This is a genomic window from Marinomonas sp. NPDC078689 (genome assembly GCF_044542435.1).
Lineage (GTDB): Bacteria > Pseudomonadota > Gammaproteobacteria > Pseudomonadales > Marinomonadaceae > Marinomonas > Marinomonas arenicola.
Genome location: NZ_JBITUJ010000008.1, coordinates 112,583 through 169,540, shown reverse-complemented (window position 1 = coordinate 169,540; position 56,958 = coordinate 112,583). Strand labels below are relative to the sequence as shown.

Annotated in this window: 54 protein-coding genes and 1 other RNA gene (2 of these 55 only partly in view); 35 read left to right on the top strand and 20 right to left on the bottom strand. The window is 45.4% G+C overall.

The window, feature by feature from the left end; all coding sequences use genetic code 11:
- Positions 1–1,049, bottom strand: the 5' portion of a protein-coding gene (gene argE, locus ACIGBN_RS13975; protein ID WP_133004233.1) for an acetylornithine deacetylase. Its footprint begins 145 nt before the window's first position; 1,049 of the gene's 1,194 nt are visible here — the first part of the coding sequence; its start codon is at positions 1,047–1,049; its stop codon lies off the left edge, out of view.
- Positions 1,050–1,181: 132 nt separating this feature from the next.
- Between argE and ACIGBN_RS13970 the strand changes: the two genes are divergently transcribed.
- The 3 genes from ACIGBN_RS13970 to ACIGBN_RS13960 all read left to right on the top strand — a co-directional run bounded on the left by ACIGBN_RS13970 (position 1,182) and on the right by ACIGBN_RS13960 (position 5,579).
- Positions 1,182–2,141 carry a CYTH domain-containing protein gene (locus ACIGBN_RS13970; protein ID WP_396666110.1) on the top strand — a complete coding sequence of 320 codons (960 nt, stop codon included), beginning with the start codon at positions 1,182–1,184 and terminating at the stop codon, positions 2,139–2,141.
- A gap of 67 nt (positions 2,142–2,208) precedes the next feature.
- The gene (gene glnE, locus ACIGBN_RS13965; protein ID WP_133004231.1) at positions 2,209–5,124 is read left to right on the top strand and encodes a bifunctional [glutamate--ammonia ligase]-adenylyl-L-tyrosine phosphorylase/[glutamate--ammonia-ligase] adenylyltransferase; all 2,916 of its coding nucleotides are present in this window, start codon (positions 2,209–2,211) and stop codon (positions 5,122–5,124) included.
- A gap of 242 nt (positions 5,125–5,366) precedes the next feature.
- A complete protein-coding gene (locus ACIGBN_RS13960; protein ID WP_133004230.1) occupies positions 5,367–5,579 on the top strand; it encodes a hypothetical protein in 213 nt (70 codons plus the stop codon).
- 145 nt (positions 5,580–5,724) lie between these two features.
- On the opposite strand, the gene sbmA is transcribed toward ACIGBN_RS13960, so the two are convergent.
- From sbmA to ACIGBN_RS13945, 3 genes are all read right to left on the bottom strand, one after another.
- Entirely contained in the window at positions 5,725–7,008 is a 1,284-nt protein-coding gene (gene sbmA, locus ACIGBN_RS13955; protein WP_396666107.1) for a peptide antibiotic transporter SbmA, read from the bottom strand.
- Between the two features lie 324 nt (positions 7,009–7,332).
- Positions 7,333–8,556 carry an aspartate aminotransferase family protein gene (locus ACIGBN_RS13950; protein WP_396666105.1) on the bottom strand — a complete coding sequence of 408 codons (1,224 nt, stop codon included), beginning with the start codon at positions 8,554–8,556 and terminating at the stop codon, positions 7,333–7,335.
- 51 nt (positions 8,557–8,607) lie between these two features.
- A complete protein-coding gene (locus tag ACIGBN_RS13945; RefSeq protein ID WP_396666103.1) occupies positions 8,608–13,431 on the bottom strand; it encodes an NAD-glutamate dehydrogenase in 4,824 nt (1,607 codons plus the stop codon).
- A gap of 293 nt (positions 13,432–13,724) precedes the next feature.
- On the opposite strand from ACIGBN_RS13945, the gene ACIGBN_RS13940 reads away from it, so the two are divergent.
- The 5 genes from ACIGBN_RS13940 (at position 13,725) to ACIGBN_RS13920 (ending at position 17,952) form a co-directional block, all read left to right on the top strand.
- Positions 13,725–14,744, top strand: a complete 1,020-nt coding sequence (locus tag ACIGBN_RS13940) for a GlxA family transcriptional regulator (protein WP_133004278.1) — start codon at positions 13,725–13,727, stop codon at positions 14,742–14,744.
- 135 nt (positions 14,745–14,879) lie between these two features.
- Positions 14,880–15,647: an ABC transporter ATP-binding protein gene (locus ACIGBN_RS13935; RefSeq protein ID WP_133004226.1), complete on the top strand. Its 768-nt coding sequence runs from the start codon at positions 14,880–14,882 to the stop codon at positions 15,645–15,647.
- A gap of 66 nt (positions 15,648–15,713) precedes the next feature.
- Positions 15,714–16,469, top strand: coding sequence for a transporter substrate-binding domain-containing protein (locus ACIGBN_RS13930; protein WP_133004225.1), 756 nt, complete (start codon positions 15,714–15,716; stop codon positions 16,467–16,469).
- 79 nt (positions 16,470–16,548) lie between these two features.
- On the top strand, positions 16,549–17,238 hold the full coding sequence (locus ACIGBN_RS13925) for an ABC transporter permease (protein ID WP_133004224.1): 690 nt from the start codon (positions 16,549–16,551) through the stop codon (positions 17,236–17,238).
- A 3-nt stretch (positions 17,239–17,241) separates the two neighbouring features.
- Positions 17,242–17,952, top strand: coding sequence for an ABC transporter permease (locus ACIGBN_RS13920; RefSeq protein ID WP_133004223.1), 711 nt, complete (start codon positions 17,242–17,244; stop codon positions 17,950–17,952).
- 127 nt (positions 17,953–18,079) lie between these two features.
- Here ACIGBN_RS13920 and ACIGBN_RS13915 read toward each other — a convergent pair whose 3' ends face one another.
- The gene (locus tag ACIGBN_RS13915; RefSeq protein WP_133004222.1) at positions 18,080–18,418 is read right to left on the bottom strand and encodes a P-II family nitrogen regulator; all 339 of its coding nucleotides are present in this window, start codon (positions 18,416–18,418) and stop codon (positions 18,080–18,082) included.
- Between the two features lie 128 nt (positions 18,419–18,546).
- Here ACIGBN_RS13915 and ACIGBN_RS13910 point away from each other — a divergent pair, with 128 nt between their 5' ends.
- Entirely contained in the window at positions 18,547–18,918 is a 372-nt protein-coding gene (locus ACIGBN_RS13910) for a hypothetical protein (protein WP_396666099.1), read from the top strand.
- Positions 18,919–19,002: 84 nt separating this feature from the next.
- On the opposite strand, the gene hemE is transcribed toward ACIGBN_RS13910, so the two are convergent.
- The 3 genes from hemE to ACIGBN_RS13895 all read right to left on the bottom strand — a co-directional run bounded on the left by hemE (position 19,003) and on the right by ACIGBN_RS13895 (position 21,590).
- Positions 19,003–20,106: a uroporphyrinogen decarboxylase gene (gene hemE / locus ACIGBN_RS13905; RefSeq protein ID WP_133004220.1), complete on the bottom strand. Its 1,104-nt coding sequence runs from the start codon at positions 20,104–20,106 to the stop codon at positions 19,003–19,005.
- Between the two features lie 184 nt (positions 20,107–20,290).
- On the bottom strand, positions 20,291–21,100 hold the full coding sequence (locus tag ACIGBN_RS13900; protein WP_396666097.1) for a DUF2927 domain-containing protein: 810 nt from the start codon (positions 21,098–21,100) through the stop codon (positions 20,291–20,293).
- Entirely contained in the window at positions 21,057–21,590 is a 534-nt protein-coding gene (locus ACIGBN_RS13895) for an NUDIX hydrolase (RefSeq protein ID WP_133004218.1), read from the bottom strand. The genes ACIGBN_RS13900 and ACIGBN_RS13895 overlap by 44 nt, the downstream gene beginning before the upstream one ends.
- 268 nt (positions 21,591–21,858) lie before the next feature.
- Here ACIGBN_RS13895 and astE point away from each other — a divergent pair, with 268 nt between their 5' ends.
- The 7 genes from astE to traF all read left to right on the top strand — a co-directional run bounded on the left by astE (position 21,859) and on the right by traF (position 28,967).
- Positions 21,859–22,881, top strand: coding sequence for a succinylglutamate desuccinylase (astE, locus tag ACIGBN_RS13890; RefSeq protein ID WP_396666095.1), 1,023 nt, complete (start codon positions 21,859–21,861; stop codon positions 22,879–22,881).
- A gap of 110 nt (positions 22,882–22,991) precedes the next feature.
- On the top strand, positions 22,992–23,993 hold the full coding sequence (gene znuA / locus ACIGBN_RS13885; protein ID WP_396666093.1) for a zinc ABC transporter substrate-binding protein ZnuA: 1,002 nt from the start codon (positions 22,992–22,994) through the stop codon (positions 23,991–23,993).
- A gap of 116 nt (positions 23,994–24,109) precedes the next feature.
- Positions 24,110–25,120 carry an SIS domain-containing protein gene (locus ACIGBN_RS13880; protein ID WP_396666091.1) on the top strand — a complete coding sequence of 337 codons (1,011 nt, stop codon included), beginning with the start codon at positions 24,110–24,112 and terminating at the stop codon, positions 25,118–25,120.
- Between the two features lie 71 nt (positions 25,121–25,191).
- Entirely contained in the window at positions 25,192–26,049 is an 858-nt protein-coding gene (kdsA, locus tag ACIGBN_RS13875; RefSeq protein WP_133004214.1) for a 3-deoxy-8-phosphooctulonate synthase, read from the top strand.
- Between the two features lie 3 nt (positions 26,050–26,052).
- On the top strand, positions 26,053–26,637 hold the full coding sequence (locus tag ACIGBN_RS13870) for an HAD family hydrolase (protein ID WP_133004213.1): 585 nt from the start codon (positions 26,053–26,055) through the stop codon (positions 26,635–26,637).
- Positions 26,634–27,410: a 3-deoxy-manno-octulosonate cytidylyltransferase gene (gene kdsB, locus ACIGBN_RS13865; RefSeq protein ID WP_133004212.1), complete on the top strand. Its 777-nt coding sequence runs from the start codon at positions 26,634–26,636 to the stop codon at positions 27,408–27,410. The genes ACIGBN_RS13870 and kdsB overlap by 4 nt, the downstream gene beginning before the upstream one ends.
- Before the next feature lie 252 nt (positions 27,411–27,662).
- Positions 27,663–28,967 carry a conjugal transfer protein TraF gene (gene traF / locus ACIGBN_RS13860; RefSeq protein ID WP_396666088.1) on the top strand — a complete coding sequence of 435 codons (1,305 nt, stop codon included), beginning with the start codon at positions 27,663–27,665 and terminating at the stop codon, positions 28,965–28,967.
- A 131-nt stretch (positions 28,968–29,098) separates the two neighbouring features.
- On the opposite strand, the gene ACIGBN_RS13855 is transcribed toward traF, so the two are convergent.
- The 3 genes from ACIGBN_RS13855 to ACIGBN_RS13845 all read right to left on the bottom strand — a co-directional run bounded on the left by ACIGBN_RS13855 (position 29,099) and on the right by ACIGBN_RS13845 (position 30,298).
- Complete coding sequence (locus ACIGBN_RS13855; protein ID WP_396666086.1) at positions 29,099–29,686, bottom strand: 5-formyltetrahydrofolate cyclo-ligase; 588 nt, start codon at positions 29,684–29,686, stop codon at positions 29,099–29,101.
- 5 nt (positions 29,687–29,691) lie between these two features.
- Positions 29,692–29,869: non-coding RNA, 6S RNA (ssrS, locus tag ACIGBN_RS13850), on the bottom strand.
- Positions 29,870–30,004: 135 nt separating this feature from the next.
- On the bottom strand, positions 30,005–30,298 hold the full coding sequence (locus tag ACIGBN_RS13845) for a cell division protein ZapA (protein ID WP_133004209.1): 294 nt from the start codon (positions 30,296–30,298) through the stop codon (positions 30,005–30,007).
- Positions 30,299–30,443: 145 nt separating this feature from the next.
- Between ACIGBN_RS13845 and prfB the strand changes: the two genes are divergently transcribed.
- From prfB to ACIGBN_RS13815, 6 genes are all read left to right on the top strand, one after another.
- Positions 30,444–31,539, top strand: a protein-coding gene (gene prfB, locus ACIGBN_RS13840) for a peptide chain release factor 2 (protein ID WP_133004208.1) whose coding sequence is annotated in 2 segments (ribosomal slippage) — positions 30,444–30,515 and positions 30,517–31,539 — 1,095 coding nt in all. Because the reading frame shifts where the segments join, the coding sequence is not laid out codon by codon here.
- A 37-nt stretch (positions 31,540–31,576) separates the two neighbouring features.
- A complete protein-coding gene (gene lysS / locus ACIGBN_RS13835) occupies positions 31,577–33,082 on the top strand; it encodes a lysine--tRNA ligase (RefSeq protein ID WP_396666084.1) in 1,506 nt (501 codons plus the stop codon).
- A 140-nt stretch (positions 33,083–33,222) separates the two neighbouring features.
- On the top strand, positions 33,223–34,290 hold the full coding sequence (gene hisC / locus ACIGBN_RS13830; RefSeq protein WP_396666082.1) for a histidinol-phosphate transaminase: 1,068 nt from the start codon (positions 33,223–33,225) through the stop codon (positions 34,288–34,290).
- A 562-nt stretch (positions 34,291–34,852) separates the two neighbouring features.
- Complete coding sequence (locus tag ACIGBN_RS13825; protein WP_396666080.1) at positions 34,853–35,659, top strand: hypothetical protein; 807 nt, start codon at positions 34,853–34,855, stop codon at positions 35,657–35,659.
- Between the two features lie 89 nt (positions 35,660–35,748).
- Positions 35,749–36,300 carry a hypothetical protein gene (locus ACIGBN_RS13820; protein ID WP_396666079.1) on the top strand — a complete coding sequence of 184 codons (552 nt, stop codon included), beginning with the start codon at positions 35,749–35,751 and terminating at the stop codon, positions 36,298–36,300.
- Positions 36,301–36,463: 163 nt separating this feature from the next.
- Positions 36,464–37,429, top strand: a complete 966-nt coding sequence (locus ACIGBN_RS13815; protein WP_396666077.1) for a transposase — start codon at positions 36,464–36,466, stop codon at positions 37,427–37,429.
- 277 nt (positions 37,430–37,706) lie between these two features.
- On the opposite strand, the gene ACIGBN_RS13810 is transcribed toward ACIGBN_RS13815, so the two are convergent.
- Together ACIGBN_RS13810 and ACIGBN_RS13805 are read right to left on the bottom strand one after the other, a co-directional pair.
- Positions 37,707–38,594, bottom strand: coding sequence for a spermidine synthase (locus ACIGBN_RS13810; protein WP_396666075.1), 888 nt, complete (start codon positions 38,592–38,594; stop codon positions 37,707–37,709).
- Complete coding sequence (locus ACIGBN_RS13805) at positions 38,587–39,150, bottom strand: fused MFS/spermidine synthase (protein WP_396666073.1); 564 nt, start codon at positions 39,148–39,150, stop codon at positions 38,587–38,589. Before ACIGBN_RS13805 ends, ACIGBN_RS13810 begins: the two co-directional genes overlap by 8 nt.
- A 307-nt stretch (positions 39,151–39,457) precedes the next feature.
- On the opposite strand from ACIGBN_RS13805, the gene ACIGBN_RS13800 reads away from it, so the two are divergent.
- Both ACIGBN_RS13800 and ACIGBN_RS13795 read left to right on the top strand, forming a co-directional pair.
- Entirely contained in the window at positions 39,458–39,706 is a 249-nt protein-coding gene (locus tag ACIGBN_RS13800) for a Rho-binding antiterminator (RefSeq protein WP_133004204.1), read from the top strand.
- A 66-nt stretch (positions 39,707–39,772) separates the two neighbouring features.
- The gene (locus ACIGBN_RS13795; RefSeq protein WP_396666071.1) at positions 39,773–40,090 is read left to right on the top strand and encodes an antibiotic biosynthesis monooxygenase family protein; all 318 of its coding nucleotides are present in this window, start codon (positions 39,773–39,775) and stop codon (positions 40,088–40,090) included.
- A 31-nt stretch (positions 40,091–40,121) separates the two neighbouring features.
- On the opposite strand, the gene ACIGBN_RS13790 is transcribed toward ACIGBN_RS13795, so the two are convergent.
- Positions 40,122–41,324 (bottom strand): putative manganese transporter, encoded by a 1,203-nt coding sequence (locus tag ACIGBN_RS13790; RefSeq protein ID WP_396666069.1) that lies wholly within the window; start codon positions 41,322–41,324, stop codon positions 40,122–40,124.
- A 225-nt stretch (positions 41,325–41,549) separates the two neighbouring features.
- Between ACIGBN_RS13790 and ACIGBN_RS13785 the strand changes: the two genes are divergently transcribed.
- The 4 genes from ACIGBN_RS13785 to ACIGBN_RS13770 all read left to right on the top strand — a co-directional run bounded on the left by ACIGBN_RS13785 (position 41,550) and on the right by ACIGBN_RS13770 (position 44,681).
- Positions 41,550–43,070, top strand: a complete 1,521-nt coding sequence (locus ACIGBN_RS13785; protein WP_396666067.1) for a diguanylate cyclase domain-containing protein — start codon at positions 41,550–41,552, stop codon at positions 43,068–43,070.
- A 219-nt stretch (positions 43,071–43,289) separates the two neighbouring features.
- Positions 43,290–43,580: a hypothetical protein gene (locus tag ACIGBN_RS13780; protein WP_341565073.1), complete on the top strand. Its 291-nt coding sequence runs from the start codon at positions 43,290–43,292 to the stop codon at positions 43,578–43,580.
- 170 nt (positions 43,581–43,750) lie between these two features.
- Positions 43,751–44,197: an isoprenylcysteine carboxylmethyltransferase family protein gene (locus tag ACIGBN_RS13775; protein ID WP_165943018.1), complete on the top strand. Its 447-nt coding sequence runs from the start codon at positions 43,751–43,753 to the stop codon at positions 44,195–44,197.
- Positions 44,198–44,396: 199 nt separating this feature from the next.
- Positions 44,397–44,681 carry a DUF3861 domain-containing protein gene (locus tag ACIGBN_RS13770; RefSeq protein WP_396666065.1) on the top strand — a complete coding sequence of 95 codons (285 nt, stop codon included), beginning with the start codon at positions 44,397–44,399 and terminating at the stop codon, positions 44,679–44,681.
- A gap of 101 nt (positions 44,682–44,782) precedes the next feature.
- Here ACIGBN_RS13770 and ACIGBN_RS13765 read toward each other — a convergent pair whose 3' ends face one another.
- Positions 44,783–45,217: a MarR family winged helix-turn-helix transcriptional regulator gene (locus ACIGBN_RS13765; protein ID WP_396666063.1), complete on the bottom strand. Its 435-nt coding sequence runs from the start codon at positions 45,215–45,217 to the stop codon at positions 44,783–44,785.
- 200 nt (positions 45,218–45,417) lie between these two features.
- Here ACIGBN_RS13765 and ACIGBN_RS13760 point away from each other — a divergent pair, with 200 nt between their 5' ends.
- The 3 genes from ACIGBN_RS13760 (at position 45,418) to ACIGBN_RS13750 (ending at position 46,843) form a co-directional block, all read left to right on the top strand.
- On the top strand, positions 45,418–45,888 hold the full coding sequence (locus ACIGBN_RS13760) for a DUF4405 domain-containing protein (RefSeq protein ID WP_396666061.1): 471 nt from the start codon (positions 45,418–45,420) through the stop codon (positions 45,886–45,888).
- Positions 45,885–46,181, top strand: coding sequence for a hypothetical protein (locus tag ACIGBN_RS13755; protein WP_396666059.1), 297 nt, complete (start codon positions 45,885–45,887; stop codon positions 46,179–46,181). Before ACIGBN_RS13760 ends, ACIGBN_RS13755 begins: the two co-directional genes overlap by 4 nt.
- Before the next feature lie 200 nt (positions 46,182–46,381).
- Positions 46,382–46,843, top strand: coding sequence for a DUF302 domain-containing protein (locus ACIGBN_RS13750; protein ID WP_243712051.1), 462 nt, complete (start codon positions 46,382–46,384; stop codon positions 46,841–46,843).
- 7 nt (positions 46,844–46,850) lie between these two features.
- Here ACIGBN_RS13750 and ACIGBN_RS13745 read toward each other — a convergent pair whose 3' ends face one another.
- Positions 46,851–48,680, bottom strand: coding sequence for an ABC transporter transmembrane domain-containing protein (locus ACIGBN_RS13745; protein WP_396666144.1), 1,830 nt, complete (start codon positions 48,678–48,680; stop codon positions 46,851–46,853).
- Between the two features lie 361 nt (positions 48,681–49,041).
- Here ACIGBN_RS13745 and ACIGBN_RS13740 point away from each other — a divergent pair, with 361 nt between their 5' ends.
- Together ACIGBN_RS13740 and ACIGBN_RS13735 are read left to right on the top strand one after the other, a co-directional pair.
- Positions 49,042–49,377, top strand: a complete 336-nt coding sequence (locus ACIGBN_RS13740) for a YnfA family protein (protein ID WP_133004195.1) — start codon at positions 49,042–49,044, stop codon at positions 49,375–49,377.
- Between the two features lie 189 nt (positions 49,378–49,566).
- Positions 49,567–49,956, top strand: coding sequence for a VOC family protein (locus tag ACIGBN_RS13735; protein ID WP_133004194.1), 390 nt, complete (start codon positions 49,567–49,569; stop codon positions 49,954–49,956).
- A gap of 67 nt (positions 49,957–50,023) precedes the next feature.
- On the opposite strand, the gene ACIGBN_RS13730 is transcribed toward ACIGBN_RS13735, so the two are convergent.
- Complete coding sequence (locus tag ACIGBN_RS13730; RefSeq protein ID WP_133004193.1) at positions 50,024–50,287, bottom strand: hypothetical protein; 264 nt, start codon at positions 50,285–50,287, stop codon at positions 50,024–50,026.
- Positions 50,288–51,076: 789 nt separating this feature from the next.
- Here ACIGBN_RS13730 and ACIGBN_RS13725 point away from each other — a divergent pair.
- Positions 51,077–52,420 carry an MFS transporter gene (locus tag ACIGBN_RS13725; RefSeq protein ID WP_133004192.1) on the top strand — a complete coding sequence of 448 codons (1,344 nt, stop codon included), beginning with the start codon at positions 51,077–51,079 and terminating at the stop codon, positions 52,418–52,420.
- Positions 52,421–52,646: 226 nt separating this feature from the next.
- Entirely contained in the window at positions 52,647–53,807 is a 1,161-nt protein-coding gene (locus tag ACIGBN_RS13720) for an N-acetylmuramoyl-L-alanine amidase (RefSeq protein WP_133004191.1), read from the top strand.
- Between the two features lie 99 nt (positions 53,808–53,906).
- Here ACIGBN_RS13720 and dxs read toward each other — a convergent pair whose 3' ends face one another.
- The 3 genes in view from dxs to xseB are tightly spaced (at most 53 nt apart) and all read right to left on the bottom strand, a layout consistent with a single transcriptional unit that may run on beyond the window.
- Entirely contained in the window at positions 53,907–55,793 is a 1,887-nt protein-coding gene (dxs, locus tag ACIGBN_RS13715; RefSeq protein WP_133004190.1) for a 1-deoxy-D-xylulose-5-phosphate synthase, read from the bottom strand.
- A 53-nt stretch (positions 55,794–55,846) separates the two neighbouring features.
- Positions 55,847–56,728, bottom strand: coding sequence for a (2E,6E)-farnesyl diphosphate synthase (gene ispA / locus ACIGBN_RS13710; RefSeq protein WP_133004189.1), 882 nt, complete (start codon positions 56,726–56,728; stop codon positions 55,847–55,849).
- Positions 56,725–56,958: the 3' portion of an exodeoxyribonuclease VII small subunit gene (xseB, locus tag ACIGBN_RS13705; RefSeq protein ID WP_133004188.1), read on the bottom strand. The gene runs 9 nt beyond the window's last position; only the last 234 of its 243 coding nucleotides appear in the window; its start codon lies off the right edge, out of view; it ends in the stop codon at positions 56,725–56,727. The genes ispA and xseB overlap by 4 nt, the downstream gene beginning before the upstream one ends.

Here is a 56,958-nt window from a genome sequence, read left to right as displayed (position 1 = left end):
GACCCAGGACCTAATATTAACGTTTCTATGCCTAATTGGTTGAAAAAAGGGCCTTCGGTTGCAAAAGAGACACTGCTGGCCGCATTGTTCGTGAGTTTCTCACAAGTCTTAATTATGTCCGATTCGGTGGGCGTGAAGAAAGAAGGAATGTCCGGAAATAAACTGTTTATTTCTATTTGAGTGCCAGTTTGTTGTTCGACATTAGGCAATATCTTGGCAATTTCCTCGATCAGAGATTGATTACTCATGCCAGGAAGAGCACGCAAGTCAAAATCAATATCACAGCTTCCACAGATGCGATTGGCGCTGTCGCCGCCATGAATACAGCCAAAGTTCATGGTTGGGTAATCCACCACAAAAGACGCGTCACGGTAGCGCTCTTTTAAGCGATTACGGAACCGCATCAGCTCCGACATGACCGCGTGCATGGCCTCCATTGCGTTGTTGCCAAGCGCTGGATTGGAAGAGTGACCAGATTGCCCCGTTACTCGAATACGCTCCATCAAAATGCCCTTGTGGGCGTGTATGGGTGTGAGCGAGGTCGGCTCACCTATTAAGGCGTAGCGGGCCTTGATTTTATGGTTTGAGACCAAAGCCCGAGCACCCGCCATAGAGGTTTCTTCATCGGCTGTGGCAAGGACGATCAAAGGCTGTTTGAGGTTTGTTAGTGCCATTTGCTGAACCGTATCAATCACAATGGCAAAAAAGCCTTTCATGTCGCAGCTACCAAGGCCATATAATTTGTTGTCTCGTTCTTCCAGTTTGAAGGGATCAGAGTGCCAACGTCCGGGGTCATAAGGGACTGTGTCTGTATGACCAGACAGTACCAAGCCGCCATCACCGGAGCCCAGTGTAGCAATCAAATTAACGTTATTGGGACGACCGGGAATGGGCATGATTTCACATTGAAAGCCTTGAGAAGAAAGCCAGCTCTCTAGCAATTCAATGACGCCTTTATTTGACTGATCCCAGTTTGATTGACTAGAACTGATAGATGGCGATGCAATAAGCTGCGACATCATACTGATAAGCGACGGTAATGCAGCCATGGTGGCTCCTCAGGCAGAGTAGTGATGATCTAATATTACTATTGTCGGCTAGGCATCTGATACAATTATAATCAAGATTATGTGGTCTCTGGCGTTAGGTCGACACCAGAAGTAAAAGAGGTTCGTATATTTATGGCTACCGAGCTAGAACTTAAGTTAATGGTTCAGTCCGAGTATCTCAAGTCTGCCAGTGAATTTTTGGATGAATTTTGTCTGCTTTCGAAATCTGAGACAGCAACTCGTCAAGCAACGCTGTCTTTGATGAATGGGTATTTTGATACAGAAGACGCGACGTTAATGCAGGCTGGAATAGCACTGCGTATTCGTGCGGTGAACCAGAAGTTTATTCAAACAGTGAAAACCCGAGGCAGCAACCGTGTAGGCATGCATGCTCGTGGTGAGTGGGAATGGATGATTCCGAATGATCAGCTAGATCTGTCTTTGTTGAGCGAAGTGCCTCTGCCTGAGTCATTGACGGACATGGCTTGGAGTCGTCAGCTGCTGGAAGTGTTTCGTACGGATTTTGAGCGCCAAGTCTGGCTCATAGAAGAAAATGGCACCCAGATGGAAGTGGTGTGCGACGCCGGTAAAGTCACCTCACCTTATGGTGAAGATGCGATCAGTGAATTAGAGCTGGAACTCAAAGCAGGCGATGAAACAGGGCTGTATTGTTTTGCCCTCAAGCTGGCTAAGCAGTTTCCTCTGCAAGTCAGCACTGTGTCTAAAGCGCAAAAAGGCGTGCGTCTAAAACAAGGGGCTATTGAGTTTCCTGAGAAGCCCAATGCGGCGGCATCGACATTGGCGTTGTCTGCTTATTGGTATGAAGTATGGCTGGTCTATTGGGAAGCGATGTTTTTTATGAAGGACGAGATTCTGATACAACCGATTCGTCACTCAATGGCACAATTAGCCCGTTGTTTGCCGACCACATTCGCACAAAGTCTTGATCGTCTTGATGAAATTTATCAGCAAACTCTACAAGCTGAAGACCAGGATCTTCTTTCCGCTTTAGCCGCGCGTAAAGACACTGGCATCATCATGCTGGAAATCGGCCAGTGGTTAAATCAAGCTTCTTATGGTGATGCGCACTAACCATTAAATCTTTGCCATTCGCCCATCAGACACAACGAATAAGAATAATACACAGAAGGATAATGTCTTGACCCCACCTGCTTTAAACCCAGTTTATGATGCTTTTTGTGCGCAACTTGATAATCGTTGCTTGCTTGTTGAAGCCATTCAAGAAGCCCGCCAGCAACGTGGATTAACCCTGTTAACGGAGCAACAAGTGGCGGTATTAGAGCCGCTTTGGTTGCTCAGTGATTACCTTCATCAGCAATGTGTCCGCTTTCCAGCCTGGTTAGATGATTTGCTTGTTTTAGAGGCCTTGCCCACTTTGCCTTCAATGGAAGATTTGATCTCAGGTCAATCTGTGGTGGCAACCAATGGTCTTACGATCAGTGAGCTTGATGAAAGTGCAATGATGGCGCGTTTACGTCTTTATCGTCAGTGGTGGATGGTGCGGCTGATTGCCTTGGATATTCAGCAAAAAATCAGCTTAACCGATTTGACGCTGAGGTTGAGCGCGTTAGCAGATGCCTGTGTGAATGCCAGCATACAGTGGTCCACTCAGCATTATAGGGCGCTTTATGGGCAGGCATTAGACGCTTCGGGTGAGCTTCAATCCTTAATTGTGATTGGGATGGGAAAGCTCGGTGGTAATGAGCTAAATTTATCGTCAGACATCGATTTGATTTTTGCTTTTCGCGAGCACGGTGAGACGTCTGGAGGCAAGAAGAGTCTGTCACATCAGGAATACTTTACTAAGCTTGGTCAAAAGCTCATCCAGCATTTAGATCAGATTACCGCAGACGGCTTTGTGTTCCGTGTTGATATGCGCTTGCGACCATTTGGTCAGTCTGGTGCGCTCGTCTTAAATATGGATTCATTGGAAAATTACTACCAGGATCAAGGTCGAGACTGGGAGCGTTATGCGATGATAAAAGCTCGTGTGATGGCGGGGAATAGTACCGATGTTGCAGAGTTTGAAATGCTCAGAAAGCCGTTCGTTTATCGCAAGTATTTAGATTTCGGCGCGATTGGGGCATTGCGAGACCTGAAAAAAATGATCGCAAAAGAAGTGCGCCGTAAAGACATAGAGCACAATATTAAGTTGGGCGAAGGCGGAATTCGAGAAGTTGAGTTTATTGCTCAAGCGCTGCAAATCCTTCATGGTGGGCGCGACAGTGGATTGCAACGTCCGGCCTTATTAAAAGTGTTGCCTTACCTTGCAGAGCAGGATTATTTGTCTGCCACTGACGTGGAGCAACTCGCGAATGCCTATCAGTTATTAAGACGCACAGAGCACGCTTTGCAGGCGGTAAAAGATGAACAAACTCAGTTACTACCAAATGATGAAACTGAGCGAACACGCATTGCGCTTATGGTAGGCTATGCTTCATGGGAAAGCTTAGACAGTGCGCTGTGGGACGTGAGACGTAATGTGCATCGCTTGTTTCTAGAGCTAATAGACGACGGCGAAGAGACCAGCGAAGAGATTAAAATCCAAGACACATGGCGGCTATTGCTAAAGCATGCTGATGATAAAGACGCCATTAGTGATGCCTTAGATGGCATTGTTTGGCAGGATAAAGACGCCACTGTACAGCGTATATCCGTGTTTCTATCGTCGAAAAACATTGTCTTTATGCAACCTATAGGGCAGGAACGTCTGGCCATCTTTTTGGCGATGTTTGTCTCTCAATTGGAGCATGAAAGTACGCCTGATTTGGTCATGGATAGGGTGTTGCCTATTTTAGAAGCCGTGCTTCGCCGGACCGCCTACCTTGTGTTGTTATGTGAAAACCCTACCGCGATTACGCACCTTATCCGTTTATGCCGAGAAAGTGCTTGGTTTAGTGAGGCGATTTCTGCGACACCTTCTTTGTTGGATGAGTTGTTGGATGCCACCACGTTATTTTGCCCACCGACTAAACAAATGCTCGAAGACGAGCTACAGCAAATTTTATTACGTCTACCTGAGGACGATGAAGAAGCTCAAATGGACGCCATGCGCCGCTTCAGATTGTCGATCATTTTGCGCATTGCCGCCTGCGATATCACCAACATACTGCCAATCATGAAAGTGAGTGATCACTTAACTTGGTTAGCGGAAGTGCTGTTAGAACAAGTGTTACAGCAGTCTTGGCGATATTTAACCACCAAGCATGGTTTTCCTGTGAGTGATGGTGAAGAAGCCACTAGACCGCAACTGGCCATTATTGGCTATGGAAAATCAGGTGGTTGGGAGCTGGGTTACGATTCAGATCTCGACTTGGTGTTTATTCATGATGCGCAAGCCAACGGCTACACCAATGGCAACCGAAGCATAGACAATCTCACCTTCTATACTCGTTTAGGGCAGCGTTTAATTCACATTATTACCAGCTTTACCGCAGCTGGGCGCCTCTATGAAGTGGATATGCGGTTACGACCTTCAGGAAATTCTGGGCTGCTTGTTACGCGTTTAGAAGCGTTTCAGGATTATCAGCAAAAAGAAGCGTGGACGTGGGAGCATCAAGCATTGACCCGGGCTCGAGCGCTGGCCGGTAATGCGGCGTTAAAAGCGAAATTTGAAGATTGCCGCCGGAGCATCATTGGCTCTCAACGTAATCGAGAAGAGCTAAAAGCAGAAGTGGTTAAAATGCGTGAAAAAATGCGCGCACACTTGGACACGGGCGGTAAAGAAAAGGGCTTTGATTTGAAGCAAGGTGCTGGTGGCATCATAGATATTGAGTTCATGGTGCAATACCTGGTGCTGGCTTGGTCTCATCGTTACCCAGAGTTAATGGCGTATTCTGACAATGTGCGCCAGATAGAAGCGGCTTCTAAGGTGGGTCTGATCTCCTCTGAAAAAGCCGAGAAGATGATAGACACCTACACACTTTATCGCTCGCACAGTCACAGATTAACGCTGCAAAAACAGGGGCGAGTGGTTCAAGGGGATGCATTGATGGCGAACCAAGCGTTGGTGAGCGGGTATTGGGATGAGTTTGTTAATTCACCAGATCTTTAAACCGCTAGGAAAAAAGGCAGCGAAGAGGTCGCCGAACCTGTTGGTTGATAATTGTACTGCAGTGATCACTTTTGGTGGTTAATTGATCATTTTTGCTTGTTTGTGAGTGTTTATTGATCTAATTTCCTTATTTTTTGATCGTAAATTGATCAGATTCTCGCTATAGTTCATAAATAGCTTTATTTTTGAACAGTAACCTTGTTGGTGTAAAAGCCTAAAAGGTTAGATAGGGAGGGGAAGTTATGTCTGAGATTAGTGGCGTCGGCGCCGCTTCAATGTCTTACGCAAAAGAAGCATACAGCGCAAATTTGAATAAAGACGTTATTGCCCACAGAGGGCAACAAGCGTTAGATTTATTAGAAAGTGCCAGCTCGGTGAATCCTACCCCTGCTGCTAGTAGCGGTAATCATGCAACAACCGATAATTTGGGTCAGAGTGTGAATATTCGAGTCTAAACTCAATTCGACTTCCCTTTTGCTATGCCGCTTTCAGAACCATAAAAAATGCCTTCAATGGTTTCTATTGAAGGCATTTTTGCTTTTGCCGTACTGGCTATCTAAGCGACAAAGACTGACTGAGCAACAAAGATACGCAGCGCGTTTAGTCGTCTTGTTTGGCCAGAAACTCTTGATCGACCGCAGGCAGAGGCTGGTCATTAATGGCGGCTTCAAACGCTTTCAGACGTTTATGAATAGACAAGAGTTCTACTATGGTGGTCCAAGAATTAACCAAAAATTGGAAAGAACTTTCGACCTGACCAAACGCGTTTGAAATTCGCTGCATGATACCAAGCGTGAATGCCCCCGCCACAATAGAAGGCCCTAATGCAATCAAAGGCACTAAAACCCCAGCTTGTAGGTAGCCATAACGCACCACGTTGAAATACAGGTAGTTAAAGTACAGTCGGAAATAGTTTTTGCGAACATTTGCGAACAGCTCTACTAATTTCGCTGGCTCAGCACGATCTTCAAAGTCTTCCCCATACACCAACTCTTTTCGATAAGCCGCTTCAACACGTTGGTTTTTAAACTCTAGCCCTGGTAAGCGAATCCCTGCGACCGCCAATAGCGTTGTGCCTATGATCGCCCATAAAATGGCCACAAACACGAGTGCTTGAGGTACCTCGCCAATAAAGGGCAAGGTGGTGACGTATGAAGACAATCCCCATAGAACGGGCAAGAAGGCCAGCAAGGTCATAATGGAATCTAGAAAACGAACCCCAAGGCTTTCCACGATATTGGCAAAGCGCATGGTGTCTTCTTGAATACGCTGTGACGCCCCTTCAATTTGGCGAACCTGCTGCCATTTTGAGGTGTAGTAATCGTTCATCGCTGTGCGCCAGCGGAACACATAATGACTGACAAAAAAGTTATTCAATACAGACACAGTAATGGCCACTAGGGCGATGATCGCGAAGGTTGATAATTGTGAATAAAATTGCGTTAAAGTAATGCTGTTTGGTGCGCTGAGTGCTTTTTGGATAAGGTCATAAAAGCTGCCATACCATTCGTTAATCATCACACTGACTTGTACTTGGAACCAAGTGATAAAGACGATTAAACCAGAACCGATAACAGACCATTTAGCCCATTTCTGTCCGCCATAAGCCACCCAAGCGCCAATGAAAATGGCATAACAAACCAACATATATTGGTATAGCCAGACATCGACTGCAAATTCTTGAGCACTGGCAAAGGCCGCTTTGGCTGCTGCATCGGCATCTGGAGTTAAGGCTTCAGGAAAATGCAGGCCAAACAAAGAGGCCAAGCTGAGTGTGCTGCCTAAATCTTGTATCGCAAGATACCAGCCTAAAACACAAACAAGCGCCCATAAGGCAAAGCTCAAAAAGAATAACTTAGGTTTTGGGAAGAAGGATAAAAACACGTTTTGTTCTCTCTTTGACTAAATGGGATTAACCTAGTTTGAATAGGGTAAGTGATTGATCTACTAAAAAGTTGTCTAATTAGACCTGTTTGAAGCTTAAACTAGTACTGAGTGAAGAACAATCAAACTCCTATTCAAGAAGCTGTAAACAAAGAATAAAACTGCGTGACTTCCTAAACGCAAAGAATTGGCCGATTAAAAAGCGCATTGAGGATGTAGAGTGAGAGGAAATTTTTTGATCAATAAAAAAAATCGGGCGCGACACTAAAGTGAAGGCCCGATTCTGATGCGAGTACGTTATCTCATTCGATGACCGAAAATGGATTACGCGGCTTTGTTGTCTGCTACCACTTTTGCGACAGCGCGTTCTAAACGAACAAAACCTTCAGCAATGTCGGCTTCTGGAATGATCAGTGATGGAGCAAAACGCAGTACGTCAGCACCAGCAACCAATACGAACAAGCCTTCTTTAGCGGCTTCAACTAGGAACGCTTTCGCGTTGCCTTTTAGGCTGTCGACCACTTCAGCACCGATCAATAAGCCCATGCCGCGAATGTCTTTAAAGACATGGTATTTTTCGTTGATGGCCGTTAAACCTGCAACAAAAAGCGCATGACGTTTATCAACATCACCTAGTACTTCTGGCGTATCGATAATATCGACGACGGCTTCAGCAATAGCGCACGCCATTGGGTTGCCACCATAAGTGCTACCGTGTGTACCAATGGCTAGGCTAGCTGCAATGTCTTTGGTAGTAAGCATAGCGCCAACAGGGAAACCGTTACCTAACGCTTTTGCGCTTGTTAGCACATCAGGTTTTACACCCAATTGCTCGTAGGCAAAGAAAGTCCCAGTACGGCCCACGCCAGACTGCACTTCGTCAAATACAAGCAGTGCATTGTGTTGATCACACAACTCACGCACCTGCTTAGCAAACTCGACATTCGCAGGAATAATACCGCCTTCCCCTTGAATTGGCTCCATCACAACGGCGCAAGTTTTATCAGAGATCAACGCTTTTAATTGATCAATGTTGTTGTAGTCGCAATGATTAATGCCAGCCGGAGTCGGCTCGAAACCTTCTTTGTACTTAGGTTGTCCACCAACAGAAACGGTAAACAAAGTACGTCCGTGGAACGATTTATTGAAGGCAATAATTTCGTTCTTTTCAGGACCGTAGTGATCGAATGCGTAACGACGAGCGAGTTTGAAAGCGGCTTCATTGGCTTCACCACCGCTGTTACAAAAAAAGACGCGATCAGCAAATGTCTTATCGGTCAGTTTCTGCGCTAAGCGTAGGGCAGGTTCGTTGGTCATGACATTGGATAGATGCCAAAGTTGACCCGCTTGCTCGCGCATTACATTGACTAGAGTTGGGTGAGAATGACCTAGCGCAGTCACGGCAATACCGCCTGCAAAATCAATGTATTCCTTACCTTCTTTGTCCCATACGCGAGAGCCTTCGCCACGCACTGGAATAACCGCAGATGGTGCGTAGTTAGGAACCATTACTTCGTCAAATGTTGCTCTCGTTACTTGTTCAGTCACTTTTATATACCTCTTAAAGATGGGCGACTGTAGAACCAGCCGCCCTTTGGTTTATATCAGGTTTCTCAACTCACGAATAGCCACAGTTACCATAGCAAGAGTCAATTCACTTTCAGATTTAATTTCACCGAAGGTGGTTCTGTAATGCTTGATATTGTCGCTATTTTGCTCGCGCCAGAAAGTCAGTCTTTCTTCAAGCTCTTTGATATCAGAGCTGGATTGAATGACCTCCTGAGTGAGGGTTCTTAAGCTGTTATCTACTTCGTCACCAAGGCCGGCTTTCGCTCGGCGTTGCCACATATCGTCAGCCGATAATTCGAACACGCTGTGACGTAGCCAATGAAGCTCTAAATCCATTTCAAGGGCAAAGTAAGTCTGTGCGACATCCAATACTTCTTTCTCGGTATTGCTGGCCACACGAATGATGTCCAGTCCGTAGAATAAGTAATGCAGTGCAGACAATTTCTCTGCCACTTCTGCTGGAATGCCTTGTTCAGCCAACTCTGCATTGATTTCGGCTAAGTGTGCTTGGCTTGGCTCTGTTAGGATCGCTTGCATGTTAGCGCGAATGATCTCAACACCTGGTTTGTAAGTGTCTTTCAAACGTTGAATCGACAAGCTCTCACGAGTGTTACGTAACAACCAAAGCGTCGCGCGTTCTAGCAAGGCTTGAATGCGAATCAATAGGTTGTTCGATACTTGGTTAGAAACTTGGAAATCCAGAGCGTTGATCGAATCCCAAAGAGAAGGAATGTCGAAAATGTCTTCTGCTGCCATGTAAGCACGAACTAGGTTCAGAGCCGATGCGCTGGTTTCTTCTTGTACATAGGTACTGAAGGTTGGACCCATGCGGTTACCAAGGTTGTTGGTAACGTGGCCAGCAATGATTTCTTGAGCCAATGGGTGTGACGCCATTTGATCGCCAAAACGTTTGGTCAGCTCTTTCGGGAAGTACTGATGAATTTGAGTAATTAAATCAGGGTCTTCACCAATGCCGTCTTCAACCAATTGCTCAGAAAGCTTGATTTTAGAGTAGGCCAGCAACACAGAAATCTCAGGACGAGTCAGTCCTTGATTTTTGTTCAAGCGTTTTTTGATTTGCGCATCGCTTGGTAAAAATTCGATTTCACGGTTTAGACGACCTTCACGTACCAAGGACAAGATCAAGCGCCAGTGGTCAGTCAAACGTTCGGATGATTGTGCGTTCGCCAAGGACAGTACATGACTTTGTCCTAAGTTATGGCGCAATACAAGACGACCTACTTCGTCGGTCATTTGAGCCAACAAAGTGTTACGTTGCTTCTCAGTCATGTCGCCATTTTCAACAACACGGTTAAGCAGGATCTTAATGTTTACTTCGTGGTCAGAGCTGTCAACGCCTGCCGAGTTGTCGATTGCGTCTGTGCTGATTAAACCGCCGTTTTGAGCGAACTCAATACGACCACGCTGTGTTAGTCCAAGGTTACCGCCTTCGCCAACAATCTTACAACGTAGTTCTTTACCATTAACGCGTAAGGCGTTGTTGCCGCTGTCACCAACGTCTGCGTGTGTTTCGCTTTCGGCTTTAACATAGGTACCGATACCGCCGTTCCAAAGCAAATCAACTGGTGCTTTCAAGATAGCATTGATTAAGTCCGTTGGTGCCATGGACTTCATGTTGCCTTCGATGCCGAGGGCTTTACGAATGTCAGCATTGATTGGAATGGATTTTGCGGAACGATTAAAGATGCCGCCGCCTTTAGAAATCAATTCTTTGTTGTAATCTTCCCATGATGAGCGAGGGAGATTAAACATACGCTGACGCTCTGCAAATGAGCTTGCCACATCTGGTGTTGGGTCAATGAAGATGTGCATATGGTTAAAGGCTGCGATCAGGCGAGTGTGCTCAGACAGCAGCATACCGTTACCAAATACGTCGCCGGCCATGTCGCCAACACCGACTGTGGTGAAGTCGGTTGTTTGGCAATCAATGCCAATTTCTTGGAACTGACGTTTCACAGATTCCCAGGCGCCGCGAGCTGTGATGCCCATTTTCTTGTGGTCGTAACCATTAGAACCACCAGAAGCGAAGGCGTCGCCTAACCAGAAACCGTATTTTTCAGAAATGCTGTTCGCAAGGTCTGAGAAGGTCGCTGTGCCTTTGTCGGCGGCGACTACCAAGTATGGGTCGTCTTCGTCGTAACGCTCAACGGAAAGAGGTGCAACCACTTCGTTTTGAACCAGGTTGTCAGTGATGTCTAACAAGCCACTGATAAAGGTGGTGTAGCAACGAACAACTTCTGCTTGAACGTCTTCACGAGACGCATTTTTCTTAAGCTGCTTGGCAACAAAGCCGCCTTTTGCACCGGATGGCACAATGACCGCATTTTTTACCATTTGGGCTTTTACTAGACCAAGTACTTCGGTACGGAAATCTTCCATACGATCTGACCAGCGTAAGCCACCGCGAGCCACTTTGCCGCCTCGCATGTGAACACCTTCAACCCAAGGTGCGTAAACGAAGATCTCAAATTTAGGGCGAGGTAGTGGTACTGCAGGAATCAAAGATGGGTCTAGTTTGAAAGAAACGTAATCTTTGATTTCGCCGTTAACATCAGGTTGGTAGAAGTTAGTACGAATCATCGCCTGAATAACAGACAAGTAATGTTTGAGGATTCGATCTTCATCCAAATTCGCCACTTGATCCAATTCTAGATCAATTTTCTCAAGCAGTTTTTGAACCTTGTCATCGCGTTTAGCGGTTAAGCTTGGGTCAAAGCGTTGCTCAAATAATTGCACCAACAAGCGTGCGATATTGGCGTTCTTCTCCAATGTCTGTTGCATGTATTGAACAGAGAAAGGCACTTGTAACTGCATCAAGTATTTGGTCAATGCACGTAGCATAGTGACTTGGCGCCACGTCAAAGACGCGTCTAATACAAGGGCGTTAAAGCGGTCATTTTCAATACGGCGGCTAAAGACTTGGTTAAATGCGTCTTGGAAGGCCACACGTTGTGCGTTCTTCTCAAGGTTAACGTCAGCGTCCACGCAAATCGCAAATTCCACGATCCAGGTGTTTTTAATGTCTTCTTCGTGATTGTCTAACTCATAAGGGCGCGCTTCAAGAACACGTAACCCCATGCACTCAAGAATCGGTAATACATCTGACAACACCAAGGACGTGCCGGAGCCGTACACTTTGAAGAAGTAGTTGTTTTTGGTTTGACCAACCTGACGATACAAATGAGTACTGATGTCGCCTTCGCCAGCCAATGAGTTAAGACGTTCGATGTCCAATACCGCAGAATTTGGAGAGAAGTCTTCACGGTACGCGGCTGGTAGGTAGTGAGCGTATTGTGCGAACAGCGTATTGCCAGTTTCTTCGCCATTGCTCTTATGCAAAGCAGACAGCAGTTTGTCTTCCCACGAACTCATGGCTTCTTGCATCTTACGTTGAATGTCTTCTTCGTCGATGGAAGGGCTGTTTTGTGGGTCAGCGATTTGGATCGTAAAGTTAACGCGAGCCAACACAAGTTGAGAGAACTGTACGTTGAACTCAGAGCTTGTGCCGTTACAAGCATTCATCAGAATGTCTTGCATATGAATACGCAATTCTGTGTTGTAACGATCGCGAGGCACGTACACCAAGGCGTTTAAGAAGCGGCCATAAATGTCTTTGCGCAAGAATACACGTAATTGACGACGTTCTTGAATCGCGAGGATGCTCTCGATTGTATCGTAAAGCTCAGCCACAGGCGCTTGCAGCATTTCATCGCGCGGGTAGCTGTTAAGAATGTGCTTAAGGTTTTTGCCTTTGTGGCTGTTTGGGTCCACATTTGCTTGTTCAACAATGTGGTTTAGCTTTTTACGCAACAAAGGAATGTCTTGTAAACGGGCCACGTAAGTCGCCGAAGAATACAAACCAAAGAAACGCCATTCGCCGATCACATTGCCTTTTTTGTCGAAGCGTTTTACGCCTAGATAATCTAAGTGAACAGGGCGATGTACGGTCGAAATAGCGGTGGACTTCGTTAAGATAAGCGCATTGCTGTTATCAACCGCCAGCTCTGCCAAACGATTGTTAAGCACTATGTCGCGTTTTACTTTCTTATCATTGATGTCTCGGAAAGTACCAAGACCAGAGCCGTCTACCAATTTAAGGTGCGCTTCGTCTTTCTCTGCGACCAAATCATAGGCGCGAAAGCCGATGAAGGTGAAGTGGTCGTTTGCGATCCAGCGAAGAAAATCAAGATTCTCTTGGTGCTCGGCATTGTCTTTTAAATGAGCGATTTTTTCGGACTCGCCGATAATTTCGCTCAGTTTGCTTTTCATCGTTGGCCAATCTTTCACGGCCTTTTTAACATCGACTAAACTAGACAAAAGCTCTTCTTTGATTTCGTCTAACAGGTTGATGTCGGATAGACGATCAATTTCAAAACGCATCAATGCTTCGTGCGTTTCAAGAGGGCCATCAGGGTTAATAGACTGCAGCTCACCTTTTTTATTGCGTACTGCAGGGACGACCGGGTGAGCGGTCAAGTGAATAGTGTGACCTAAGCGCACAAGTGCCATGTTAAAAGAGGACACAAGGAATGGCATGTCTTCTGTTAGAATCTCGATCACAGTGTGTGTCGAGTGCCAGCTATGCTCTTCGTAATTAGGGTTGTAAACGCGAACTTTCGGCTGTGAACCTGAGCGTTGTTGTAAGAAATCCCATAGGCATACGATAGTGCCATATAGGTTTTCAATGGACTCATTCACCATGTCTTCCGTTAGCGAGTCCTGGAAGTATAGGTGGGTAAGGTGAACAAGATTTTGTGCTTCGCTACTACTGAAGTTGTCTCGTATCTCAGCTTCAATACGGTCGATCAATTCGCATTTTTTATTATCAGTCATTAGAACTCATCCTCATGAGTGGTGTTCTTTATAAAACTAGTTGCCATTGTTAGATCACGAAAGTACTACTTCAAGACTGCCAAACGATTATTATGAAAACTCGTCTCCTTTGAAAGGCTTGAAATTACGCAATTGCGACATTTAGTTCTCTTATTTGAAGGTTTTTCCTAAAAAGAGCTTGATTCAAACAGGAAAACCCTTTGTTATCCATTTTAAACGAAATAAACTTCTTTTTTACTCATTGATCGCAGGATAATAATTTGTACAAGAGTGAATTTGCATCGAGAGAAATCATGCAGGCGAGCAAAAAACCTCAAAAATACGGTTTTTTGCTTCTACCTCACTATTCAATGTTGGGTTTTTCATCTGCAATAGAAACCTTGCACATGGCGAATTGGGTGACAGGAAAAGAGCTATATCGTTTTTGTACCATTGGTCATGGGGAGAGTGAAATCTCTTCAAATACAGGGGTAACAACGCATACTGACTACTCCACCATGGATGCACCTAAGGATCTTGATGCCATTTTTGTGTGTGGTGCCTCGCCAGTGACACAAAACGAAAGTCAAACTTTAGAAAATTGGTTGAAGAAGCAGGCGCAAAAGCAGATCCATCTCGGCGGTCTTTGCACTGGGAGCTATTTATTGGCCAAAGCAGGGCTGTTAAATGGCTATCGTGCGACCATACATTGGTGGAATATTGCCAATTTACGGGATGAGTTTCCCGATACGATTGTGTCGAGTCACTTATTTGAAGTGGATCGTGATCGTTTTACGTGCAGTGGTGGCACCGCGGCAATGGATATGATGTTGTTTCTAATTGGTAAACAGCATGGCATGACGCTTGCTAGCACCATCTCAGAACAGTTTGTTTGTGAACGTATTCGTACCCACGACGACCCGCAGCGGATTCCACTGCAGGCGCGGATAGGGACTGGCCAGCCGAAATTGGTTGAAGCGGTTCAATTAATGGAAGCGAACATCCGCGAACCTTTGTCGTCTGATGATATTGCTTATCATGTTGGTGTTTCTCGCCGTCATTTAGAGCGTTTGTTTAAGCAGAACTTGAGTTCTGTGCCCTCTCGCTACTATCTGGAACTGCGTCTTCAGCATGCTAAACAGATGTTATTGCAAACGGATAAGTCGATTACAGAGGTTGGGTTGGAGTGTGGATTCACGACGGCGCCACATTTTAGTACCACTTATAAGGGGTTTTTTGGGCTCTCACCCAGAGCAGAACGGAAAAATCTGCAAATTAAGGTGGCTCAACCTGATCAAACAGACAGGAAAAAAAGACAATTATGGAAAAAATAATTTAAAATACGCTTTACGAGCTATTTTGATCTATGAGTGCGCTGCTTTTTCCTGCTCTAATAGCGGCAGGGCGTGCTTTCTCAGGTTCTATTTTCGTACACGAAAATAAAAATGATATATAAAAAGGTAATCAACATGTCGAAAGTCCCGGCTCTAGAGCTAATAGACATTCATAAAACGTTTGGGAATGTAGAGGTGCTTAAGGGTATCTCCTTAAAAGCCTATGACGGGGATGTTATTTCTATTCTTGGATCAAGTGGCTCAGGAAAAAGCACATTTTTACGTTGTATTAATATGCTAGAAAATCCAACCAAAGGGGAAATCATCTTTAATGGTGAATCTTTGAATTTGGTTCCTGATGGTAGCGATTTGGTTTCCGGTAATATGAAGCAGCTGACCAAGATGCGTCAGCAGATTGGCTTTGTTTTTCAAAGCTTTAATCTATGGCCACACATGACTATTTTGCAAAATGTTATGGAAGGGCCAGCTCATGTTCTTAAACGTCCAAAGCATGAAGTTAAAGCGTACGCTGAACATCTTCTTGATAAAGTAGGGATAGCGGACAAAAAAGACATGTACCCAAACCAACTTTCTGGTGGCCAACAACAACGTGTCGCCATTGCGAGAACGTTAGCGATGGACCCTCAGGTCATCTTGTTTGATGAGCCTACCTCAGCGCTTGACCCTGAGTTAGTAGGTGAAGTATTAGGTGTAATGCGTAAACTGGCTGACGAAGGTAGAACGATGCTGATTGTTACTCATGAGATGAACTTTGCTCGTGAAGTATCCAGCGATGTTGTGTTTCTTCATCAGGGAGTCGTTGAAGAACAAGGCGCTCCAAGTAAAGTGTTTGGATCTCCAGAGTCTGAGCGTTGTAAGGCATTCTTATCTAGTGTGTTTTAGGCAATCGTTAAGACTGTGCTTGGTTTAAATAAAGTAAAAAAATAACTGTTCACTAAGGAATCTTTCATGAAATTAAAAACTATTATAATGGGTTCGGCTCTTTTTGTTGGCGCAGCACTGACTGGCGCTTCTGCACAAGCAGCTGACAAAATTCGTTTCGCGACAGAAGGTGCTTGGGCGCCTTTCAATTACATCGACTCTTCAGGTAAACCACAGGGTTTTGATGTGGATATTGCGCACGCTTTGTGTGCGCAAATGAAAGCAGATTGTGAAGTGGTTACGCAGGATTGGGATGGTCTTATTCCTGGTCTGAAAGTACGTAAATTCGACGCCATTATTGCGTCTATGTCTATTACTCCAGAGCGTGAGAAAGTGGTAGATTTCACTAACAAATACTACTCAGGCGGTTTGCGCTTCCTAGGCCGTACTGGTGAGAAAGTAGATCTTAAGCATCTAGATGGCAAAACCATTGGTGCACAGCGTGCAACCTTGGGTGCTCAGTACCTAGAAGACAATTATGCAGGCAAGGCCAAACTGAAATTCTACGATAACCAAGACAACGTGTATTTGGATCTAGTTTCTGGTCGTCTTGATGTTGTGTTGTCGGATGAGTTGCCGACTTATAACTGGCTTAAAACGTCCGGTAATGGCGATAAGTTTGAGTTTAAAGGCGCTGCTTTCATGAAAAACGACAATATCGGTATTGCTGTACGCAAAGGCGATAAGTTGAAAGATAAGTTAAACGAAGCCCTAAAAGAAATTTTAGCAAATGGTACTTATCAAAAAATCAACGCTAAATACTTCCCATTTTCTATCTATTAATCGGTAGAAAGTCGACATACCCTTTGGCTCATTTACTGAGCTAAAGGGGTTGTTTCCTGTTTAATTCTGAGAAAAAAATATGATTGATCTTCATGGATTCGGTCATCAGCTGTTACAAGGCGCATTGGTTACCGTAGAGCTTGCTCTTGCCTCTTTAGTTGTTGGTCTTGTGCTCGGTTTATTGGGCGCCGCCGCTAAATTATCGTCAATAAAACCTCTGCAATGGATTGCGAATATCTATACCACCTTGATTCGGGGACTTCCTGAATTATTGACAGTGCTGATTATCTATTTTGGGGCGACCACCGTCTTAATGTCGATTGCGAGTCTGTTTGGGTATGATGAATATATTGAAATTGGTGCTTTTGCTGCGGGTGTGACGGCGTTGGGGCTAACTTTTGGTGCGTACGCAACAGAAGTATTTCGAGGTGCTTTGCAATCTATTCCTAAGGGGCAGCATGAATCGGCTGTGGCGTTAGGAATGGGCACATTTCACAAGTTCTATCGAATTATTTTGCCACAGGTTTGGCGCATCGCCTTGCCCGGTTTAGGCAACTTGTTTTTGGTACTGCTGAAAGATACCGCATTAGTCTCTGTGGTAGGTTTAGAAGATATTATGCGTAAAGCAAACATTGCTGTAAGTAGCACAAAAGAAGCTTTCTTGTTTTACCTTGTGGCAGCGATTATGTATTTGGCACTAACCGTTGTCTCCATGGGTGTGGTGTCGTATTTAGAAAAGCGCGCTCGCCGTGGCTTAACAAGAGGGTAAACGATGGATTTCTCAGTAGTTGTAGAATACTTCCCTCGTTTATTAGAAGGGACTTGGGTTAGCCTGCAGTTGGTTGTTTTATCAATTGTATTGGGGGGCATCATTGCTTTGCCTATCGCTCTGGCGCGTATTTCGCCCGTGCTTTGGATTCGATCGTTTCCCTTTGCTTACATCTTCTTCTTTCGCGGTACGCCTTTGCTAGTGCAAATATTTTTGGTGTACTACGGTGCGTCACAATTTGAGGTCGTTCGTGAGAGTTTTCTCTGGCCGATTCTGCGTGAGCCATTTTGGTGTGCCATCATTGCGTTTACCTTGAATACATCTGCTTATACAGCTGAAATATTCCGAGGCGCGATTCAGGCGATTCCGCCAGGTGAAGTGGAAGCCTGTAAAGTCGTGGGCATGTCTAAAGCGCAAATGTACCGCCGTGTTTTATTGCCTCGTGCATTCGGCATCGTGTTGCCAGCTTACGGAAATGAAATCATTTTGATGCTCAAAGGCAGTGCCTTAGCCAGTACCATTACGATTTTGGATCTTACTGGTATGGCGCGAACCATCATTGCGAGAACGTACACGCCAATCGAAATCTTTTTGGCGGCAGGGGCGATTTACTTGGTGATTAGTATGGTGATTATTGCCATCTTCCGTCAGGTTGAAAAACGTCAAAACCGTTATTTGGGGTCCGTTTCAATTAAGGTGCCAGATAAAGGCTAATGCCAGGGTTGCGCTTTATTATTTAGCTGGTAAAGGGCTGATAGTAGGGTAAAAAAAAGAGGCTTCGGCCTCTTTTTTTGTGTCTTTTAAGCGTGTTTTTATGGGCTATGCTAAACGCTAAGAAGCTTTAGATGGCATCCGCGCCAGTTTCGCCAGTACGAATACGGATGATTTGCTCTAGTTCGGTAACAAAGATTTTACCATCACCAATTTTACCTGAATTGGCGCTGTGTTGAATGGCTTCAATTGCGCGTTCCATTTGATCAAGATCAACAGCCAGTTCGAGTTTCACTTTTGGAAGGAAGTCGACAACATACTCCGCACCTCGGTATAGCTCGGTATGACCACGCTGACGGCCAAATCCTTTTACTTCCGTGACGGTAATACCACTAATACCTATTTCAGACAGCGCTTCGCGAACTTCATCTAGCTTAAAAGGTTTAATAATGGCGGTGATTAACTTCATTCTCTTTCTCCATACAAATAAATATGCATTGTTTCCGTAAAAATAACACTCTCTTGTGAAACTCGCTACTGAGGAATAGGTTATGGTCTATATTTGTTATTCTGAAGATGGATTTTTCGAGGTGTGGTATGCAAGACAATGAGTATTTTCTCGTCTTTGAAGCCAAAATAGACCGTTTTATGAAGGGATTAAAGCAGAGTCTTTGGCAAGCGGCGGGGTTACATTTTAGAAAAATATCAACGCCGCAAAATGTGATTAGCTTCTCAGCCTGGGATCGCGACATTGCGCTCCAGCTAAGGTTTGTGGTGGTGGGACTGGGTAGTAATAGGGCTTTAGGGCGTTTGTCTTGGCTCGATCAACAAGGTCATGATCATGTCTGTTGCTACGTGAACGGCGACTTTCAGTGCGTCTCTCGTAAGAAAAATGGCCTTTGGCGAGAGCAGAAAAAGCCCGTAGGGGAGGCTTGTCTTAGGCGTTTAGAAGAAATAAAAAACGCTTAATAAATACAAGGTTACGCAATAAAAAAGGCACCCGAGTGGTTAATCAACGCGGGTGCCTTTTTAGAAGACGATCAAGGTAGTGGTTTAGTCGAGATCGTTGAGTGAGTCTAGGTCTGAAAAGCTCTGTTCATGGTATTTAGCACCAAGCTCATGGACCGCATCGATCAGGTACTTAGGTTGCTCAGGGTCCACAAATTGATGAATACCGTGACCTAGGTTGAAGACATGACCTGTGCCATGGCCAAAGCCTTCGAGTACATTTTCTACTTCGCGTTCAATCACCGCTTTGTCTGCGTACAAAACGCATGGGTCAACGTTGCCTTGCAGTGCGACTTTATCACCAACGCGAGCGCGCGCTTCTGCCATGTCTGTTGTCCAATCTAGACCGAGAGCGTCAGGACCCGTGGCCGCCATGTTTTCCAACCATTGACCACCATTTTTAGTGAACATGATCACCGGCACTTTTCGCCCTTCGTGGGTGCGGATCAAACCATCCATGATCTGCTTCATGTACATCAATGAAAACTGCTGGTACATAGGGCCACTTAACACGCCACCCCAAGTATCAAAGATCTGTACGGCTTGGGCACCGGCTTTGATTTGACCATTAAGGTAGTCAATAACCGATTTGGCAAGCTTGTCTAGTAAGGCATGAAGCACGTCTGGTGTTTTGTACATCATGCCCTTGATATGACGGAAATCTTTACTAGAACCGCCTTCAACCATATAAGTCGCCAGTGTCCATGGGCTACCGGAGAAGCCAATCAGAGGCACTCGACCGTTTAGCGCATGGCGAATCGTAGTCACGGCTTTCATTACGTAATCGAGATCGTTGGCTGTGGCGATTGGCAGGGCATCGACATCAGCTTTGGAGCGAACCGTATGTTTGAACTTCGGCCCTTCGCCCGTTTCAAAGTACAGGCCCAATCCCATTGCGTCAGGGATGGTCAAAATATCTGAAAAGAGAATGGCGGCATCAAGATCGTAGCGTTCAAGAGGCTGCAGGGTAACTTCACAGGCGAAGGCGTCGTTTTTGCAGAGACTCAAAAAGTCGCCAGCAGTGGCACGGCTTGCGCGGTACTCAGGTAAGTAGCGACCCGCTTGACGCATCATCCATACAGGTGTTGTATCAACAGGTTGCTTGAGTAGAGCACGCAAGAAGCGATCATTTTTGAGCTCAGGAAACATTCAGACTCTCCGATTAGTTCTTTGTTGGAAAACATTTTACCTAACTTGATCGGTAAAAGCAGATCCAATAAATACAATTTATGACAACTTACCTAAAAAACGGCAAGGACATTGATTTATCTCATTCTTTTTGATGGCATTCGATAATGTTACGGATGGCGAACAAGCGCCGTCAGCAACCTAACTAGTCGCCTACATAACGTCGTAAACTTTTTATTTGAACTCGTTGGACGGCGTTTTCAATGTCGCCAGAAGCGTGCAGATCTTTGAGGACTTTGGGAAAGGCCGCTTTGGTCTGAGGCACTGTCATTCCTGGAGTAAGGTGCTTTGAATACAGTGCTTTGAGCAAAATATAATCCAATGGACTTAAGTAAGTATCGACGCTGACATCATTGAACACAGAAGGGAAAACATCGTTAGAGTCATTAGGCAAGCCCAGTGTTTGGGTGATTTCTTCTACCACACAATCGAGCAAACGGGCTTTTTCTCTGGCGTAGTCCACAGGGATGATGATCACAGCTCGCGTGATCTCGGAGCGTTTATTGAGGCGAAAGTTACCTAAACAGACCGCTTCATTGATCGCTTTACGGATTTTATCTGGGTTACCAATATAGCGTCTGACTTTGTCTTCTAGGGTCTTATAGGCGGTGAAGATAATAAAGATGCCAGCCTCTTTGGGGTTTGTCGTGAATTCGATAGGTTGGCCGGTGATATAGGCGAGATGTTTGATTTGTACGTCGAGGAGGTCGTGCTGCAAGGTGGCATCGCCCATGTCGCTTTTAAAATACACCTTGATGGGCTTTTCCCAGCGAATCAACTTGGGGTGTTTGGATTCTTTGTACTCACGTTCCAGCGCGATTTTGATGAAACTTTGCTGTATGTAGGCGTCTGTCTGCCAGCGTTCTAGGGCGCTGGCCTGACCGCTAAAGAGAGCTAAGGCAAGTATAAAACTAGCTAGGATCGCTTGGCAGCGGCTGAGTAAGCTTGTTGGCATAATGGCGTAAGGCATCCAAAGAGTCTGGCGTAAAAAGCAAATTATCTGTGTTCTCTAGTATGTAATTTATACTCATTTCATGAATCGATGCCACTTCTTTTGCCTGCAAGCTCAATGCGCCGTCTCGCTGTTCATCATAATGGCAGGTGTAAATTTTCCCCCAGATTCTAAACCCTTCGCCTTCGGTGCAAAAAACACCTTGTGAGGTCAATGTTAGATCCACCCCCAGTTCTTCTTGTAGCTCACGGTGGGCTGACTCCAAATAGGATTCGCCACTGTCGACAACACCGCCAGTCGACACACCGTAATAACCTGGGCAAAAGGCCTTGTTGTCTGTGCGTTTTTGCACGATCAAGTTGCCATTGTTATTAAAGACTAGGATGTAGGTTACCCGGTGGTAATCTTCACCAAAGTTCATCAAGCGACGAGGAATTTCACCAATGACGGTGTTGTGTTTATCCACTAGGGTGATGATTTCTTCGGTGGGCATAAAAGTCTCGAAAGTTAACAAGCTAAGAAGCTGGAATGAAATATGGCACAAAGGGTATCGGCATTTATCGTGAAAGAAAAGGCTTGTTGCCTTCTGGGTTATCCAAAAGGCGACCAGAACTTTTCTATCTTCTCCCTTACAAAGTCGAGTAAGGTATATCGCGGCGAAAAAAAGGTATGATAATGAGGCCCGTACTGGGGCTGTTTGGCGCGCCACACACACTCATAACATAGCCGCTGTCATTTAATAAATCGCTGTAATGGAAACTATGATGATCCCAGATAATGATTTTCTTGCCCTGACGCTCAATCACCCAGAATCGCTTGCGCCTTTTCAGGTGGCGTTTGCCAGTGGGGTGGGCTTTGTCGAAGAAACCGGGGTGTTAAGGTTGGAACCAAAGTGCCCAACTGACATCAATCTCGTACTCTCAGTGGGTATTCATGGGAATGAAACTGGGCCCATTGAATTGGTCAATCAGTTATTGAAGGCCATTTTTGAGGATCGTTTAGCCTTAAGCGTTCGTCTGTTAGTGATCATTGGCAACCCGATAGCGGCTAATCGAGCAGAGCGCTTTTGCGATGTAAATCTAAATCGACTGTTTAGCGGTGCATGGCGTCATTATGAGGGCATTGAAGTGCCACGGGCGCAATGCTTAGAGCAAGCGGTGACAACGTTTTACGCCGCCAGCAAAGAAGGCAGTCAGCGTTTTCATTATGATTTGCATACTGCAATTCGCGGCTCTGAATACGAAAAATTTGTAGTTCACCCATTTATTGGCGATGCGCCTTATGATCAACAACAGCTGGGCTTTTTAGCGGCGTCTGGCATCGACGCTGTTTTGTTGTCACATCAGCCAACCACAACCTTTTCTTATTACTCTTCAGCCGAACATGGCGCCCATGGATTTACGGTAGAACTCGGTAAAGTCTACCCTTTTGGTGAGAATGACTTGTCTCGATTTGAGGCGATTAACCAGACTCTAATGTCGCTGATTAGCACAGCCAAATTTCCTGTTTTAGATCACCAACAAATAGATGACAGCTTAAAACTCTTTGCGGTGCAGGATGCGTTAGTAAAAGATCACGATGATTATCAACTAACTATCTCCGACGACGTGAAAAACTTTACCGGGTTTGAGAAAGGGTATGAATTAGCGCGCTCTTCACAGAGTCAATATCTGGTGAAAGCCAGTGGCGACGCCATTATCTTTCCAAACGCGAATGTGCCGATAGGGCAGCGCGCAGGGTTAGTAGTTCGCCCAATTTCGTTGAGCGCTTTAACGCTTAAGTAACCCATCTAGGACGTAATTTTCGACAAGCTTGCTAAATGCGGGCTTGAAAGTTGCGCGGTAATTTTATATTGTTACGTTATAACATTTATTAAGAGAGTGGTTTAACGATAATGAATAAGTTGTTAGTTGCCTTGGGTGCGTCCGTATTATCACCGGTTCTGTTTGCTAAGCCGGTTATTGTCACCAGTATTAAGCCTGTTTCTATGGTGGTGGCTGCCATCGCTGGCGATCACGCTAAGATTGAACAAATTGTCTCTAGCACCGCTTCTCCTCACGATTTTGCTCTGCGCCCGTCTGATCTTCGCAAAATAGATCAAGCCGATACCGTTGTTTGGGTGGGTGAGGCGCTAGAGCGTTTTTTAGAAAAACCACTCGAAAATGCGGGTAAAGAAGATTCGTCGATTGAATGGTTAGCGCTTAAAGGCATGACCCTCCAAGAGTTTTCAAAAGATCATGCCGATCACGACGACCATGCGGATCACGATGACCACGACGAACATCATGAAGACCACGCGGATCATGACGACCATCATAACGAGCACGCAGATCATGATGAAGATCACGAGGAGCATGAAGCTCATGAAGGTCATCACCACGATGGTGTGAACCCTCATGTGTGGTTATCCCCAGACAACGCGAAAGTATTGGCGGTTGCGGTAGCGCAACGTTTGGTCTTGTTAGACCCTGAGAACGCCAGTGTTTATCAGCATAATCTAGCCGATTTTGAAAAAGGCCTAGCGCTTAAAGACGCCGAACTGAAAGCGTCTTTATCGACCGTTAAAGACGTGCCTTATATTGTTTTTCACGATGGCTATGGCTACTTTGAACAGCATTACGGTTTGGATCATGTTGGCGAAGTGACGGTGAGTCCTGAGCGCAAACCTGGTGCGAAGAAAATCGCCGAAATCCGTGAAATGATTAATCACAATAAAGTGCAGTGTGTGTTTAGTGAGCCACAGTTTAGCCCTGCGATCGTCAAAACCTTGTTGGACGGCAGCAAGGTGAATTCGGTTCCTTTAGACCCACTAGGGACCGATATCACAATTAATCGTGGTGCCTACCTTGCCTTCTTATCTGAAGTAAGTGGTCAATTTATGAGCTGCCTACGCTAAATTGCTAGCGTACAGCGGTTGAGTCACTGCAGAGTGAGCGGGAAAGTTCGCTCTGCAGTAGGCGACCTGCTTTGACCTCTGTATAATCATTTCACTTAATTATTCAGAGATGTCTTATGAGCGATCCGTCTTCTACTAGTCCATCTTCTATTCCTGCTCCTTCAACTGCTCAGGGTCTTCACTCTGATGCGCTCATTGAAAGTGCCCGAAATACCCTTTCGACACAAGCTAAAGCCCTAGCTAGCCTTGCTAATCAAGTGACGGAAGAGTTCGCTAAAGCGGTCCGCATGATACTCGCGAGCGAAGGCCGTACCATTATTTGTGGTATGGGCAAATCTGGTCTGATTGGTAAAAAGATCGCCGCGACTTTGGCTTCAACGGGAACGCCAAGTTTTTTCCTTCACCCAGGCGAAGCCTTTCATGGCGACCTGGGTATGATCCAAGCTCAAGATACGCTTATTTTAATCAGCTATTCTGGTGAAACCGAAGAGCTGATGCGTTTACTGCCGTCGCTCAAAAATTTTGGTAACCCCAGCATTGCCATCGTCGGCAACATGAACTCTTCGCTCGCCAAACATTGTGATTGCGTGTTGGATATCTCGGTGGATCGTGAAGTTTGCCCTAATAATCTGGCGCCTACCACATCGACCACTATGACCACTGCCATGGGGGACGCGCTGGCCGTGGCTTTAATGGAGTGCCGACATTTTCAACCGCAAGACTTCGCTCGTTTCCACCCAGGTGGCAGCTTAGGTCGTAAACTGCTGACCCGTGTTAAAGACCTGATGCACAGCAAAAACTTGCCAGTCTGTACCTCTGATGCCTCATTAAAAGAGGCCATTACTGTGATGACTCATGGGCGTATGGGGGTGGTCTTGATTCAGGAGAAAGGTCAGCTGCTGGGCATTTTTACCGATGGTGATTTACGTCGTGCCATGCTGAAAGACAGCGTGGGTATGATCGACAAAAAGATGTCGGAATTAATGACACCAAACCCAAAAACCATCAATGAAAATGTCATGATAGTGGAAGCAGAAGAGCAGATGCTACGCGACAAGATCACCTTGTTAGTGGTCACAGATAATGAAAATGCATTGACGGGCGTGTTAGAAATTTACGATCGATAAGCAGATGACTTACTTAGCGCTTCTTAGAAAAAAGATGGAGCGCACAATCAACCTATTAACTGGAGTGACGCATGTCTCACGGTAGCAAAATCATCAAAATTGGCGACAACATTGAAGTCGCGAACCACCTTCCTTTTGTTCTTTTCAGTGGCGTCAATGTATTGGAGTCTCGTGACTTGGCGATGAAGGTGGCCGAAGAGCACGTTAAAGTGACTCAAGCATTGGGTATTCCGTACGTGTTTAAAGGCTCTTTTGATAAAGCCAACCGCTCGTCTATCAACTCTTTCCGTGGTCCTGGCATGGAAGAAGGGTTAAAAATTCTACAAGAAATCAAAGACACTTTTGGTGTGCCAGTGATCACCGATGTGCATGAAGAATACCAATGTGCGCCGGTTGCAGAAGTGGCGGACGTGATCCAATTGCCGGCTTTCCTTTCTCGTCAGACCGATCTTGTTGTGGCGATGGCACAAACTGGCGCTGTGATTAACATTAAAAAAGCACAGTTTCTTGCGCCGCACGAAATGAAGCATATTTTGACCAAGTGCGAAGAAGCGGGCAACCACAACCTAATGTTGTGTGAGCGCGGCACCATGATGGGCTACAACAACCTGGTTGTGGATATGTTGGGCTTTGGCGAAATGAAAAAATTCGAATACCCAGTCATGTTTGATGTGACGCATTCTTTGCAGCGTCCAGGCGGTCGCTCTGATTCGGCCGATGGTCGTCGTGCACAAGTCACTGAGCTTGCTCGTGCGGGCATGTCGCTTGGTTTGTCTAGCTTGTTCTTGGAAACGCATCCAGACCCAGATAACGCAAAATGCGATGGTCCTTGTGCTTTGCCATTAGGCAAATTAGCGCCTTTCTTGAAGCAAATGAAACAGCTTGATGAGTTGGTGAAAACGTTTGAAACGCTAGACACGAGCGCTTAACCAATGGATGTGGATTTTCTTGCGTCTTATCCCTCGTTAATGGCCGCAGACGCGCTTCAAAACAAGCTGGCGGAACTTAAGCTGGTGGTCTTTGATGTGGATGGTGTATTAACCGATGGCGGTTTGCTGTATTCCGCCGCCGGTGAAGAAGTGAAACGCTTTAACGTCAAAGACGGCGTAGCGATGAAGTTGCTGCCTAAATGGGGAGTAACGGTCGCTGTGATTACCGCCAAAGATTCCGCGCCACTGCGCCGTCGCATGGAGGATCTAGGGGTGAAACACTTTTACCCAGGCTGTCATGATAAAGCCGCGGCCTTTGATGAGCTGGTCGACACATTGCAAATATCCCCTAAGCACTGCGCTTATGTGGGAGACGATGTCATTGATCTGCAAGTGATGCCTAAAGTCGGCGTGTCTTTCTGCCCAAGCGATGCCCATGTTTTGGTGAAACGTCATTGTCATTTCACCTTGAATAAATCGGCAGGACAGGGCGTAGCAAGAGAAGTAGCGGATGTGATTTTAGCAACACGAATGGCATTAGAAGACGCGTACGCATTGGCTCAAAAACCGGAGTTCGAGAAAAAATGAGTGTATCTTTACCTGACTTTCACATCGTGATTCCTGCGCGCTATGCGTCTCAACGCTTTCCGCAAAAATTGATGGCTGATCTAGGTGGCAAGCCTGTTTTGCAGTGGGTGTATGAACTTGCGCTTCACGCAGGGGCAAAATCGGTCACTATCGCCACGGACCATCAGGTGATTGAGAGCGCCGCCAAAGGCTTTGGCGCGCCTGTGGTGATGACGCGTGATGACCATGAAAATGGCACCGAACGATTGGCCGAAGTCGCGTCTATTATGGGCTGGCAACAAGACGAGATTATCGTCAATGTGCAAGGCGATGAGCCGTTTTTACCGGTGGCCTTGATCCATGCGACTGTCAAAGCATTGGCCGATGACGCGGAATCTGAAATGGCCACCATCGCGTGTGGCATTGACGACGCCGATGAACTGTTTAACCCTAACGTGGTGAAAGTTGTCTGCGATGAAAAACAGCGTGCTTTGTATTTTAGCCGTGCTCCAATGCCTTGGGATCGAAATGGCTTTATGGCTCGTGCTGAACACCAGCCGTTGCCTGCTGATTTTCCAGCGTTGCGTCATATCGGCTTGTACGTGTATCGCGCTAGCTTATTAGCCAAGTACGCCAGCTTGCCTATGTCGCCACTAGAGCAATGGGAAAAACTAGAGCAACTGCGCTTCTTGCATCAAGGTATTAAGGTTCAAGTGGCCAAAGCCGATGGTTTGCCGCCACACGGGGTCGATACCGAAGAAGATCTAGAGGCATTACGCCGTTTATTGCCATAGCGTTTTTTAATGGTGTGTTGTCATCGCTCTTTTTAAAGGCCATTTTGAAGAGAGCGCCGCCGCTTCTTGTGCCTTGCTAAAACCGCTTAATGCCACTGCGCGTTAAGCGGTTTTTTTGTGCCTAAATGGTTGAGTCTTACGCCATTATAACTGTGTCAATACAGTGTCAGTTGATGTTCATATTTTCTTCTATATTATGAATGCTCATGATTCGGTTTTGCACATTTTTCCAAAGGAAGGCTTGGTGACAACATGAAGACATCTTTGACTCTGTCTGCGCTGTGTTTATTTAGCGGCTCTGTAATGGCCGCCATGCCGGTCTATCTGCCGGTTGGTTCTAGCTATACGTTAAGCGGCGTAGTGAATCCTCGTGCTTTATCCACGTCGCTGGCGAACCCTGCGGCTCCCTATGTGATGGCAAGTACGTCAGCTGGAAAAAGCTGGCGAGCGGGCTTTTTAGGCCCCATCGGAGTGTCTTACGAAGTGGGGAAAGTGGATGATTTCAGCGATCGAGTGGATGATCTGGCGGATATTTTGGAGAAGACAGATTACGCCTCTTCGGCAGAAGCCAATGCCGCTGTAGACGATGCAAACTCGATTCTGAGTGATTTGTCTGAGAGCGCCTATGTAAAGTTGTCTGGCAGTACTCAAGTGCCTTTTATGCCGATTATTTATAAAACGCGAACACGAGGCGCCTTTATGTTGGACGCCAGTGCGTCTTTTGTCGGTAAAGCCAATATCTTGTCCGATGACATCAGCGTTACAGGATCGGGCTCAGATTATGAACTGAATTCAAACAGCGCACTTTATGTTGCGTCGGCAACCGATGTGCGGGTGGGATTAGGTTATAGCCAAATGGTGATAAGAACCCCAGTGGGCGAATTGATTGGTGGTGTTAAAGCCAATGTACATCGGATCTCGTTAGGCCGCTCGTTGGCGGTCTTAAGCGATGAAAGTGACGACGCAGAAGAGGTTTTTATTGATTCCTTAACCGCTGGCAAAAAGGCGTCATCGGGCGTGGGTATTGACCTTGGCGCGATTTGGGTGAGCCATCAGTATCAGCTTGGGGTGACGTTGGCGAATATTAATCAGCCAACCTTTGATTTTGGCGACCTAGGGAATTGTTCTGGGTTATCGGGCTCTTCTCTGACCAGTTGCAATGCGGCCAATGCGTTAGCGAGTGACGGTAAATTGTCCTTGTCTGACACCTATAAAATGGAAGCGCAAGGCACCATTGATGGCGCGATTACTTCTCGTAACCGTCAGTGGATTTTAGCGGCTTCGTACGATGTGAACGGCGTTAAAGACCCAGTCGGTGATGATTACCAATGGGGCGTTGTGTCGCTAGCCTACTTTAGTGATTCAGTCTTGTCGCCAGGGCTTCGAGTAGGGTATCGGGAGAATTTTGCCGGGACCCAGTTAAGTTATGTCACCGCTGGACTGACCTTATTCCGACGTTTAAATGTAGACCTTGCTTATGGCCTACAAAAGATCGAAGGAGACAGTGTGTTGCCACGTAGCATGGCCTTGTCGGTAGGGTATGACATGGCGTTTTAAGGCGTGTTAAACGGCAGAGCATAAGTAAGCCGAGCAATAGAAGTAGCAAAAAGAGTAAACAGTAAAAAGGCCGATACGATGATCTCATATCGGCCTTTTCTGTATTCGTGAGCCTCTTGTGAGGGTCTCAATCAGGTGAGCTGAATGAAGGTTGAAGGCGTCAGTATGTTATCCAATGGCACATCCCAGCTTTCGATCGGCAGTTTAGCCACTTCTTGGCAATCGTGGGCCAGACCAATCAGAATAGGGGGTTGATTGGCTTGCTTGTGCTCGAAAGTACGATCATAAAAACCACCCCCCATGCCTAAGCGGCCACCTTCGATATCAAAGCCGACCAAGGGTAAAAAGACCGCATCCAGCTCAAGGCCATCGATTGTTTCTGAAGCGACAGGCTCTTTAATGCCAAAGCGATTTTCGGCCCATTTTGAGGTAGATGTATAGCGTGCAAATCTGAGCGCTTTGCCATCTAGAACGGGCAAGTAAAGGTCAACGTCATGTTGCCAAAGGTATTCGCATAAAGAATCCGGCGAGATTTCCCCGTCGTTGCTTAGGTAAAGGGCAACGCGAGTGTTTTGAGTTAACGTATTGGATAAAGGACTTGAAACGAACTGAGTCATAAGTTGCTCAGCAGCAAGTGCTTGTTCTTCATTGGATAGGTGTCGTCTGGTTTGACGAAGTTGACGTCTGAGTATTTCTCTAGAACTGGATGGAGAAGGCATAAAAAGAGTTTCCCAAGTTGCCGTTTCGACTATTGGCCTTGAACCCAGTGGTTCAAGGTGGAGGGATCTGAAGTTTTTTAGGCTTTCCGACGCACGGACATGCACACCAAACTCACAGTCTCCTTCCGGGGTATTACTCATAGGCTCAAGGGCGTTAAGCCGCTTCGAACAACCCAGGAAACAAGCGCAGTATAGAGTAACTCTTCTGAGAAATCACCCTTACTTCCCTGATGTTTTCTGGGTTGTATGAAGAAAATTCGTGTTGCGAGCTTGCATCAACAAAAAACAGGTTAAAGAATAAACGGCTTAGGTTATTGTTTAACCGGCTTTTGTTTGATGTGTTAACGCGGCATCCAGCTGCGAAGTCAGTTCTCGCAATTGTTGCTCGTTCGCTCGTGCGTATTTTTGCCCAGAAAGCATATCGTGAGTAATATTCAACGCAGCCAATACGGCAATTTTTTCAAGACCGATGACTTTTCCACCGGCTTTGATTTCCCGCATTTGATTGTTGAGGTATTCAGCGGCTTCTTTCAAATCCGCCTCATGCCCTTTAGGGCAATTTATCTTAAATGTTTGTCCCAGAATGTTGACTGAAACGGTTGGCTTATCCATATAGACTCCAGTTGATAGCAAGGCCCACAAAAAAATGGTCTGTTTTTCCATCATTAGGTAGCGAATGGCATTTTATGCTGCGGGTAAATTCGTTACAATTCCGGATTAACTTTATCCACACTGTTTATAGCAAATTGACGCCAATATGGAAATCAACCCGATACTTTCTAAGATAAAAGACCTGTCTGAACGTGCTTTAACCCTTCGGGGGTATCTTTGACTACGAGTCAAAGAAAGAGCGCCTAGAAGAAGTCAACCGAGAACTTGAAGATCCTGATGTCTGGAATGACCCAGATTATGCTCAAAAACTAGGTAAAGAACGCTCTGCTCTAGAAGCAGTGGTCGATACTCTAGAGAGTATGGAAAGCGGTTTAGAAGATGCCAAAGAGCTTTTGGACCTTGCCGTAGAAGAAGACGATGAAGAATCCGTGGAAGCGGTGAAGCTGGAATTAGCAGACCTTGAAGATCTGTTGGCCAAGCTTGAGTTTCGTCGTATGTTTTCCAAGGAAATGGACGAAAGCAGCGCTTTCCTTGATATTCAATCTGGCTCTGGTGGTACCGAAGCACAAGATTGGGCCAATATCCTATTGCGCATGTACTTACGCTGGGGTGAAGACAAGGGCTTTAAAGTCGAGTTGATGGAAGTGTCTGCCGGTGATGTGGCAGGTATTAAATCGGCAACGATTCGCTTTGAAGGCGAATACGCGTTTGGTTGGTTGCGCACTGAAACCGGTGTTCACCGTCTAGTGCGTAAGTCACCGTTTGACTCAGGGAACCGCCGACATACTTCCTTTGCGTCTGTGTTTGTGTCTCCAGAAGTGGACGACAATGTGGATATCGAGATCAATCCTGCCGATATTCGCACCGACACCTACCGTTCATCTGGTGCGGGTGGTCAGCACGTAAACACCACAGATTCCGCTGTACGTATTACTCACGTACCAACGGGTATCGTTGTGCAATGTCAAAACCAGCGCTCGCAGCACGCTAACCGTGATTTCGCCATGAAACAACTTCGTGCCAAATTGTACGAGTTTGAAATGCTGAAACGTAACGAAGCCGCGCAAGCAGTGGAAGACAGTAAATCCGATATTGGTTGGGGCAGCCAGATTCGCTCCTATGTTCTCGATGCGTCACGTATTAAAGATTTGCGCACCGGTGTGGAATCCTCAAACACGGGCGCCGTGTTGGATGGCAACCTAGATCAATTTATCGTCGCAAGCTTAAAACAAGGCCTGTAAAGCGCCAGAACCCATTTTAAAGAGTAGATAGCAAATCATGGCTAACGAAGCAAACAGCACAGAATCCACAGCACAATCTGAAGACAACCGTTTAGTGGCAGAACGTCGCGGTAAATTGGCGGCAATCCGTGAACAGCGTAATGCCTTCCCTAATGCGTTCCGTCGCAATGCGTACGCGGCAGACTTGCAAGCAGAATTTGGTGAGATTGAAAAGCCAGCATTAGAAGAAAAGAACCACGTGGTTAGCATCGCCGGTCGTATCGTTCGTAACCGTGGCGCTTTCATGTTGCTACAAGACATGTCTGGTCAGATTCAAGCCTACATCAACCGCAAAGTATTGAGCCCTGAATTGCTTGCTGAACAAAAAACATGGGATTTGGGTGATATCATTGGTATCTCTGGTCCTGTTCACAAGTCAGGTAAAGGCGACTTGTACATCGACATGCACGAAGCGCAATTGCTAACCAAATCCTTGCGACCATTGCCAGATAAACACCACGGTTTGTCTGACATGGAAATGCGTTACCGCCAGCGCTACGTTGATTTGATCGTGAATGAAGACTCTCGTGATACTTTCCAAATGCGCTCAAAAATCATTTCTACGATTCGTCGCTTCCTAGAAGATCGTCGTTTTATGGAAGTAGAAACGCCAATGCTGCAAACCATTCCTGGTGGTGCGACGGCGCGTCCTTTCGTGACGCATCACAATGCCATGGACATGAGCATGTACTTGCGTATCGCCCCTGAGCTTTACTTGAAGCGTTTGGTTGTGGGTGGCTTTGAGCGTGTGTTCGAGATCAACCGTAACTTCCGTAACGAAGGAACCTCGACTCGCCATAATCCAGAATTCACCATGATCGAATTCTACCAAGCGTACGCCGACTACAAAGATCTTATGGATCTAACAGAAGACATGTTGCGCACCGTGGCTGAAAAAGTGTTGAACACCACTAAAGTGACCTACCAAGGGTCTGAATACGACTTTGGCGCGCCGTTTGTTCGCATGACCATGCTTGAGTCTATCCTGCACTACAACCCAACGTTGACCGCAGACGACCTCAGCACCTTGGAAAAAGCGACTGCTGTGGCTCAATCTCTTAAAATCGATGTGAAACCGATTTGGGGTCTTGGCAAGCTATGGACGGAAATCTTTGAAGAAACCGCTGAACACAAATTGGATCAGCCGACTTTCATCACAGAATACCCTGCGGAAGTATCACCACTTGCCCGTCGTAACGACGACAACGACTTCATTACAGACCGTTTTGAATTCTTCGTAGGTGGCCGTGAAATCGCCAACGGCTTCTCGGAACTTAACGACCCAGAAGACCAAGCTGAACGCTTCAAACGCCAAGTGGCAGAGAAAGACGCTGGTGATGATGAAGCCATGCATTACGATGCAGACTACATCAACGCCCTAGAATACGGCCTACCACCAACCGCTGGTGAAGGTATCGGTATCGACCGTTTGGTGATGTTGTTCACTGATGCGCCGTCTATCCGTGACGTATTGTTGTTCCCTCATATGAAGCCTCAGGACTGATCCTAGGCCGGACAGTGACTGACAATTTGTAATGTGTTTATAAGGCCTCAATTGAGGCCTTATTTTATGGGTACCTAGCAACAAGCAAAAAGGGGTCAGACCCCTTTAGCAAGTCTTTTAGAAAAGTAACGGAGCATTCCATGAGTCGTTTTTGGACAGATAAAATCGCTTCTCTTGACCCTTATGTGCCAGGTGAGCAACCGCAAGACAAAAAGTACATCAAGCTAAATACCAACGAAAGCCCTTACGCGCCATCTCCTAAAGCCTTAGCTGCCATGCAAGAGCAAGTAAGTGAGCGTTTACGTCTTTATCCTGATCCAAACTGTGTGACACTAAAAGCAGCATTGGCTAAAAGTTACCAACTAAACACAGACCAAGTGTTTGTCGGCAACGGTTCAGATGAAGTACTGGCCTTGGCTTTTATGGGCTATTTTGCGGGCGGCAAACCTTTAGCCTTTGCTGATATCACCTACAGCTTTTATAAAGTGTACGCGGGTTTATACAGCATCGAACCTAAGCTGATTCCATTGGACGATGATTTTAATATTGTACCGACGGATTACGAGAATCTAGACGTATCCGGTGTGGTCGTAACCAACCCGAATGCGCCTACAGGTAAAGCTTTACCGCTATCGGATATTGAAGCGATTCTAAATGCCAACCCAGATGTGGTTGTGCTGGTGGATGAAGCCTACGTCGACTTCGGCGCACAAAGTGCCGCGACACTGGTGAACCAGTACCCGAACTTATTGGTGGTACAGACGTTATCGAAATCCCGCGCCTTGGCCGGAATTCGAGTGGGCTATGCATTGGGTCACCCAGACTTGATCGAAGGGCTAGAGCGTCTGAAGAACTCCTTCAACTCCTACCCAATCGACCGAATTGCTTTAGCAGGCGCAACCGCAGCGGTAGAAGACGAAACCTACCTAAAAGAAATCTGCGACAAAACCATCGCCACACGCGAGCAGTCTGTGAAAGAGCTAGAAGCACTTGGCTTTAGTGTCTTGCCATCGGCGACCAACTTCGTCTTCGCAACACACCCAAAGAAAAACGCCGAACAAATTTACCTCGCTTTAAAAGAGCAGGGCATCCTAGTTCGCTTCTTTGGTAGCAACAAACCACGCATCGGCAACTACCTACGCATCACCATAGGTACAGACGCTGAAATGGCCGCATTAACCAATGCATTGAAAGTCCTGCTTTCATAAGTACTTAAGCTGTGAACAAAGACAAACCGCTGATCTTCAGCGGTTTTTTTGTTTAACGGATTCCGCCACCAGGTCAATCGGTGTTTCTCTTCGAAGCTTTCTCTTCAAAACAAGCGCCTACCTCATCGAAAACAACGTTTGATCTTGTTCTAGGTACTCGCCTTGCTTCTCTGATCGCTACCTCACCACAAAAACCAGACTCTAATGGCCTAAATTTACGTAGTCAATTCATGATAGAAAAAACCAATAAGTAGAAAGGTTATTTTTAAACAAGTCTATTGTTTGCTCATTTAGCCATTTTGAATGACTATATTTTGCGCGTTTACACTGGCATCAAATGAAAAACCGCCTTAAGATCAATGATTAAGTATTCATAGTATTGAGATAATAGGCTGGGGATAAAAGTGATAACACGCACGCTCGTTTAGCCAGTTCTTAATTTTGTGGGTATGTTCATAAACTTTTTATAATTCAGTGATTTATAAGAATATTTGAATAAGTTTGAAAATGTGTAAACGCGCATGCGCACTATTAAGCTGTTAGAACATACAAGGAAATCTGAATGGCCTCTGAGCTGCTAAGAATAAAGAAACGGAAAGAGACAAGAGAAGAGCTGGTTTCCTTGTATGAAAAATCAGATCAGGTTTTGCTCATCCACTATTCTTGTGAATCATTTTATGACATCAAGGATGGAAGAACCCCTAGAGTTACATCTATAGCGGTTAGAAATTTAAAAACAGCTCAAACAGAGAGTTTCTCCGTTCATAAAATTGCAGAGCGAAATGGGGTTTCTATAGATGACATACCTGAGCGATATGATGAACTTGAAAAAGAGATGCTTGAAGAGTTCTTTGAATTTGTAAAGTATAGACAAACCTTTCATTTCGTTCACTGGAATATGCGCGATGGAGCGTATGGGTTTTCTGCAATAGAGCACAGATTTCAAACGTTAGGCGGAGAGCCGCACAAAATACAAGATGAAAAAAAGACTGATTTGGCTAGAGCTTTAGTGTCACTATTTGGCAGGCAGTATGTGGGGCACAGTACGGCTGGTCGTTTTCTTGCAATTGTTGAATTAAACAAAATTACCGATAAAGATGCACTGAACGGTAAAGAAGAAGCTGATGCCTTTGATGCGGGTGAGTACGTTCAACTACATCGTTCCACGTTAAGAAAGGTTGACTGTATGTCAAATATTTTTGAAAGAACGATCGATGGATCATTGATTACTAATGCAACATGGCAAGATCAATATGGTATTCATCCAAAGGCAATTATTGAGTACATCAAGGATCACTGGTTGTGGTCTGTAGTGGTAATAGTTGCAATAATATCAGGGCTAGCGGGTAAAATTGCAGGCATGTTCTAACAAGCAAAGGCAACGGACGCCAAAAAGCGGCGCGCGCTGCTTTGGGCGTTACATACCAAGTTATCGTGGCCATAAATAATGGAGTCAGAATGTCAGATAAAGATACATGGAAGTTGGATAAAGACTCTCCTGTTTTTAATTTTTTTATAGAATTTATTGCATATATCATTGCTGCAAGCTTAGTACTTGTTATTGGTTTTGTAGTCGCTGTCGTATTTAAGGATTTTACACACTTAGGTAGAGCGGGGGCAGTTGTAACATTGATCGCTATATCCATGGCCTATAAAGATTTCTATTTAGATCTTAGAAACATGAGTTTTGAAGAAACGGTTAAATTTTTAGGTAAGGAAAAGCTTTTTGAAATATGGGCATCGGGTTTTGTACATAAGAAAAAGGATGAACTAGAAAGCATTAAACCCGGTTTTAACGAAAAGGACGCTATAGAATTCTTAGAAAACTTGAAAGATTATGAGAGTGGTGAATTAGAAGGTCTTGATAAAGAAGGATTTATAAAAGCTTGGCTCAAAGAGATGTTTGATATCTGGTCAAAAAAGCTTAGGGGCTGGGAATTCACAATGCTTAAAACTGGTACAGTCTTATGGGCATTCTCAGATTTAATAAATATTCCATTTGGATGGTAGTATGTAACAAACAAAGGCGGCGGATAAACCGCTGCTTTGGGGGACATTCCAAGACAGGCATACGAAAAAGCCAGTAACCACGGTGCTTACCGCTCTTTTCGGTTTATTTTTCAGACTTCTTCTATACTTAATTTTTGTTTTCTCAAGGAAGAGGAACGGGATTATGCCAATGCCCAGAAGTCAGCAGGTATGCTTAGACGATACCCCTTATTACCACTGCGTGGCCCGATGTGTGCGTCGTGCTTTTTTGTGCGGTGAGGATCCATTTACTGGTGCGAGCTACGAACATCGACGAAGTTGGGTCGAGCGCCGTTTGCTGTTCCTCGCCAGTGTCTTTTCGATCGATGTGTGTGCCTATGCGGTGATGAGCAACCATCTTCATGTTGTGCTGCATATCGATTCAGAGACTGTGAAAAACTGGTCTGTCGTGGAGGTGTTAGAGCGCTGGCATAAGCTTCATAAAGGCACGACCTTTACTCAGCAATACTTGCTTGGCGGCACGCTTCCTGCTTATGTGGTCTCAGTCGCGGAAGCCGCCGCTGAAACCTATCGAGAGCGCTTAACAGACTTAAGCTGGTTCATGAAAGAACTTAACGAGCCGATTGCACGGCGAGCGAATTTGGAGGATGAATGCACAGGCCATTTCTGGGAAGGGCGCTTTAAATCCCAGGCTTTATTGGACGAAGCGGCGCTGATCGCTTGCATGGCCTATGTGGATTTAAATCCAGTCAGGTCGGGTATTAGTGACACTCCAGAAAGCTCCGATTTCACCAGTATTAAGAAGCGCGTGCTTGCCGTGAAAGAAAACAGCCAGCCCAGAGTTCTGTGTCCCTTTATTGGAAATCCGAGGCAAGATATGCCCAATGGCTTGCCTTTTAAACTCGTGGATTACTTAGAACTCATCGACATGACAGGGCGAATAGTGAAAGAAGGCAAAAGAGGATCGATTGATGCCTCGTTGCTTCCAATCCTACAGCGATTAAATATCTCCTCTGAAAACTGGTTGTGCATTGCTACTGAATTTGAAGTCAGAACGGGGAGTGTTGTCGGGCAAGAATTGTCTATTGATCAATACTGCGAATCACACCAGCGAAAGTGCAATAGAAAGAGTGTTCAGTTACTCGCCTGAATGAAAAAAATGATTAAATCACGGCTTATCAGCTTGTTGTTGAGGTGTCCCCACGGGCAAAAATAGCCAAATAATCACAGTATTCAACGATAATGAGCTATCTAGCCTCAGCGTCTTTCTCCTATCGACTATATCTTGTTTTCTGCATTCATTAGCAACGGCTAGTTTGGGAACCGACTTTTCGTTAAACCATCCAACACTTTGATTTTATGAGTTTTAATAAGTGCCTGTCTTGTATAGATGCAATCAGTGGGGAACTTAATTGGTCTTTCTACGTTTAATAATTCAATAAATTCGCTGGTGAATATTGGTCTGTTAAGACTTTCGTGTCTGCAGGCCAATCATGGTTGTCTTTCGTGGTCTCGATGAACTGAAAAATCTCTTTTATATCAATGTCATAACGTGATAAACGAGGTGCCAGTTGCTTTGCTCTGGCATTGATTTTCGCTGCGCTGGGCGCTGTTTTTAGGCCAGCTAAGATAATGCGATTGCTTCGGTTATGGCGACTAACATTGATGAAATCACCAAAGACTGAATAGTAAGTCGCGGATTCATGATCATACAATTTACTGGCAGAAAACGTATTGGCGGCAATGATACCGTCCGCCGCTAGTACGCTGTTTACTTCTTCAAAAAACTCTTTAGTAAGCAAGTGCTCAGGAATGTAGTCGCCGTTGAAGGCGTCTAAAATGATCCAGTCATATTTTTGCTTTTTAAGCGCAGCACGTTTAATAAAAATTCGCCCATCTTGTACCGTCGAAACAACATTATCTGTTTCAATAAAGTGAAAGTAATCACGAGCAACTCTTAGTACCGCTGGGTCTATTTCGACATTGTTAATGTGGGCTTCTGGATACAACTGATGAATTACGTTAGATAGTGTACCGCCGCCTAAGCCAATGATTAGTACATTATTAGGGTTATCAATAAACAGCAGGCTTGAAAAAATCATTTTTGTGTAGTTGAAGAAGAGCTTGTCGGGAGCGTTTTTATAGATGCAGCTTTGGTTAAGCTTAGTGATTTTGGTGTTGAACTGAAGGCAGAGAGTATCGTTTTTATCCTCGACGATTATGTTGCGATATAAAGATCGTTCTTGATGGATTTCTTTGCTGAATACCAACGCAGAGAAAAGGCACAGAGAGGTGATAAAAAGCAATTTAAGCATGTATTGGTTCCTCGCTGCGTACACTGCTACTGACCGTTATAGCAATGAGGCCGAGTAAGCCTAAGGTGATCGCGAAGGCCGCGATAATATTGTTCACATCAAAGGCGAGTACAAAATAAAATGACGTTATTATGGTGCCAAGAGCGCTGCCTAGGGTACTCACAAAGTAGAGAACACCAGCGACTTGACCGCTTTTGTCGCTTTCGGTAACCAGCAGGCGTACCGAGTAGGGAGATATCATGCCTAATATCACAGTCGGGATGAAAAATAATGCCATTGAAGCCAGTAATGAACCATAGCGGCTGTCTTCAATATGAGTAAATATGAACGCCATAATAGGCTGTGAAAACAAGGAAATAGGAGCAACACTGATGCTTGCAATTAAAAAGATGAAGCCATATTTGGCGAGGGAAGCGTTATGAGTGCTGAGCTTGCCACCAAGCAAGTAGCCTAAAGAAAGGCTTAACATGAAAACCGTAATGATGCTGCCCCATATATGGACACTACTGCCGAAAAAAGGAGCAAGGATACGCCCACCAAGTAGTTCAATACCCATAATGCAAAAGCCACTACAGAAGGCTAAAAAGTAAACTAATCCATTCTTTTTCAAAGTCATATGATTATCGATATCAAACTAATTGGGTCATTATAATACCGTGATAATGAGACGCTGCGCACTTATTTTTAGCCCATCAAAATCTGTTTTTATAGAATACTTTAGTAGGGAGATTTGATCGTTTTTCTCTCTTTAAAAAACTCATACTGATCAATTATTTTTTGCAAATAAAGTCTTCTACTAAAACATTCGCTTCTCTTGTTAAATACTATTATTTTACGATCATGCATTTTATTAGAGACTCCTTATGATTACTTGCCACGAATACGATTATGTTGAGATCGTTTGCTTATTCCATTACCCGATTAGGTTAACGATGGCCTCAGGGGGGTGGATAGAGGGTGTTGCGTTGGATACGGCGCGCAATGAAAACCGTGCCGAGTGTATAAAAATACAGACGGATAATGGGGTTCAGTTGGTGGTACTCGCGGCGTTGGTTAAGCTTGCGATAACCATAGATAACCCACACTTTACGGAAGTGAGTTTTCAGTCGTGATCTTAGGGCATTCTCACTAGGTGGTGAGGCGGATTGCCTGTGTTTAATCCAACAAGAGCAGTCTTTATGTCTTTTATCGCGAGTACTCCTAAGCCGCCTTACTATGCGGTGATCTTCACGTCGACACGAACCGAAGGAGAGCATGGTTATGGTGAAATGGCGATGCGAATGGTCGAGCTCGCACAGCAGCAGCCGGGCTTTTTAGGGGTTGAATCAGCGCGGGAAGAAGTAGGAATAACCGTCTCTTACTGGGCAGATTTAGCGTCTATTAAGCGCTGGAAAGCGAATGCAGAGCATTTGGCCGCGCAAAAAACCGGTCGTGAATCTTGGTATGCGTCGTTTAAAGTGCGCATCTCAAAGGTAGAGCGGGATTACGGTTGCTAGCAAGCTTGTTTGAACGCGGTAAAAGGGCGCGCTAAACACTGCTTTCAATAAGCCAATAATACCCATAGCCCGCAACAAGCGCAGGTGCGGTCGAGTAGAGAGTTGCAAGTAGTGCCGCTTTTGGGGCCAAGGCAATGGCAGGGAATAGGGCGTCACCATCGTTACTAATGGCGTTGGCAAGTTGCGCGGAAAGTGGAATCGCTCCTTGTAAGTACAAGCCAGTCACCATGATCTGCGGGCCACACCCTGGTAGTAGACCAATCATGGCTGCGAAGAAGACAGACGCGCTGCCCCATTCTTGTAGTGACTGCAGAATACCATCTCCGAAATAGCGCAACACCACTTCAAAAACGACAAAGGCGACCACCACCCAGCTGGTGACAAATTGAGTGTCTTGGGCGACTTTTCGAATCCAGTGCTTTGGCAATGGGTTATCATTTTCTTTGGCGAGTTCTGAGTAGCGATCTGTTTTTGCGCTTAATGCCCAAAGCAAAAGGCAGATAAAGCCTGCCACGCTGCCAAATAATTCAATGGATTGCTCTGGTAATCTCAGGAGGGTATTCGCATCGTATTGCATGGCAATCAATAGGGCGACCGCACTGGCTGGTAGAATGAGCAGACACCAAAAGGCCACGCTTAAGCGACTCACCCAAAGCTCAAATGGATTCGGCTCAGGCGTTGTATTTGGCGACCATGCTGAGCCTGTTTGTTTGCATTCTAATGCTGGCGCAGGCAGAAACGCATTGGTGATTAAGCCTGAAACAATACCAACCACTATGCTGATAGGGAGCACTATGGCAGCGTCTTCTGGTCTTTGGCTAATCAGTAGAAAAGCCGCATCGCCCATGGTGCTGGTCAGTACCGCGACCACGGCACCGAAGCCGATTTTACCTTGCGTGTATTGGGTGATAATGACAATCGCACCACCACATCCTGGTAACACTCCCATTAGGCCTGCGAAAAAGACTTCACGATAGGGTTTTTGTTGCATCCAACCTTGTAGTCGAGAAAAGTCAAAGTGGTGACTGAGGCCGTAATACAAGGCCAAGGTAAAGGCCACAAACGCTGAGACTTGCAAGAAGGCCTCGGCCAACACCGAAGTTACCAAGCTTTGACCTTCTGGTATGAGCCAAAGCACGCACAACAGCAACGGAAGTATCATGCGCTTGTTGGCAAACGTACTGTGCACAAAGTAATAATGTTTTGTTAAGACTGCGGCGCTCATCATAGGCATAATAGGATTGGTCTATTTTCGATAATGATTATCATAACCAATAAAGCCTGTTCTAGAAAGTAGATCCTAGTCAGGTATAGCGTCTTTTCTTTTGGGTATTCGCGCTATATTCCTGCTATATCTCCCATAGTAGGATTGACGGACAGTAGTCACTGGTGAAGAATGGAGTATTTATTGAGTGAAAAGTAGGCATCGTTGTGCCCCCGCATAGGAAGCGAATCAAATATGACCGTCAAAATGGAGAACCGCACTCTAGAAGATAAGATCTTGCTTGCCATTACGGCGACAGCGACCTTGGTTCTATCACCTTTTCTGATCATGAGTATGATGGCTGGGGATACAGCGCATATAGCGGTTGATTTTGCTGCGGTAGGCGGTATTTTTGCCATTTTTTTAGGCGTTTGGTTTACCAGCAATGTGCCACTTTTTAGCGCCATTTTCGCCATTCTTGCGCAAGTCACTATTTTAATCGGTATTTATATAAAAGGTGTGGCGTTAATTTATTGGTTATTTCCTATCATAATCGCTAGCTTTTATTTACTGCCGACTCTGATTGCTGGTGTGTTTAACTTTCTATTGATCACAATAGGCTGTCTCTTAATTTATGAGCAGTTTGACAGTTTTACCCTGCCTCGTTTGATCGCGGCCTTTATCGTGACCAATATATTTGCGCTAATCTTTTCGGTTTTTATGCAAAATAAAAACCGTCAACTATTGGAAAAAGACCAAATCAACCAACATCACAATACGATTCTCGAGTTGATTGCCAGCTCCAGCACGTTATCCAAGGTGCTTTCCTCCATAGTAAAAGCCATTGAAAACGAATTTCCTGACGCCAGATGTGGCATTTTATTGCTTGATAAAACCGGCAAACGCTTAACCTTAGGGGCAGCACCGAGCTTGCCAGAGGCTTATCATAACGTGATAAAAGAGTTGGAGATTCGTCCTGATGCAGGTTATGCCGCCGCGACAGGCGCTCGCGTTATTATCGAAGACATAGCGGCTCATTCTGATTGGCCCACTTTGCAAAAGGCGGCGAAGTCGGCGCAATTAGCATCGTGTTGGTCTGAGCCTATATTAGGCAATCAGGGTAATGTGCTGGGCAGCTTCGATATTTTTTATCGTAAACAGCTCACCCCCAAAGTCTCTGAATTTAAATTGATTGAGCAGTTTGTCAATCTTGCTCGTATTGCCATTGAACGAGAAAAAGCAGATAGAATAATTTGGCGGCAAGCCAATTACGACAACTTAACCGGTTTGCCTAACCGCAACCTGCTTCAAGAGCACCTGGCTGCGTCAATCAATGCCGCCCAGCGAGAGAAGAGGCAGCTGGCCATCACTATGTTGGATCTTGATAAGTTTAAACATGTGAATGACACCCTAGGTCATGGTGCTGGCGACAGTGTGTTGGTCGAGTGTTCGAAACGTATTCAAGCGTGTATTAGAAAGAGTGATATCGCTGCGCGCTTGGGTGGAGACGAATTTATCATTGTGTTTTCTGGCACCGCGCCGACTGAAATAGACATGATTGGCAATACCTTACTGCAGGCCCTTGCGGAGCCTTATGTGATCCAAGGGGAAAGCGTGTATTGCACGGCGAGTATCGGCATTGCGTTTTACCCTGATGATGGCGTGAGCATTGATGGTTTGCTTAAAAGTGCCGACCAAGCCATGTATCAGGCAAAAACAGAAGGTCGTAATAGCGTCTATTATTTTTCTGAAGATACCCCATCCAAAGCCTTATAGCGCCTGTTTGTGGCAATACTTGAAAGCTGCCAACTCGCAGTGTTTTGTGCTTTCCTGCTAGGCTTAAGACGCGCTTTTTTCTATGATTCCTAGCGCAATCGACTTATCGCTTTTTCGATCGCGTTAACATTTCTACAACATGGAATTACCCTTGTTTGATTCTTATCTGGCTGCGATCTGACTACAATGGTTTTCCTATCAATACCTTAAGGAAACACCATGGCTGAGCGAGAAGTGGTTTATGTAAAAGCAAATAACGCGGGCAGTACTGCAGGTATCCTTGCTTGTGTGTTTGCTGCGTTGGGCATTTTAATGCTGAGTGTTGTGTTTGTTCCGCTGGCGGCCTTGATTGCTATTTTCGGCCTACTGGGTGCCCTTTTACAGATGAATATATCTGGCATTGGCCTCAACCTTTTTGCGTTTGTGCTTATTGCTGTGGGTATCGTCACCTCGCCTGTTTTGATTGGCTTTATGTTAATGGTTGGTGGAATGCTTCATCTGACGCCTTAGTAAATAGGTAGGTGTTCAGCGCACAGAAATGCGTTTTTGAGAGCCAAATATAGCGCTTGGCTTTTCTGAATGGCAGGAATAAAGTGATGATCTAGTTGCGGAATAAAGGCGCCTTTTACAGTGTCTTTTGTTTCCTTTTCCTGTCGCCAATAGATCTCAAAGGAATGACTATGCTTGCCTTAAAAATCCCTCCTCTTGTTATTTTTCTCGTTGTTGCGGTCATCATGCTTGCCTTATCTGGTTTCCATTTTGAGGCTTCTGGTTGGTCATTGGTATTGAGTTATGCCATTTGGCTGCTTGCCGCTGTCATTGCTGTTTCTGCGGTTCTGTCGTTTACCCAATCAAAGACAACGGTGAACCCTCATAAGCCCAACAAGGCTAATGTCTTGGTAGTGTCTGGGGTGTTTCAATACTCGCGTAATCCCATGTATTTGTCGTTGGCTATGATCTTAGTTGGCGGTGCATTTTGGTTGAATACGCTGTGGGTGGTTTTGCCCATTGTTGGTTTTGTCGTGTATTTATCGTATTTTCAGATCAAGCCAGAAGAGGCTGCGTTAACGGAAAAATTCGGAGAAGAGTATCAGAACTATTGCGCCAGAGTGCGTCGTTGGCTTTGACGGTCCCCTTTGGATTTTCCACTGCTTGGTTGATGGTATGAAGGTTGGCAATTTAGATTAAAAATGTCACGCCCGTTGTTTTTGATTTTTTTGCACCTAACAAGGGAGTAGGCAAGACAAAATTTTTTGGCGTTGTTTGCCGTTCATTTGATTCGCCAACCTTTAATTTGACAGCATGTATACGCGCAGCGGAGGCACTATGAAAGGTCATTTATACAAATTTACTATCGAACATCTTGAGGATCCTAAAGGCAATGCAGTGGAGGCCAGCCCATTAGAGTTTGAAACCCGTAATCACGATGATATTTTTAAAATCGTTGAGACGATGAAAGGAAAGATCGATCTAGATGAGAGCGATGCCAGGGAGTTAGCTCTTGGTATTAAGCTGTTTGGGGAAGTGATGCTGAGAAACTCAAAACATGAACTTTTTCAAGAGTTTAGACCGCATTTTTCCGAGTTTATGAAATCTCTGAAAAAATCTTAACGGTTTAATTCAAACGATTTTATCGAATAATGTCATCCAATAGCACCTCATGCTAATCGCTTTTAGTGAGGTGCTATGTCTAAAAAGTCGTCTCTTAAACGCTAGTTCTTTTTCCCATAAGCGGCATCAAGGTTGGATTTGAACGTTTGCGTAATCTGAATAAAATTTTCAATTTGATCAGGCTCTAGTTCTGATGCCATTGCGCTAAACACTTCGTTTTCCACCTTGTTAAACTCTTCTATTAACGCTTCTCCGCTGGCCGCTAAGATGAGTAATTGGCTGCGTTTGTCCTTCTCATTGTCTTTCTTGATGAGCAATTCTTGGTTCACCAACTCTTTAATCAAACGGTTCACTTGTGCCTTATCTCTGCCCATAAAATCCGCCAGTTTTTGACCTGTGCATTGTTCGATTTTAGAGACCGCTTTTAATGACTTTAAATGCATTGGAGACAAGTTCATATCTAATGATTTTAACTGTTGAATCATAGTGTTACGAACAGTGTGTATTAGGCTAAAAAGCGCTTCATTTAAGTTCACAAAAGCTCCGGGCTAGATTGAATTTACTTGGTTGATTTTATCATCTATTTTGATAAAATATATGACAAAATCAACTGTATTTTATTGACCGTGATCATGCAACTAAAATGCCGGTTAAGTGTGAGCTTATGACCTTCTGATGCTAGTGCGGAGCACGGGTCCTCCTATGAAAATGAACACTTTTGAAGGCTAATTAAAGCATGTCAGATTGGAAGCAAAACTTGCAGAAAACGCGTTATGTTATGGACGTTCTGCTGATTGTGAGTTTTATGATAATTTCAGCACCGCAATCGACAGGCATTCCATTGCATGAGTGGGGAAGCTTATTGTTTGTGGTGCCTTTTGCGATTCATTTACTGCTGCATTGGGATTGGATCAAAAAAAGCGCACGGCTTTTTTTATTGCGCTCGACCTTTAAAGAGCGCTTTAGCACCATTCTGAATTACCTCTTATACATCATGATGCTGTTGGTTTTTGTGAGCGGATTTTTAGTGTCTGTGTCGTTATTGCCTGCGCTTCATATCACGATCTCCATACAAGATTTTTGGTCTAAGGTTCATAACGAATTTGCGTCTTTGATCATGCCTGTTATTGGTGTTCATTTAGCGTTGCATTGGCGTTGGATCGTTAATCTGACGAAGAAAATGTCCGCCAAAGGAGTGGCGTTATGAAATATTTAAGCTATCACTGGAAGTCGCGTTTTACGATTATTTTGCTTGTTTCTCTTGCAGTGGCTGGTTTATTGGCGATGTTGGATCTGACCAGCTGGGCTGAGCAGATTAATCAGCAAGGTTACACACATGGCGGGGATGGAGAAGGCAAGCCTAACATTCCGGCTGTCTTGATGTATGTCTTACCCTTTGTCAAAGAGTTAGTGCTGATTGGCGTACCTATGCTTTTGGCTCTGTTAGTAATGACGCTGTCGGCTGCTGTCAAACGCAAGCTGCATAAACGAAAAAACTAATCGATCTTTTTGCTCTGCAAACTTTAATCAGTCCTGTGGTCTTTGCATTCATTGGCTATTATTTAGCCGTTTCCCCCTTGAATATTGCCATGCTTAGTGTGCTATTGTTCGATAAGCTTCACACGAAGCGGATACAAAACAGTGCAACAGCCGATAGGTTATCGGCTTAGTAAGCTTAGTTCTTATGGAGGGGAGGTTTTATGATGAAAGTAATCAAGGTGGCTTCGTTAGGCGTTGTGGCGCTATTGTCTTCTTTTGCCGCCAATGCCGCAGACAGTTTATTGCGCTATGAAAGCCATTATTCGGTGCAAGAAACCGCAGATCGTTTTGCGTCTATTGCACAAAGTAAAGGCTTGAATGTGTTTGCTCGAATTGACCACCAAAAAAACGCGGAAGGCGCGGGGTTGTCCCTAAGGCCGACTCAAGTGATTCTGTTTGGTAACCCAAAAGTGGGCACGCCCTTGATGAAGTGTGCCCAAGATGTGGCCATTGACCTGCCTCAAAAAGCGCTTATTAGCGAAGACGCCAATCAAAAAGTTTGGTTGTCTTTTAACAACCCAGAGTACCTTAAAGAGCGCCACCATATTCAAGGTTGTGACGCTGTTATTAAGAAAATCTCAGGGGTGCTGAACAAGTTAGGGTCAGCTGCCACCGCCAAATAAGCCTTTATTAATTCGCTGACGGCTCACCAAATTGCAAATCCGCTAGGCGTTTGTACAAGGCGCATGTTTCGAGTAATTCGGAATGAGTGCCTTGGGCAATTATTTCCCCTTGATCCAACACAATAATACGGTCAGCGTTTAATACTGTGGCCAAGCGATGGGCAATCACCAAGGTGGTTCGTCCTATCATAAGCTGTTCAAGTGCGGCCTGTACCATGTGCTCACTTTGCGCATCCAGCGCACTGGTTGCTTCGTCAAGCAACAAGATAGGGGCGTCTTTTAGAATGGCGCGAGCAATGGCAATGCGCTGTCTTTGGCCGCCCGATAAGCGCACACCATCTTCCCCTAATCGCGTCTCATAGGCTTTATCCAAACGTTGAATAAACTCGTGAGCATTGGATTGCTTCGCCGCACTTTGAATGGCGTTCTCACTGGCATCGCGGTTCGCATAACCTAGGTTGTCTGTCACGCTTTGATCAAACAACGCGGTTTCTTGAGGGACTAACGCCAGCTGTTGACGCCAAGCACCAAGGTCGAAGGTTTTGATATCTTGCCCAGAAAAACGAACTTGCCCTTGCTGCGGATCATAGAACCTTAATAGCAACTCAAAGAGGGTGGATTTACCCGCGCCAGAAGGGCCGACAAGGGCGACAGTTTCGCCTTGTTGTATTGAGAAATTGAGGTGTTTTAAGACCGCTGTCGTTGGTCGTGTTGGGTAGCGAAAAGTCACATCCTGTAACGTCAACAAAGGCGTTGTTTGTGCCTCTGGGTTGTTGTTAACGCCCACTGTGTTTTGTGATTCAGGCATACTTTTCGATTCTGGCACCGTAGGGACTGGTTGCTGTCCACCGACAATGACGCTGCGCTCATTGAGCAACTCCATAATGCGTTCTGTGGCGCCTGCTGCCCGTTGCAGTTCGCCCATGACTTCAGATAACGCCGTCACCGCACCAGCGACAACAATCGAATAAAACAAAAAGCTAGCCAGATCTCCCGCGCTAATGGCGCCAGAAATGACATCTTTACCACCAAACCAGAGCATGATTCCAATGCCGCCCATCGACAGCAAAATGGCCATTAGAGCCAGCCAAGAACGCTGTAGTATGCGCTTCACGCTGACAGCAAACGCTTGCTCAACCGCCGCAGAAAAGCGTTGTTCATCGTGTTTTTCATGGGTGAACGCCTGCACGACTTTAATGTGACGCAGAGCTTGAGACAGGTAACGTCCTACATTGGCGATTTCGTCTTGGCTATAGCGAGATAGACGACGTACTCGGCGGCCAAAATACAACACAGGTATCACCACAAAAGGCACGCAAACCAATAGGATCAAGGTCAGCTTAAAATGCATAACGAGTAGGAAAATAATGCCGCCGATCAACATTAAGCTGCTGCGTAAGGCGATCGACAACGAAGAGCCAATAACGCTTTGTAATAAGGTGGTGTCTGAGGTGATGCGCGATTGAATTTCACTCGGTGGATTGTCTTCAAAAAAAGACGGGGAGAGCGTGAGTAAGTGGGCAAAGATCGCTTTTCGTATGTCCGCAACGACCCGCTCACCTAGCCAAGAGACGAGAAAAAATCGGCAAAAGCTGCCAACGCCTAGTAAGATGACTAGCCCCATAAATATCCACAGGGCTTTGGTTAAATCCGCTTCTGAGCCTGAGGCTAATCCTCTATCAATTAAAAACTGCACGCCTTTACCCAGGCTCAGCATGGCTCCCGCGGTGATGACTAACGCGATTAAGGCGTATATCACCTGAAGGCGATAGGGGCGTAGAAAAGGTAAAAATGCGTTTAAGCCAGGCTTGTCTTTGTCGCTGTTCAAGGTAGTCACCTTATGGTGAGGGTCTTGATCCCTAGATGCTGGTTTTTCTTGGTTGATATCGAGTTGGGTCAAAAGTAATGTCCATATGGTGAAAACGACGAATGATGCTTACTATAGCGGAACTTGGTGCTGGAAATGGATAAATAATGTGCTATCTAACGATGGCGTTTCTCTTTGGCTAAGGCGTTATTTTCGGTTTGGTTTTGTCATCTTGGGCCATGGCTTTGTTATTTCAGGTTATGGTATTTAGACTGGCGTTCACTTTGTTGATCTTGGTCGCTAATGCGGTGAATCTCGTCATTGCGTTTTCTTTTGCATTGCCGATTAACGGCGGTGTTGTCTCACGTGTTTTTTTAAGGTGTTGAATGCTATGCCTGAGTTAAAAACAGTCGGTCTTTTTATGGTGACCGCACTGGCTGAAATTATAGGTTGTTACCTTCCTTATCTGTGGTTACGAGAAGGTAAATCGATATGGTTATTGCTGCCTGCCGCGCTGAGTTTAATCGCATTTGCGTGGTTGCTTACCTTGCATCCTTCTGCTGCTGGGCGAGTGTATGCTGCGTATGGTGGTGTGTATATTTTTACCGCGATATTGTGGCTCTGGGCGGTGGATGGCATTCGTCCTACCGCATGGGATTTGGTTGGTTCGGGAGTGGCGCTGGTGGGTATGGCCATTATCATGTTTGCACCGCGTGGGGTGTCGTAACGTCAAAAGCCACGCTGTTTGGCAGACAAAAGACAGCCTAACATTGACCTTTATGGCAGGTGATACAAAAGTGTTTTTATATATTATGATGTGATTCACATGAAATGGCAGTGCTTTAGAGAAAGTAGCTGTGCTTCATCTGACCCTAAGCGATTGTATTATCGCGTTCATTATCACGAGGTTGTAGTTATGTTCAGTCATGTAATGCTCGGTACGAATGACATTGAAAAGTCGAAAGTTTTCTATGATGCCATCTTAGGTGTGTTGGGGTTTGAGCCTGCGGTTGTTGACGAGTCTAACCAGCGTTTCTTTTACTTTAGTGAAAGCGGTGCGTTTGCCATTACCAAGCCCATTAATGGGGAAGCGGCCACGTACGGAAATGGCTCGACGATAGGCTTTAAAGCAACGACTCCAGAATTAGTCGATGCATGGCATGCTGCTGGTGTTGCAGCGGGTGGTGAAGCCTGTGAATCAGCGCCAGGAATAAGAGAAAATGGCACTAGAAAGCTGTATTTAGCGTATTTACGTGATCCATCAGGTAATAAAATCTGCGCTACGTGTTTTTTGTCTAACCAGTAGTTCTAATTGTCTTCTTTGTTTAAAGTGGCGGGTGCTATTTCGTGCCCCGCCATTTTAAATGCCAAAATTACTGAGCAGATTTTTCGAAACACATGGTAAGTTCTGTTGTGGCTTTATTATCTGTGGTGTATTCAGATGCATAAACCATGGTCCAACCATCGTAGGCTTTTAATTCTTCATTGGTGTCAGAATCACCTGTTTCAACCGTCACACAGCGCATCATTTTTTCTGGTGTCGTGGCATCAAAATCACGGATTTGACTGGTTACATTGGCGCCAGAACATGCTGTTAATAATAGTGCGGAAGAAGCGATGAATAGTGCTTTATACATTTTTATCTCCTTGAAAAAGTTAAGCTTTTTGAATGTAAAGGAGAGTACTTAAAGAGGCAAGAGGGATTTGTCTAAAGTGGTCAATAAAGGCAAAAAAGAGAACGTTTTTTGTTTTTTAGACAGACATTAAGTTGGCGATTGAATTCATGGCTGTTCTATAACCGCAGCGCTTTAATAAAGTGGTGCCATTTACCAATGGCTTTATGGTGACTGCCTACGAGTCGTCAAAATAGGTAAATGCACGGTATCTTTGGGCTTGCTGGTTAACCTTCTTAATCACTCAGTTTATTGTGTTTAACGTATTCAATATATGGATATTTACGTGATGACATGTCGAGCAATTAAACGACTAAAACCTCCAATGACAGAGATTAGCCGTGATAACGTTGACACAGTTACTGTTGAAAGCCTGAAAACACAAAGAAGCAGATTTCTCTAGCGACTAAAAGCCGCGGCGTCACAGGGGATGGATTTGTTCCTTGAAAGCACCTTGTTGCTGCCCTGTAAGGTGCTTTTGGGTTTGTATTAATACGCTTTATCCTCCTGTTCTAACATGAATTATTTTCTTTCGAATCGGTCTAGCTTTTCACTTGTTGCGTTTCGCCTAGACGAACGACGAGAAAATGCACAATACGTCTTTCTTTTATGGAAAAGCCTCAGTAGTATTCATTCCCCCTGCTATAAAATAAAACACGACACTGAAACGAATTAAATAATAATGGTGCGGGCTTATAGCGGATTACCTTAAACAAAAGTCTCAAACAAACAGTAGCTGTTAATAAAATAATCATGAACTCAAAACCTAATAATACTCATCTAAATGGTGATGCTGATGGTCAGTCCGATCCGCATCGCAGATTGAATAAAAACGATGCCAAAACATTAAGCTTATCGGCGCTCGGTGGCGCGCTCGAGTTTTATGATTTTGTTATTTTTGTCTATTTTGCCAATGTCGTTGGTAGTTTGTTCTTTCCAACCGACATGCCAGAGTGGCTTCGCCAAGTACAAACCTACGGGATTTTCGCTGCGGGTTATTTAGCGCGTCCTTTGGGTGGCATTATCATGGCGCACTTTGGCGATATTCTTGGTCGTAAACGTATGTTTATGATGAGTATCTTGCTGATGGCTATTCCAACGTTTGCCATTGGTTTAATGCCAACTTATGAAACCATTGGCATTGCCGCGCCGCTGTTATTACTTTTCTTCCGTGTGTTACAAGGTGCAGCGATTGGTGGTGAAGCGCCTGGAGCTTGGGTATTTGTTACTGAGCACGTCTCCAAACGTCATGTTGGTTTAGCGTGTGGCATTCTGTCTGCAGGATTGGTTGCTGGTATTTTGATCGGCTCTTTGATTGCAACAGGTATGCATACGGTTTACACAGCGGATGAGATTTCTGATTACGCTTGGCGTTTTCCTTTCTTGTTGGGTGGTGTGTTCGGCTTTATCGCAATGTACTTGCGTCGCTGGTTACAAGAAACGCCAATCTTCAAAGAAATGCAGGAAAGCCAAGAATTGGCGGTTGAGTTGCCAATTAAAACCGTGCTGAAAAACCATGCGCCTTCAGTGGCTGTGTCTATGGCGGTAACTTGGGTGCTGACAGCAGCGGTGGTTGTAACCGTATTGATGACGCCATCTTTGTTGCAAAAGCTGATTCATCTAGACGCAAAACTGTCTTTGGAAGCCAACAGCTTAGCAATTATTTTTGTGGTGATTGGCTCTGTGGTTTGTGGTGCTTTGGCAGACCGTTTTGGTAATGGTCCTATTATGATTATTTTCAGTATTGGCTTGGCCATCAGTTACTGGGTTTTCTATAGCACCATGCTGCATGACACAACGTACTTGTTCCCATTGTATGCCTTAGTCGGCTTCTTCACTGGACTGGTAGGGGTTGTGCCGGCGATTGCGGTGAAGAGCTTCCCAGCGGCGATCCGTTTTTCAGGCTTGTCGTTCTCTTACAATGTGGCGTATGCCATTTTTGGTGGAACAACGCCAATGGTGGTTAGCTTGATGTTGCGTGAAGACCCACTTTCACCTGCTTATTACGTCGCCTTTGTATGTGGTGTCGGCGTTTTGGCTGGTTTGGCTGTGATGCGTTTTCGTCAACGCTTGGATTTGATTACCGTTCCTGCGTGATGAATCCCTAGACACAATGCGTTTATAAGGCCCTGCTGTGAAGCGGGGCTTTTTTTTGCCTGAATAAAGAGGGCAAAATACGCATTTACTGAAGTTTGTGAAGTTTGAGGTTTGTGTAAAGCTCATACTCTGTTTTTGATATCTGATTGGGTATTTGTTACTTTGTAACACCTTGTGTTGATTTTCATTACACAACTAACTTCTTTTAATTAATCACGTATCACCTATGACAAGCAGCACTCGACGTACTTTCATTCGACGTTTTTTATTGGCCTCTTGTGCCACTCTTTTGCCTGTTTCTGGGTTTGCAGAACAAGGCAACACCCTAGAAGAAATAGCCACATACCGCAAAGGGAGCAACGCGCACCTCACCCTGAAGTTGACTCATACGCCTCATTACAAGGTCTTCACGTTAAAGAATCCTGAACGCTTAGTGGTGGATCTGCCGCAAACAAAAAATGCCTATGCTGTTAAATCGCTCCACAAATTAGGGCTTTTTAAAGATGTGCGTTGGGCCATTCACCATGGGGATACTTTGCGCCTGGTGTTTGATTTAGAAAAGCACATTGCCTTTAACTCCACCTCGGTTCGTCGTGGTGCGCGTCATAATGAACTGATAATAACGCTGACAGATTCTGTTGTGGTGCAACATAAAGTGGCCACAAGGCAGCCCGAAAAGCGTGACATTATTGTTGTTGTGGACCCAGGTCACGGCGGCAAAGACCCAGGAGCAACGGGCAAACACGGTACCCATGAAAAAGACGTGGTATTGGCCATTGGGCGTATGCTGCGCGAAAAGTTAAACCGCACGCAAGGCTTTAAAGTCATTATGACGCGGGACAAAGATGTGTTTATTCCATTGCGTGATAGGGTCAATATCGCGCATAAACATAAGGCGGATATTTTTGTTTCTGTGCATGCCGATGCCTGTGAAGACCGTTCGGTACGAGGTTCTTCTGTGTATATCTTGTCTAATAAAGGCGCGACGAGCGTGATGGCGCGACGCTTGGCGCATAGAGAGAATAATTCGGATCTAATTGGTGGCGTATCGTTAAATACCAAAGACAATATGCTGGCTAAGGTATTGCTCGATTTATCTCAAACAGGCACCTTACAAGCCAGTACGGATCTGGCGAACACTGTGATTAGCAATCTTGCAAAAACAGAAAAAGTGCTGCATAAACGGGTTGAAAGGGCGGCTTTTGCGGTTCTTAAGTCACCGGATATTCCGTCTGCCTTGGTGGAAACGGCGTTTATCTCTAACCCACACGAAGAGAAGAAACTTCGAACTAAGGCTTTCCAAAATAAGATTGCCAGCGCCCTGCATGAAGGCATTACGCATTATTGTTTACACAACATTCCAGAGCGTAACTTGATCGTAGGCTAGTTGTTTCTGACCTTGCTAAACGACTGACATAAAAAAACCAACAGGCGGGCTGTTGGTTCTTTATGTTAAGTGATGTTCGTTGAATCGCTTGGGGTGAGTTTACCCTTTTGCTATTTCAGCCAATCTTTGTTTGATTTGTCTTTCTATGCCATCGGCATCTAAGCCAACGTGCCTTAGCATGGCGCTGTGGCTGGCGTGTTCTTCATATTGGTCCGGCAGTCCAATATGAAGGGTCGACATGGTAATGTTTTGAGACAAGTAAAACTCACTAACGGCGGATCCTGCGCCGCCCATGATGGCATTCTCTTCCACAGTGACCATTAGTTTCGCGTCTGCTTGCGCCAGCAAAGCTGCTTGATCTATTGGTTTGACGAAGCGCATATCCAGCAAGGTGGCATCTAAGTTTTGTGCCGCTTGTAGCGCGTCATAAGTGGGGCGACCAAAAGCGCAGATAACAATGCCAGATTCGCCGCTGTGTAAGGTGCGGGCCTTGCCAATTTCTAGTGTGCTAAGGGTAGGTTCTATGGTTACGCCACGTCCGGTTCCTCGAGGGTAGCGTACTGCGGCAGGGCCGTTATATTGATACCCGGTTTGCAGCATTTTACGGCATTCATCTTCATCAGACGGTGCCATGACGACCATATTTGGAATGCACCGCAAGTAGCTAAGGTCATAGACGCCGGCGTGAGTCGGACCGTCTTCACCGACGAGTCCAGCCCGATCGATGGCAAACAACACATCTAAATTCTGTAATGCAACATCGTGAATCAGCTGGTCATAGGCGCGTTGCAGAAAGGTCGAATAAATCGCCACAACGGGTTTTACCCCATCACAGGCCATGCCTGCCGCCAGAGTAACGGCGTGTTGTTCTGCGATGGCCACATCGAAATAACGCTGTGGAAAACGCTCAGCAAACTCAATGAGGTCAGAGCCTTCTTTCATTGCAGGGGTGATGGCGACAAGCTTGTTATCTTGCTCGGCCGCATCGCACACCCATTGACCAAAAACATTGCAATACTTCGGCAATTTAACTTTTGGGGACGTGGATGGGCTATCTGGTTCTGTCTTATTGATCGCATGATAGCCGATCGGGTCACCCTCGGCAGGCTCAAAGCCTTTGCCTTTTTTGGTGATCACATGAAGAAATTGTGGGCCGGATCGATCTTTTAGATTTGCGATCGTGGTCAATAAGTGGTCCATATCGTGACCATCAATAGGCCCAATATAATTAAAGCCGAGCTCTTCAAACAAGGTGCCAGGTGAAACCAGACCTTTCATGTGCTCTTCTGCTTTACGTGCCAGCTCCAACGCAGATGGCAAGCCAGAGAAAACTTTACGGCCGCCTTCACGAAGGTTTTCATAGGTTTTACTGGCCCACATGCGGGCAAAATAACTCGATAGCGCGCCAACGGGTTTTGAAATAGACATTTCATTGTCGTTGAGAATTACCAGCATATCGGCTTTTACATCGCCTGCGTGGTTTAACGCTTCGAATGCCATGCCGGCAGACATAGCGCCATCGCCAATCACGGCAACGGCTTTACGGCCTGTTTTTAATTGGCGAGCGGCTAGCGACATGCCCAGCGCGGCACCAATAGAGGTACTTGAATGACCGACACCAAAGGTGTCGTATTCGCTTTCTTCTCGCTTTGGAAAACCAGAAATGCCGTTTTCTTGTCTTATGGTCAATAACGCATCGCGGCGACCGGTGAGAATTTTGTGAGGGTAAGCCTGATGGCCCACATCCCAAACAATACGATCTTCAGGCGTATTAAATAAATAATGTAGAGCGACGGTCAGTTCGACAACGCCTAGGCCTGCACCAAAATGTCCGCCAGTTTGACCAACGCTGAAAAGCATAAATTCGCGCAGTTCGCGTACTAGAAGAGGCAGTTGCTCTTTTTTCAATGCGCGCAAATCTGACGGCGCATTCACCTTATCTAATAGTGGCGTGTTGGGACGCGAGGTTGGGATTTCTTCGAACATGGGCACCAGTAAGGTCTCATAAATTAAAGCGAAATAATTAACGCGCTAGTATATCAGTGGTTGCGACCAATAATATAGTTTGCAAGCTCAACTAACGGCTGCGCGGCCTCTCCAAATGAGGAAATATCCTCAATTGCTTGATCATGCAGCTGTTTTGCCAAAGCGGTAGCGCCTTCGAGGCCAAGCAGTTTAGGGTAAGTTGGCTTGTTGGCCTCTTCATCCGAAAACTGTGTTTTTCCAAGTGTTTGCGTATCACTGGTGATATCAATGATGTCGTCTTGCACTTGAAAGGCCAACCCGATTGCTTTGGCGTACGCATCCAGTGCGGCTAACTGCTGGGCACTGGCTTGCTCGGTACTGAGCGCGCCCATGCGAACACTGGCACGAATCAGAGCACCGGTTTTATGGGCATGCATCTGTTCTAGTGTTTCAATGGAAATGGTTTGATCAACATTGGCAAGATCAATCATTTGGCCGGTAATCATGCCATGTCTACCGGAGGCGAGAGATAATTCACGAATCAGTTGAAGTTGTATCTTAGCATTGTTTAATGACGGTGCGCTGAGCAATTCAAACGCGAACGTCTGTAGAGCATCGCCGGCTAGGATCGCGGTTGCTTCGTCAAACTGAATATGGCAGGTGGGTTTTCCTCGGCGTAAGTCGTCGTCGTCCATCGCGGGCAAGTCATCGTGGATCAATGAATAGGCATGGATAGATTCAATGGCCGCCGCACTGGCATCGGTTAACGCATTAGGCTCGGCAAACAAGGCCGCGGTCGCGTACGTTAGCATGGGTCTAATGCGTTTTCCGCCATTAAATAAGCTATAAGACATCGCTTCTTGCAAATTTACCGCTGGCGGGTAAATATCTAATTGCTGCTTAAGAAAAGAGTCGACGCGTTGGCAAGCGTATTGAGAAAACTGGTCTAAATTCACGAAGCAGATTCCGGATCAAAGGGTTCTAAGTGTTCGCCATCTTGCTTATCGAGCAATATTTGAACCTTTTGCTCAGCTTGAGTGAGTACGGATTGACAATCCTGACTAATTTTAACCCCTTTTTCAAAGGCCTTTAAGGCTTCTTCGAGTGGTAACTGATTAGATTCTAATTGAGCCACTATGCTGTCTAGCTCGTTTAGGTTTTCTTCGAAATGACGGACGCTGTTTTT

Excerpts from the sequence above, each read along its gene's own strand:
- ACIGBN_RS13970 (WP_396666110.1), top strand. The coding sequence starts at position 1,182 with ATGGCTACCGAGCTAGAACTTAAGTTAATGGTTCAGTCCGAGTATCTC.
- ACIGBN_RS13960 (WP_133004230.1), top strand. The coding sequence starts at position 5,367 with ATGTCTGAGATTAGTGGCGTCGGCGCCGCTTCAATGTCTTACGCAAAA.
- ACIGBN_RS13945 (WP_396666103.1), bottom strand. The coding sequence starts at position 13,431 with ATGACTGATAATAAAAAATGCGAATTGATCGACCGTATTGAAGCTGAG.
- ACIGBN_RS13940 (WP_133004278.1), top strand. The coding sequence starts at position 13,725 with ATGCAGGCGAGCAAAAAACCTCAAAAATACGGTTTTTTGCTTCTACCT.
- ACIGBN_RS13935 (WP_133004226.1), top strand. The coding sequence starts at position 14,880 with ATGTCGAAAGTCCCGGCTCTAGAGCTAATAGACATTCATAAAACGTTT.
- ACIGBN_RS13930 (WP_133004225.1), top strand. The coding sequence starts at position 15,714 with ATGAAATTAAAAACTATTATAATGGGTTCGGCTCTTTTTGTTGGCGCA.
- ACIGBN_RS13925 (WP_133004224.1), top strand. The coding sequence starts at position 16,549 with ATGATTGATCTTCATGGATTCGGTCATCAGCTGTTACAAGGCGCATTG.
- ACIGBN_RS13920 (WP_133004223.1), top strand. The coding sequence starts at position 17,242 with ATGGATTTCTCAGTAGTTGTAGAATACTTCCCTCGTTTATTAGAAGGG.
- ACIGBN_RS13915 (WP_133004222.1), bottom strand. The coding sequence starts at position 18,418 with ATGAAGTTAATCACCGCCATTATTAAACCTTTTAAGCTAGATGAAGTT.
- ACIGBN_RS13910 (WP_396666099.1), top strand. The coding sequence starts at position 18,547 with ATGCAAGACAATGAGTATTTTCTCGTCTTTGAAGCCAAAATAGACCGT.
- hemE (WP_133004220.1), bottom strand. The coding sequence starts at position 20,106 with ATGTTTCCTGAGCTCAAAAATGATCGCTTCTTGCGTGCTCTACTCAAG.
- ACIGBN_RS13900 (WP_396666097.1), bottom strand. The coding sequence starts at position 21,100 with ATGCCAACAAGCTTACTCAGCCGCTGCCAAGCGATCCTAGCTAGTTTT.
- ACIGBN_RS13895 (WP_133004218.1), bottom strand. The coding sequence starts at position 21,590 with ATGCCCACCGAAGAAATCATCACCCTAGTGGATAAACACAACACCGTC.
- astE (WP_396666095.1), top strand. The coding sequence starts at position 21,859 with ATGATGATCCCAGATAATGATTTTCTTGCCCTGACGCTCAATCACCCA.
- znuA (WP_396666093.1), top strand. The coding sequence starts at position 22,992 with ATGAATAAGTTGTTAGTTGCCTTGGGTGCGTCCGTATTATCACCGGTT.
- ACIGBN_RS13880 (WP_396666091.1), top strand. The coding sequence starts at position 24,110 with ATGAGCGATCCGTCTTCTACTAGTCCATCTTCTATTCCTGCTCCTTCA.
- kdsA (WP_133004214.1), top strand. The coding sequence starts at position 25,192 with ATGTCTCACGGTAGCAAAATCATCAAAATTGGCGACAACATTGAAGTC.
- ACIGBN_RS13870 (WP_133004213.1), top strand. The coding sequence starts at position 26,053 with ATGGATGTGGATTTTCTTGCGTCTTATCCCTCGTTAATGGCCGCAGAC.
- kdsB (WP_133004212.1), top strand. The coding sequence starts at position 26,634 with ATGAGTGTATCTTTACCTGACTTTCACATCGTGATTCCTGCGCGCTAT.
- traF (WP_396666088.1), top strand. The coding sequence starts at position 27,663 with ATGAAGACATCTTTGACTCTGTCTGCGCTGTGTTTATTTAGCGGCTCT.
- ACIGBN_RS13855 (WP_396666086.1), bottom strand. The coding sequence starts at position 29,686 with ATGCCTTCTCCATCCAGTTCTAGAGAAATACTCAGACGTCAACTTCGT.
- ACIGBN_RS13845 (WP_133004209.1), bottom strand. The coding sequence starts at position 30,298 with ATGGATAAGCCAACCGTTTCAGTCAACATTCTGGGACAAACATTTAAG.
- lysS (WP_396666084.1), top strand. The coding sequence starts at position 31,577 with ATGGCTAACGAAGCAAACAGCACAGAATCCACAGCACAATCTGAAGAC.
- hisC (WP_396666082.1), top strand. The coding sequence starts at position 33,223 with ATGAGTCGTTTTTGGACAGATAAAATCGCTTCTCTTGACCCTTATGTG.
- ACIGBN_RS13825 (WP_396666080.1), top strand. The coding sequence starts at position 34,853 with ATGGCCTCTGAGCTGCTAAGAATAAAGAAACGGAAAGAGACAAGAGAA.
- ACIGBN_RS13820 (WP_396666079.1), top strand. The coding sequence starts at position 35,749 with ATGTCAGATAAAGATACATGGAAGTTGGATAAAGACTCTCCTGTTTTT.
- ACIGBN_RS13815 (WP_396666077.1), top strand. The coding sequence starts at position 36,464 with ATGCCAATGCCCAGAAGTCAGCAGGTATGCTTAGACGATACCCCTTAT.
- ACIGBN_RS13810 (WP_396666075.1), bottom strand. The coding sequence starts at position 38,594 with ATGCTTAAATTGCTTTTTATCACCTCTCTGTGCCTTTTCTCTGCGTTG.
- ACIGBN_RS13805 (WP_396666073.1), bottom strand. The coding sequence starts at position 39,150 with ATGGGTATTGAACTACTTGGTGGGCGTATCCTTGCTCCTTTTTTCGGC.
- ACIGBN_RS13800 (WP_133004204.1), top strand. The coding sequence starts at position 39,458 with ATGATTACTTGCCACGAATACGATTATGTTGAGATCGTTTGCTTATTC.
- ACIGBN_RS13795 (WP_396666071.1), top strand. The coding sequence starts at position 39,773 with ATGTCTTTTATCGCGAGTACTCCTAAGCCGCCTTACTATGCGGTGATC.
- ACIGBN_RS13790 (WP_396666069.1), bottom strand. The coding sequence starts at position 41,324 with ATGCCTATGATGAGCGCCGCAGTCTTAACAAAACATTATTACTTTGTG.
- ACIGBN_RS13785 (WP_396666067.1), top strand. The coding sequence starts at position 41,550 with ATGACCGTCAAAATGGAGAACCGCACTCTAGAAGATAAGATCTTGCTT.
- ACIGBN_RS13780 (WP_341565073.1), top strand. The coding sequence starts at position 43,290 with ATGGCTGAGCGAGAAGTGGTTTATGTAAAAGCAAATAACGCGGGCAGT.
- ACIGBN_RS13775 (WP_165943018.1), top strand. The coding sequence starts at position 43,751 with ATGCTTGCCTTAAAAATCCCTCCTCTTGTTATTTTTCTCGTTGTTGCG.
- ACIGBN_RS13770 (WP_396666065.1), top strand. The coding sequence starts at position 44,397 with ATGAAAGGTCATTTATACAAATTTACTATCGAACATCTTGAGGATCCT.
- ACIGBN_RS13760 (WP_396666061.1), top strand. The coding sequence starts at position 45,418 with ATGTCAGATTGGAAGCAAAACTTGCAGAAAACGCGTTATGTTATGGAC.
- ACIGBN_RS13755 (WP_396666059.1), top strand. The coding sequence starts at position 45,885 with ATGAAATATTTAAGCTATCACTGGAAGTCGCGTTTTACGATTATTTTG.
- ACIGBN_RS13750 (WP_243712051.1), top strand. The coding sequence starts at position 46,382 with ATGATGAAAGTAATCAAGGTGGCTTCGTTAGGCGTTGTGGCGCTATTG.
- ACIGBN_RS13740 (WP_133004195.1), top strand. The coding sequence starts at position 49,042 with ATGCCTGAGTTAAAAACAGTCGGTCTTTTTATGGTGACCGCACTGGCT.
- ACIGBN_RS13735 (WP_133004194.1), top strand. The coding sequence starts at position 49,567 with ATGTTCAGTCATGTAATGCTCGGTACGAATGACATTGAAAAGTCGAAA.
- ACIGBN_RS13730 (WP_133004193.1), bottom strand. The coding sequence starts at position 50,287 with ATGTATAAAGCACTATTCATCGCTTCTTCCGCACTATTATTAACAGCA.
- ACIGBN_RS13725 (WP_133004192.1), top strand. The coding sequence starts at position 51,077 with ATGAACTCAAAACCTAATAATACTCATCTAAATGGTGATGCTGATGGT.
- ACIGBN_RS13720 (WP_133004191.1), top strand. The coding sequence starts at position 52,647 with ATGACAAGCAGCACTCGACGTACTTTCATTCGACGTTTTTTATTGGCC.
- dxs (WP_133004190.1), bottom strand. The coding sequence starts at position 55,793 with ATGTTCGAAGAAATCCCAACCTCGCGTCCCAACACGCCACTATTAGAT.